Annotated in this window: 52 protein-coding genes and 1 riboswitch (1 of these 53 only partly in view); of the genes, 32 read left to right on the forward strand and 20 right to left on the reverse strand. The window is 67.7% G+C overall.

Annotation, left to right across the window (positions count from 1 at the left end):
- Positions 1–5 precede the first annotated feature (5 nt).
- Positions 6–1,070 (forward strand): hypothetical protein, encoded by a 1,065-nt coding sequence (locus tag H556_RS16375; RefSeq protein WP_155802475.1) that lies wholly within the window; start codon positions 6–8, stop codon positions 1,068–1,070.
- A gap of 17 nt (positions 1,071–1,087) precedes the next feature.
- Here the strand turns inward: H556_RS16375 and H556_RS0111355 are convergent, their stop codons facing one another.
- From H556_RS0111355 to H556_RS0111365, 3 genes are read right to left on the reverse strand one after another with little or no spacing between them, the layout of a single operon-like run.
- The gene (locus H556_RS0111355; protein ID WP_024354540.1) at positions 1,088–1,633 is read right to left on the reverse strand and encodes a hypothetical protein; all 546 of its coding nucleotides are present in this window, start codon (positions 1,631–1,633) and stop codon (positions 1,088–1,090) included.
- Positions 1,634–1,654: 21 nt separating this feature from the next.
- A complete protein-coding gene (locus H556_RS0111360; RefSeq protein ID WP_024354541.1) occupies positions 1,655–2,038 on the reverse strand; it encodes a hypothetical protein in 384 nt (127 codons plus the stop codon).
- A 46-nt stretch (positions 2,039–2,084) separates the two neighbouring features.
- The gene (locus H556_RS0111365; RefSeq protein ID WP_024354542.1) at positions 2,085–2,855 is read right to left on the reverse strand and encodes a ribonuclease T2 family protein; all 771 of its coding nucleotides are present in this window, start codon (positions 2,853–2,855) and stop codon (positions 2,085–2,087) included.
- 94 nt (positions 2,856–2,949) lie between these two features.
- Between H556_RS0111365 and H556_RS0111370 the strand changes: the two genes are divergently transcribed.
- Positions 2,950–3,234 (forward strand): hypothetical protein, encoded by a 285-nt coding sequence (locus tag H556_RS0111370; RefSeq protein ID WP_024354543.1) that lies wholly within the window; start codon positions 2,950–2,952, stop codon positions 3,232–3,234.
- Positions 3,235–3,237: 3 nt separating this feature from the next.
- On the opposite strand, the gene cuyB is transcribed toward H556_RS0111370, so the two are convergent.
- A complete protein-coding gene (gene cuyB, locus H556_RS0111375) occupies positions 3,238–3,999 on the reverse strand; it encodes a cysteate racemase (protein WP_336433131.1) in 762 nt (253 codons plus the stop codon).
- 445 nt (positions 4,000–4,444) lie between these two features.
- Positions 4,445–4,554: riboswitch (TPP riboswitch) on the forward strand.
- Positions 4,555–4,623: 69 nt separating this feature from the next.
- Here cuyB and thiC point away from each other — a divergent pair.
- A complete protein-coding gene (thiC, locus tag H556_RS0111380; RefSeq protein ID WP_024354545.1) occupies positions 4,624–6,531 on the forward strand; it encodes a phosphomethylpyrimidine synthase ThiC in 1,908 nt (635 codons plus the stop codon).
- Between the two features lie 8 nt (positions 6,532–6,539).
- Here the strand turns inward: thiC and H556_RS0111385 are convergent, their stop codons facing one another.
- Positions 6,540–7,889 (reverse strand): hypothetical protein, encoded by a 1,350-nt coding sequence (locus H556_RS0111385; RefSeq protein WP_245559475.1) that lies wholly within the window; start codon positions 7,887–7,889, stop codon positions 6,540–6,542.
- A gap of 526 nt (positions 7,890–8,415) precedes the next feature.
- Here H556_RS0111385 and H556_RS0111390 point away from each other — a divergent pair.
- Complete coding sequence (locus H556_RS0111390; protein ID WP_024354547.1) at positions 8,416–8,763, forward strand: hypothetical protein; 348 nt, start codon at positions 8,416–8,418, stop codon at positions 8,761–8,763.
- A gap of 96 nt (positions 8,764–8,859) precedes the next feature.
- On the forward strand, positions 8,860–9,147 hold the full coding sequence (locus H556_RS0111395; protein ID WP_024354548.1) for a hypothetical protein: 288 nt from the start codon (positions 8,860–8,862) through the stop codon (positions 9,145–9,147).
- A gap of 240 nt (positions 9,148–9,387) precedes the next feature.
- Here H556_RS0111395 and H556_RS0111400 read toward each other — a convergent pair whose 3' ends face one another.
- Entirely contained in the window at positions 9,388–10,056 is a 669-nt protein-coding gene (locus H556_RS0111400; RefSeq protein WP_024354549.1) for a DsbA family oxidoreductase, read from the reverse strand.
- A 103-nt stretch (positions 10,057–10,159) separates the two neighbouring features.
- Here H556_RS0111400 and H556_RS0111405 point away from each other — a divergent pair, with 103 nt between their 5' ends.
- Together H556_RS0111405 and H556_RS0111410 are read left to right on the forward strand one after the other, a co-directional pair.
- Positions 10,160–10,945 carry an RNA methyltransferase gene (locus H556_RS0111405; RefSeq protein WP_024354550.1) on the forward strand — a complete coding sequence of 262 codons (786 nt, stop codon included), beginning with the start codon at positions 10,160–10,162 and terminating at the stop codon, positions 10,943–10,945.
- Complete coding sequence (locus H556_RS0111410; protein WP_024354551.1) at positions 10,942–11,265, forward strand: YnfA family protein; 324 nt, start codon at positions 10,942–10,944, stop codon at positions 11,263–11,265. Before H556_RS0111405 ends, H556_RS0111410 begins: the two co-directional genes overlap by 4 nt.
- Here the strand turns inward: H556_RS0111410 and H556_RS0111415 are convergent.
- The gene (locus tag H556_RS0111415) at positions 11,262–11,963 is read right to left on the reverse strand and encodes an NAD-dependent deacylase (protein WP_024354552.1); all 702 of its coding nucleotides are present in this window, start codon (positions 11,961–11,963) and stop codon (positions 11,262–11,264) included. The two genes, H556_RS0111410 and H556_RS0111415, sit on opposite strands and share 4 nt — an antisense overlap.
- On the reverse strand, positions 11,960–12,847 hold the full coding sequence (locus tag H556_RS0111420; protein WP_024354553.1) for a LysR family transcriptional regulator: 888 nt from the start codon (positions 12,845–12,847) through the stop codon (positions 11,960–11,962). Before H556_RS0111420 ends, H556_RS0111415 begins: the two co-directional genes overlap by 4 nt.
- 171 nt (positions 12,848–13,018) lie before the next feature.
- Here H556_RS0111420 and H556_RS0111425 point away from each other — a divergent pair, with 171 nt between their 5' ends.
- The 8 genes from H556_RS0111425 (at position 13,019) to H556_RS0111460 (ending at position 20,589) form a co-directional block, all read left to right on the forward strand.
- Positions 13,019–14,125, forward strand: a complete 1,107-nt coding sequence (locus H556_RS0111425; RefSeq protein ID WP_003166043.1) for an S-(hydroxymethyl)glutathione dehydrogenase/class III alcohol dehydrogenase — start codon at positions 13,019–13,021, stop codon at positions 14,123–14,125.
- 15 nt (positions 14,126–14,140) lie between these two features.
- Entirely contained in the window at positions 14,141–14,605 is a 465-nt protein-coding gene (locus tag H556_RS0111430) for a GFA family protein (protein ID WP_024354554.1), read from the forward strand.
- Between the two features lie 101 nt (positions 14,606–14,706).
- Positions 14,707–15,093 carry a VOC family protein gene (locus H556_RS0111435; protein WP_024354555.1) on the forward strand — a complete coding sequence of 129 codons (387 nt, stop codon included), beginning with the start codon at positions 14,707–14,709 and terminating at the stop codon, positions 15,091–15,093.
- Positions 15,094–15,104: 11 nt separating this feature from the next.
- Complete coding sequence (locus H556_RS0111440) at positions 15,105–15,662, forward strand: hypothetical protein (protein ID WP_024354556.1); 558 nt, start codon at positions 15,105–15,107, stop codon at positions 15,660–15,662.
- An 18-nt stretch (positions 15,663–15,680) separates the two neighbouring features.
- Entirely contained in the window at positions 15,681–16,514 is an 834-nt protein-coding gene (fghA, locus tag H556_RS0111445; protein WP_024354557.1) for an S-formylglutathione hydrolase, read from the forward strand.
- A 5-nt stretch (positions 16,515–16,519) separates the two neighbouring features.
- A complete protein-coding gene (locus tag H556_RS0111450) occupies positions 16,520–16,747 on the forward strand; it encodes a hypothetical protein (RefSeq protein ID WP_024354558.1) in 228 nt (75 codons plus the stop codon).
- Positions 16,748–16,872: 125 nt separating this feature from the next.
- Positions 16,873–18,696, forward strand: a complete 1,824-nt coding sequence (locus H556_RS0111455; protein ID WP_024354559.1) for a DUF885 domain-containing protein — start codon at positions 16,873–16,875, stop codon at positions 18,694–18,696.
- A gap of 96 nt (positions 18,697–18,792) precedes the next feature.
- Positions 18,793–20,589, forward strand: a complete 1,797-nt coding sequence (locus H556_RS0111460; protein ID WP_024354560.1) for a DUF885 domain-containing protein — start codon at positions 18,793–18,795, stop codon at positions 20,587–20,589.
- An 80-nt stretch (positions 20,590–20,669) separates the two neighbouring features.
- Here H556_RS0111460 and H556_RS0111465 read toward each other — a convergent pair whose 3' ends face one another.
- Positions 20,670–21,791, reverse strand: a complete 1,122-nt coding sequence (locus tag H556_RS0111465; RefSeq protein ID WP_029673562.1) for a DUF1176 domain-containing protein — start codon at positions 21,789–21,791, stop codon at positions 20,670–20,672.
- Positions 21,792–21,986: 195 nt separating this feature from the next.
- On the opposite strand from H556_RS0111465, the gene H556_RS0111470 reads away from it, so the two are divergent.
- Positions 21,987–23,207: an NADP-dependent isocitrate dehydrogenase gene (locus tag H556_RS0111470; protein WP_024354562.1), complete on the forward strand. Its 1,221-nt coding sequence runs from the start codon at positions 21,987–21,989 to the stop codon at positions 23,205–23,207.
- Between the two features lie 348 nt (positions 23,208–23,555).
- Positions 23,556–24,107, forward strand: a complete 552-nt coding sequence (locus tag H556_RS0111475; RefSeq protein ID WP_024354563.1) for a DUF2939 domain-containing protein — start codon at positions 23,556–23,558, stop codon at positions 24,105–24,107.
- Positions 24,108–24,214: 107 nt separating this feature from the next.
- Here H556_RS0111475 and alaS read toward each other — a convergent pair whose 3' ends face one another.
- Together alaS and rraA are read right to left on the reverse strand one after the other, a co-directional pair.
- A complete protein-coding gene (gene alaS / locus H556_RS0111480) occupies positions 24,215–26,860 on the reverse strand; it encodes an alanine--tRNA ligase (protein ID WP_024354564.1) in 2,646 nt (881 codons plus the stop codon).
- 130 nt (positions 26,861–26,990) lie between these two features.
- Complete coding sequence (gene rraA / locus H556_RS0111485; RefSeq protein ID WP_035302993.1) at positions 26,991–27,479, reverse strand: ribonuclease E activity regulator RraA; 489 nt, start codon at positions 27,477–27,479, stop codon at positions 26,991–26,993.
- Positions 27,480–27,580: 101 nt separating this feature from the next.
- Between rraA and H556_RS16380 the strand changes: the two genes are divergently transcribed.
- The gene (locus H556_RS16380; protein WP_155802476.1) at positions 27,581–27,838 is read left to right on the forward strand and encodes a hypothetical protein; all 258 of its coding nucleotides are present in this window, start codon (positions 27,581–27,583) and stop codon (positions 27,836–27,838) included.
- Positions 27,839–28,110: 272 nt separating this feature from the next.
- Here H556_RS16380 and recA read toward each other — a convergent pair whose 3' ends face one another.
- Positions 28,111–29,190: a recombinase RecA gene (gene recA / locus H556_RS0111490; RefSeq protein WP_024354566.1), complete on the reverse strand. Its 1,080-nt coding sequence runs from the start codon at positions 29,188–29,190 to the stop codon at positions 28,111–28,113.
- A gap of 221 nt (positions 29,191–29,411) precedes the next feature.
- Between recA and H556_RS0111495 the strand changes: the two genes are divergently transcribed.
- The gene (locus H556_RS0111495) at positions 29,412–30,983 is read left to right on the forward strand and encodes a GNAT family N-acetyltransferase (RefSeq protein ID WP_024354567.1); all 1,572 of its coding nucleotides are present in this window, start codon (positions 29,412–29,414) and stop codon (positions 30,981–30,983) included.
- A 143-nt stretch (positions 30,984–31,126) separates the two neighbouring features.
- On the opposite strand, the gene H556_RS0111500 is transcribed toward H556_RS0111495, so the two are convergent.
- The 3 genes from H556_RS0111500 to H556_RS0111510 all read right to left on the reverse strand — a co-directional run bounded on the left by H556_RS0111500 (position 31,127) and on the right by H556_RS0111510 (position 35,654).
- The gene (locus H556_RS0111500; protein WP_024354568.1) at positions 31,127–32,185 is read right to left on the reverse strand and encodes a CaiB/BaiF CoA transferase family protein; all 1,059 of its coding nucleotides are present in this window, start codon (positions 32,183–32,185) and stop codon (positions 31,127–31,129) included.
- A 125-nt stretch (positions 32,186–32,310) separates the two neighbouring features.
- The gene (gene acs, locus H556_RS0111505; protein ID WP_024354569.1) at positions 32,311–34,248 is read right to left on the reverse strand and encodes an acetate--CoA ligase; all 1,938 of its coding nucleotides are present in this window, start codon (positions 34,246–34,248) and stop codon (positions 32,311–32,313) included.
- Between the two features lie 35 nt (positions 34,249–34,283).
- Complete coding sequence (locus tag H556_RS0111510; protein ID WP_024354570.1) at positions 34,284–35,654, reverse strand: DcaP family trimeric outer membrane transporter; 1,371 nt, start codon at positions 35,652–35,654, stop codon at positions 34,284–34,286.
- Between the two features lie 182 nt (positions 35,655–35,836).
- Here H556_RS0111510 and H556_RS0111515 point away from each other — a divergent pair, with 182 nt between their 5' ends.
- Positions 35,837–36,451: a response regulator transcription factor gene (locus H556_RS0111515; protein ID WP_024354571.1), complete on the forward strand. Its 615-nt coding sequence runs from the start codon at positions 35,837–35,839 to the stop codon at positions 36,449–36,451.
- Between the two features lie 27 nt (positions 36,452–36,478).
- On the opposite strand, the gene H556_RS0111520 is transcribed toward H556_RS0111515, so the two are convergent.
- The 5 genes from H556_RS0111520 to H556_RS0111540 all read right to left on the reverse strand — a co-directional run bounded on the left by H556_RS0111520 (position 36,479) and on the right by H556_RS0111540 (position 45,354).
- The gene (locus H556_RS0111520; protein ID WP_024354572.1) at positions 36,479–39,868 is read right to left on the reverse strand and encodes a hybrid sensor histidine kinase/response regulator; all 3,390 of its coding nucleotides are present in this window, start codon (positions 39,866–39,868) and stop codon (positions 36,479–36,481) included.
- A 112-nt stretch (positions 39,869–39,980) separates the two neighbouring features.
- Complete coding sequence (locus H556_RS0111525) at positions 39,981–41,651, reverse strand: MFS transporter (protein ID WP_024354573.1); 1,671 nt, start codon at positions 41,649–41,651, stop codon at positions 39,981–39,983.
- Between the two features lie 173 nt (positions 41,652–41,824).
- Complete coding sequence (locus H556_RS0111530) at positions 41,825–43,270, reverse strand: NAD-dependent succinate-semialdehyde dehydrogenase (protein WP_024354574.1); 1,446 nt, start codon at positions 43,268–43,270, stop codon at positions 41,825–41,827.
- Positions 43,271–43,363: 93 nt separating this feature from the next.
- Entirely contained in the window at positions 43,364–43,966 is a 603-nt protein-coding gene (locus H556_RS0111535) for a response regulator transcription factor (RefSeq protein ID WP_024354575.1), read from the reverse strand.
- Entirely contained in the window at positions 43,963–45,354 is a 1,392-nt protein-coding gene (locus H556_RS0111540; protein ID WP_245559476.1) for a two-component system sensor histidine kinase NtrB, read from the reverse strand. Before H556_RS0111540 ends, H556_RS0111535 begins: the two co-directional genes overlap by 4 nt.
- Positions 45,355–45,650: 296 nt before the next feature.
- Here H556_RS0111540 and H556_RS0111545 point away from each other — a divergent pair, with 296 nt between their 5' ends.
- The 12 genes in view from H556_RS0111545 to H556_RS0111600 are tightly spaced (at most 50 nt apart) and all read left to right on the forward strand, a layout consistent with a single transcriptional unit that may run on beyond the window.
- Positions 45,651–46,370 (forward strand): TorF family putative porin, encoded by a 720-nt coding sequence (locus H556_RS0111545; RefSeq protein ID WP_024354577.1) that lies wholly within the window; start codon positions 45,651–45,653, stop codon positions 46,368–46,370.
- Positions 46,371–46,420: 50 nt separating this feature from the next.
- Entirely contained in the window at positions 46,421–48,406 is a 1,986-nt protein-coding gene (locus tag H556_RS0111550) for a methyl-accepting chemotaxis protein (protein ID WP_024354578.1), read from the forward strand.
- Positions 48,406–48,687 carry an STAS domain-containing protein gene (locus H556_RS0111555; protein ID WP_024354579.1) on the forward strand — a complete coding sequence of 94 codons (282 nt, stop codon included), beginning with the start codon at positions 48,406–48,408 and terminating at the stop codon, positions 48,685–48,687. Before H556_RS0111550 ends, H556_RS0111555 begins: the two co-directional genes overlap by 1 nt.
- Positions 48,684–49,049, forward strand: a complete 366-nt coding sequence (locus H556_RS0111560) for a response regulator (RefSeq protein WP_003169188.1) — start codon at positions 48,684–48,686, stop codon at positions 49,047–49,049. Before H556_RS0111555 ends, H556_RS0111560 begins: the two co-directional genes overlap by 4 nt.
- 20 nt (positions 49,050–49,069) lie before the next feature.
- Positions 49,070–51,370: a chemotaxis protein CheA gene (locus H556_RS0111565; RefSeq protein ID WP_024354580.1), complete on the forward strand. Its 2,301-nt coding sequence runs from the start codon at positions 49,070–49,072 to the stop codon at positions 51,368–51,370.
- 3 nt (positions 51,371–51,373) lie between these two features.
- Positions 51,374–51,856, forward strand: coding sequence for a chemotaxis protein CheW (locus H556_RS0111570; RefSeq protein ID WP_024354581.1), 483 nt, complete (start codon positions 51,374–51,376; stop codon positions 51,854–51,856).
- Positions 51,853–52,719, forward strand: a complete 867-nt coding sequence (locus H556_RS0111575) for a CheR family methyltransferase (protein ID WP_024354582.1) — start codon at positions 51,853–51,855, stop codon at positions 52,717–52,719. Before H556_RS0111570 ends, H556_RS0111575 begins: the two co-directional genes overlap by 4 nt.
- Complete coding sequence (locus H556_RS0111580; protein WP_024354583.1) at positions 52,716–53,753, forward strand: protein-glutamate methylesterase/protein-glutamine glutaminase; 1,038 nt, start codon at positions 52,716–52,718, stop codon at positions 53,751–53,753. The genes H556_RS0111575 and H556_RS0111580 overlap by 4 nt, the downstream gene beginning before the upstream one ends.
- 8 nt (positions 53,754–53,761) lie before the next feature.
- Positions 53,762–54,151: a response regulator gene (locus tag H556_RS0111585; RefSeq protein WP_024354584.1), complete on the forward strand. Its 390-nt coding sequence runs from the start codon at positions 53,762–53,764 to the stop codon at positions 54,149–54,151.
- The gene (locus H556_RS0111590) at positions 54,148–54,693 is read left to right on the forward strand and encodes a chemotaxis protein CheD (protein WP_024354585.1); all 546 of its coding nucleotides are present in this window, start codon (positions 54,148–54,150) and stop codon (positions 54,691–54,693) included. Before H556_RS0111585 ends, H556_RS0111590 begins: the two co-directional genes overlap by 4 nt.
- Positions 54,693–55,067 carry a hypothetical protein gene (locus H556_RS0111595; protein WP_024354586.1) on the forward strand — a complete coding sequence of 125 codons (375 nt, stop codon included), beginning with the start codon at positions 54,693–54,695 and terminating at the stop codon, positions 55,065–55,067. The genes H556_RS0111590 and H556_RS0111595 overlap by 1 nt, the downstream gene beginning before the upstream one ends.
- A 3-nt stretch (positions 55,068–55,070) precedes the next feature.
- Positions 55,071–55,389: the 5' portion of a response regulator gene (locus tag H556_RS0111600; protein WP_024354587.1), read on the forward strand. 269 nt of this gene lie beyond the right edge of the window; 319 of the gene's 588 nt are visible here — the first part of the coding sequence; the start codon lies at positions 55,071–55,073; the stop codon falls past the right edge of the window.

The raw sequence follows: 55,389 nt of genomic DNA on the forward strand, positions 1-55,389 counted from the left end.
ACCGAATGTCTGACGCCGACGACAAACCCCAGTCCGCGCCCTTCCGCCGGGGCCAGATCACCTGGGGCCGCCCGCCCCAGGCCGCCTTCCACGTCGGCCCCCTGCCGCGCGACGAAGGCCTGGCGCGCCTGACCGCCATGCCGCCGCATCCCAAACCGCCGCAGCCAAAGCCCGCCCAGCCCCAGCCTGCCCAACCGACGCCTCCGAAGCCCTCTTCGGCGGCCCCGCTGTCCGCGCCGCGCCCATCGGGCGTCTTCGGCGGCTCGATGGTGCCGCGCCGCCAGCCTGCCCCGACCGCCACTCCACAGCCCTCTCCGCCCCAACCTGCCGCGCCCCAACCTGCCGCGCCTCAGCCTAGCGTCGCCGCCCGACCGACCCCGCCGCCCGCGCCGCGTCCGGCGCCTGAGGCGGTCGCTCCACCGACGCCCGCCGCCCCGCCGCTCGCAGCCCCGCCGCTCGCAGCTGCTGCGCCGTCTTCCGCGCCGCAGCCCGCAGCGCCCCAACCGGTCGAGCCTGTCGCTGCGCCGTTGGCCTCGTCTTCGACCAGGCCGCGCTCGCGCTGGCCGCTCTATGTCGGCGTCGCGGCTGCCGCCGTTCTGGTTCCCGTGGCGGTCTGGCTGCTGGCCCGCTCCGGCGCTCAGGACGCGGCTTCGCCTGCACCCGCTGCGCCAGCGCCGGTGATCGAAACCCCCGCCGCTCCGCTCGAAACGCCCGCGCCCGCGCCGAGCGTCGCCGAGGCGCCCGCCGCCCTTGCGCCCGCGCCCTCGCGCAACGCCAGCCCCGCGCCCGTGCGTCCGGCGCCGGTCCCGGTTCGCCCGACGACAAGAGCGCCTGCGCCCTCTGCTCCGTCTTCCGCCATCCCTGCGCCCACGGCTCAGCCGCCCGCCGCCACGCCTGCGCCGATCGTGGTGACGCCGCCTGCCGCGCCAGCGCCGTCTGCCGCGCCTGCGCCGTCTGCGGTCCAGCCGGACGCTCCGGTCCAGGCCGAGGGCCCGCCCCCGACCCAGGCCCGCCCGGCCCAGACCGACCCCAACGCTCCGATCGTCACCCGGCCCCAGAAGCTGGACTGAAAAAGAAGCTGGACTGATCAGCGCGACAGCGGCGGCGCCGTCTGTTCGGCCAGCGGCGGCACACGAGTGTCGCGGCGGACGCTGTCGGGCATGAAGTCGGGATCAAAGGCGCCGCGCGTCGTCTCGGCGCCGATCTGAACATATTGGGTGCCATAGATTTGCGGCCGTCCGATGCCCTGCAGATAGCGGTCCAGGCTGGCCGCCGCGATCCAGGCGGCGTCCTGATGACCCTGCGCCAGGGCGGCGGTCGCCAGCACATGGGCCTTCAGGATATCGTTCGCCTCGCGGCTGTGCTGGAAGATGAAGGCCGCGCGATAGTAGTCGGCGCCCGACCGGATCTCGCCGCGCTCCAGCATCGCCTTGGTCTCGGCCAACCGTTCAGTGTCGGCCATGCTTTCCAGCAGGTCGAGACGATGGTCCTGGCGCGCCTTCTGATCGGCGTTGAACAGGGCGGTCAGCGCCGGATTGTCGGCTCGAGCCGCTGGCGGACCCTCAGCGCGACCCTGAGAACCGCAACCGGACAGAAGCAGCGCCGCCGCTGCCAGGGGGATCAGACGTTTCATACCCCTCGATAAGGGGAACGGTCACGCTTGGCGCAAGGGAAGATAGCCGCGTTCCACCATCCGGCGCAGGCCGTCATAGGCCTCGCTCAGTTCGTCATAGGCGGTGCGGGCGGCGGTCAGGCGGGCGACCTGATCGGGCGTCGCCGGGGCGCCGGATTCGGCCAGACGCACGGCCTCGGCGCCCCATCGCGCCCGCGCCTGCGCCGTCAGCACGGCCAGTTTCTGAAAGGCGGCGACGTCGACCTGGCTCAGCGCATGGCCGATCAGTTCGCGGTTGGCGACATAGGCGGCGTAGTCGATCTGATCCAGCAGGCCGCGCAGGCGGCGTTGCTCCTGCGGCTCCATGTCCTCGGGCATGAAGTGGTCGCTGGAGCGGCGGCGGGACTGGGTCAGCATGGTCGACATGACGGCCTCGGACGAAACAGCGATCCGCAGCCTGACCCTGTTCTGGTTAACCGGTCGTTTGCACGCCGCGTTGCGCGTCCTGCTGAACGCCCTTCGGCGCCAGCTTCAGCCGCTCGCGATCCGGCGCGCCCAGACCGCGCGGACAGCGCATCGGCCGATAGTCCTTGGAGTAGCAGAGCCGCGCCTCGCGGAACCAGCCGTCGGTGGTGGCGATGAACACGCCCTCGCGCGGGAAACCCGGATTGGCCGCGACGAAGGCGTCGCGGATGGCCCCGGCGGTCAGGCGCTGGGCCGGAATGGCCTCCAGATCCGGCTTGTTCAGACTGCCCCACATCTTCGCGGCCTGCGCGAAATAGGCCTCGGGGCTATCCCAGCCGCAGGTGCCGTGCGCCGCCCATTCGTGCTGTTGCAGGTTGGGCGAGGGGATCATGCAGAAATGCTGGCGCACCGTTTCGATCGGAATGGCCGGGCCGGGCGCGGCGCAATAGCGCGGGTGTCTGTTGTCCGCGCCGTTGGGCCACAGCCCGTGCAGGGTCAGGCCGAACTGATTGGCCGCGCACTGATAGCGGGCGTCGGGATAGTCCTTGCCGCTTCGGCACGCCTGCGGCGACCAGCTGACCGCCAGCATGTTGAAGGCGACGGCGACGTCGGCGGCGACCTCGTCCTGCGGGATGCGATAGGGGCGCGCCGGGCGCAGATCGTCCGGCACGTCGCAGACGGCGCCCGCGACCTGCGTCGGCTCAGGCTTGGCGCCGGTCGAGACGGTGCAGGCGCCCAGCAGGAGCGTCAGGGCGGCGAGGGCGAAGGGAATGCGCATGGCCTACCCGTAAACCCTGCGTGATCACCGGCCAAGGCGGAACCCGCGCACGGCCCCGGCCATTGATAAGCGTAAGCATAAGAGGATGAGGCCCATGCCCGATCAAGACGCCTTTGAAGCCGCTCTGGAAGAGGCCATCGCCCTGTTTGAACAAGGCGAAAACATGAATCAGGCGCGGTTCGACGAACTGATCGCCGAACTGGAATCGCGCCGCCCCGCCCTTCACGCCGTGGCCGAGAGCGACCCGCGCGCCGAACGCGCCCGCGAGCTGGAGCGCCGCGCCGCCGAGCTGGAGCATCGCGCCGCCCAGGGCCACGGTCAGATGGACGAGGTCAACAGTCTGCTGTCGCCCCTGATGGGCAAGAAGTCGGAGACCTGATCCCTATCGACAGGCGACGACGCAAGCCTGCGCCAGCACCTCGGCGGAATCGATCAGCGGCGCGCTAATGTCCGCCTGATCCAGCAGCAGCGGCACCTCGGTGCAACCGCCGATCACCGCCTCGGCGCCTGCCGCGATCAGGGCCTGCGCCAGATCACGCATGGCCGCCCGCTGTCCGGGGCCGACGTCGCCCGCCTTCACCGCGAACACGACCTGCATGAACCGCTCCTGTTCGGCGGGGGAGGGGGCGACCATCGCCAGTCCTTCGGCGTCCAGAGCCCCGGCATAGAGCCGCATCCCGCCCGGCGTGGCCAGCACCCCGACCCGCCGCGCCCCGGTCCCAGCCGCCGCCCTGGCCGTTTCCGCCACCATGTCGATGAAGGGCAGGCCCGCCGCGCGGATGGCGTCGGCATGGGCGTGGGCCGTATTGCACGGCATGGCCAGCACCTGCGCTCCCGCCGTCTTCAGCGCCTGCGCCATCTGCCCCAGCGCCTGTCCCGCCGCCTCGGGCTGGGTATGGCGATTGGGCACCTGAGGATTGATGTCGGCGATGACCCGCACATGGTCCTCGTCGCCCGCTGCCGGGGTCAGGGCCTGCACCCGCGCCAGAAAGGCGACGCTCGCCGCCGGTCCCATCCCGCCCAGAACGCCCAGAATACGACTCATCTCGATCTCCCGGCGGCGCGTCCGCTTCAGGCGGCTCTCATGCGGCCGGAAGGCGTTGGAGGTAAAGCCCGCCTGCGCAACCAAAGCTTCAAAAACCATGGTTCGCAGTTTTACTCATCTTTGATTTTAGGGTTCCACCCCGTCAGCTTCTTGAAAGTGATGCGATGCTTTTGATAGCCAAGTCACCAATCATGGCCCGGGCGTAGTTCCCGTTAGATGCGGAAATAAGATTGCCTGCCGGATTAACGGCAGTATCAGCGGGCGGGGCTGTGCTGCACCTGCAGCGCCGTCGTCGCATCGCCTGATCCGCAGGGGGCGCAGGTCGAAGAAGACGCCTGTTCGATAAAGATGGCTAACGCCGTGCGCTGGACGGAACCAACCAGCGGCTTGTTGGTTCTCACAGTCGGACCCGTCGGACGCCCCCCCAATCCCGACGAAGTCTGCGGCGGCCCGGCCTTAACGCCCCCCGACTGAGAAGCCGGGCCGCCCCCTCTCCCTCCTGAAGCCGTCGCGCTTGACCTGCCGTACAGACGGGCTAGGGTCGCGCCGTTCTCCGGGGGGTCGCGATCGAGCGGCTGAGATTGAGGTTTCTCCTCTGACCCGTCGAACCTGATCCGGGTCATGCCGGCGAAGGGACGAGTTCACCGCTTTCGACGCCCGAAGTCCGGCGTAGGGGGCGCTCATACCGCGCCGGCGGTCCCTCTTCTCGCAGGAGGCCGCCAAATGAATATCCACGTTTCCAACGAACAGCCGCACGAGCCGCAGGTCGATCTGGCCCTCGCCGACGCCCGCAAGGAAGTCGCGTCTGAGCACGGCGCCATCCCCACCGGCCCCCGCGCAGGCAGCCAGAAGGTCTACGTCGCGGGCGAACTCTTCCCCGACATCCGCGTCCCTTTCCGCGAGGTCGCCGTCCACCCTTCGGCCAATGAGCCGCCGGTGACGATGTACGACTCCTCCGGTCCCTACACCGACCCGTCCGTGACCATCGACATCAAGAAGGGCCTGCCGCGCGTGAAGTCGTCGTGGCAGTTGGACCGCGGCGACATCGCCCCCGTCCTGAACCCGCGCGAGGTCAAGCCCGAGGACAACGGCCACGCCAGCGGCAAGCACCTGGCCCCCCGCTTCGATGTCTCCAACCACCGCGTGTTCAAGGGCGTCGAGGGCCGCCCCGTCACCCAGTACGAATACGCCAAGGCGGGCATCATCACGCCCGAGATGGAATACGTCGCCATCCGCGAGAACCTGCGCCGCGAACAGACCGCCCCCTGCATCCGCGACGGCGAAGACTTCGGCGCCGCCATCCCCGACTTCGTCACGCCCGAGTTCGTGCGTCAGGAGATCGCCCGCGGCCGCGCCATCATCCCGCACAACATCAACCACCCCGAAGTCGAGCCGATGATCATCGGCCGCAACTTCCTGGTGAAGATCAACGCCAACATCGGCAACTCGGCCGTCCTGTCATCCGTGGACGACGAGGTCGACAAGCTGGTCTGGGCCACCCGCTGGGGCGCCGACAACGTCATGGACCTGTCGACGGGCCGCAACATCCACAACATCCGCGACTGGATCATCCGCAACTCGTCCGTGCCCATCGGCACCGTGCCCATCTATCAGGCGCTGGAGAAGGTGAACGGCATCGCCGAGGACCTGACCTGGGAAGTCTTCCGCGACACCCTGATCGAGCAGGCGGAACAGGGCGTGGACTACTTCACCATCCACGCGGGCGTGCGCCTGCCCTTCGTGCCGATGACGGCCAAGCGGGTGACGGGCATCGTTTCGCGCGGCGGCTCCATCATGGCCAAGTGGTGCCTGTCCCACCACAAGGAGAGCTTCCTCTACGAGCATTTCGAGGACATCTGCGACATCATGCGCGCCTATGATGTCTCATTCAGCCTCGGCGACGGCCTGCGCCCCGGCTCCATCGCTGACGCCAACGACGAGGCCCAGTTCGCCGAGCTGCGCACTCTCGGCGAACTGACCAAGATCGCCTGGGCCAAGGGCTGCCAGGTCATGATCGAAGGCCCCGGCCACGTGCCGATGCACAAGATCAAGGCCAACATGGATGAGCAGCTCAAGCACTGCCACGAGGCGCCCTTCTATACGCTTGGCCCGCTGACCACCGACATCGCCCCCGGCTATGACCACATCACCAGCGCCATCGGCGCGGCCATGATCGGCTGGTTCGGCACGGCCATGCTCTGCTACGTCACGCCCAAGGAGCATCTGGGCCTGCCCGACCGACAGGACGTCAAGGACGGCGTCATCACCTACAAGATCGCCGCCCACGCCGCCGACCTGGCCAAGGGCCACCCCGGCGCCCGCGCCCACGACGACGCCCTCTCCAGAGCCCGCTTCGAGTTCCGCTGGGAGGACCAGTTCAACCTCTCCCTGGACCCCGAGACCGCCCGCAAATTCCACGACGAGACCCTGCCGAAGGAGGCCCACAAGACCGCCCACTTCTGCTCCATGTGCGGCCCCAAGTTCTGCAGCATGAAGATCAGCCAGGACATCCGCGACGCCGCCAAGGCCCAGAACGACGCAGGCGCCAGCCTGGCGGACGCTGAAGCGGGCATGGCCGAGATGAGCGCGAAGTTCCGGGCCGGGGGCGGGGAGATTGAGGTGAAGGTGTGATCGAGTGGTTAGCGCTTGCTGGCTGACTTTTGACGGCGCGCGTCGACATATTCGATCGAGCTTGCCGTCAGGCCAGCTGCCTCAGCCTTTTTCTGAGCGGCTTGGATTTTCCTCAACTTCATTCCCATGCCACCAACATCAACCACAAGAAACACTCCGGAGGCATTCTTAGACGCGGCCTTATAAACTTCCAATTGTTTGCTATATCCGTGCTCAACTTGGCCCTTCGACAACTTAATCTCCACCAGAACTCTACCGCTAAAACCGGTTGAGAATTTGAAGTCGACGGGTCCACCTCCACTGTTCGTCTCGGGCGAAATATCAACGTCATTGACGGCACATATTACATTCGCCACTGCAAAAAACAGGAGCTGTGCCGCTCTCTCATGGCGAGGCTCTTGTCCATGCCACAGCAGTTCCCAGAGGTTATTGTCCTCCACGAGCGAGCGAAATTGCGCCACGATCTCAAGAACGGTCGCCCTAAGCGTATCTTGGTTCTTTTTCGTGGGCGCTGCGATTAGGCCGACATAATTGTCCCGGTTCTCGGCCAGCACCTTTCGGAAGGTGAAAAGGCCATCCAAGTCCGCTTTCTCGTCATAAGATTCGCTCGCGTTGGCGACCGCAGAAAGAAGACGCCTCATATTCTCTGGAGAGTCGAACGCTGCCTTTCGCATTGCGGCTTTGCGTTCCGATACGGTGGCCTTGGACCAATTCCCGAACAGTTTATTCACGGCATCGCGAAGTTCTTTTACCTCTAGAATGACACGAGAAACGTCTGCCCAGTCGGTCGCTAGTGGCAAATCACGAAGCACGTCCCTCGGTACGAGGAGCACCGGCTCATTCGACCGATATGGGTTCTTCGGAAGCTTGGCATTTTCGTAAAGATCACCAAACTGCGTGACTTTAATACTATTCGCCTCTGCAAACTGCTTAGTAATTTTGCAAAGCGCAGGCAGCAGAGCATTGGTTGTCATGTCGCTGAGCGTGTCAGGTCCGACCCCATCCTCAAACAAACCCATGAGGGGGATAACGTTGGGGTTCTTCTCCCCTAATGTGATGATCTCTTTCGCGGTTTTCAGGATGTTATTTCGGAGCCATTCCGGTCTATCCGCGCCAGACGTACTGGCACCGCCATAGCCCAGACCAGTCTCGGACCGCTCATCAAGGTTAAGCGCCTTATAGGCGGCACGCCACGCGACATCACCTTCTGTGGCTGAAACCTCAAGCAGTTCAAGTACGTCCTGGAAGCTCTTCTTGAGCAACTTTATCCCATCGGCCCGCATGACCGGATTTTGGCTTTTTCCGATTAGCAGCGGGTCAATGAAAAGCTTCGTATCCGAATTGAGGATCGGGTCCATGAGACCCGCCTTGTCCAATAGCTTTGGATCAATCCCGAACTTCTGAGAGAATAGAATGGGTTGGGTTAGCTTTGCCATTTCACCAATCTACCCTGGAAAACGTCGTTATCAAGCCTGTGTCGTGCAACCCATGCCTACCCTCGCCCTCCTCGCCGGGCCGTCGCGCCGCCGAGATGGCCAAACACGGCACGCGCGAAGAGCAATCCGGCAAGTTCCTGGCCCCGGCTGGAAAGGTCACCGGGACGACGCCGCGCCCAAGCTGGAACCCAGGTGCAAACGCGCCTGATCCCCTTCTTTCGTCATCCTCCGGCAAGCCGCGTCTTCGCGGCGCAGACCGGGGGACCCAGCGGCGCGCGAGAGCGCGAAACGCCCGCGCGCCGCGCCGCCACGAAGATCGCCTTCGGCGCCGCTGGGTCCCCCGATCTCGCTCCGCTCGTCGGAGGATGACGAAAGGAAGAGGGGGCTCCCCGTCCGATCCTGACGCACCCGTCCTCCACCCTCCGCCTTTCAGGCAGGAGGCGGCGCGATGGACGATCAGGCTTCAGGCGGGCGGGAGAAGGACTGGCCGGAAAAGGATTGGCATGAGGAGGCGCCGCGCATCATCGCCTCCGGCCGGTGGGAGCAGGACGAGTACGGCGCTGCCACCTACATCCCCGACCATGTGCGGCCCTCGACCGCCGAGCGGGCCGAGGCAGCTGACGCCCCGCGCGGCCATTATTACGAAGACCCGGCGCCGCGGGACGGCTATCGCGTGCACCCAGACGAGGTGTGGGCGGCGGCGCGGCGCGACTATCTGGCCGGGGATACGGCCGAGGCCGTCTGCGACCGCTATGGGCTGAAGCTGGGGACGCTGCGGTCCCGCGCCGCGCGCTAGGGCTGGCGCCGCTGCGACGCGGGGGACCCCGATCCGTGGCCCTGCGACGACGATCCAGTCGAGGATGCAGCGGCGGACGCCCCCGATCTGGCCGCGATGGCGGCTCAGGCCCTGATGCGGCTGAACCGGGCGGTGCGGCGCGGCCGGGCGGCCGAGGCGGCGTCGTGGCTGCGCACCTGGCGCGCGCTGACGGACCCGGCCCTGCTGGCCGCTGCGGAGCCTGAAAGCCCGCCGCCTGCGCCTGAACCTGACCCGCTCGCTGCGCTGGAAGCCGACATGAAGGCGGTCGCCGCCGTCGCCCGCGACGCCGCCCGCCTGGCCCCTGACGACCTGCTGGGCCGCCGCGCCGTCGAGGCCCGCATCGCCTCCTCAGCGCCCGTCTGACGCCGCAAGGGCCGGCGCCGGAAGGAGAGGCGCCGATTTCAGACGATTCAGACGAATTGGACTCTGTTTTTCCCAACCCTTCTCCCCTTGAGGGAGAAGGTGGCCCGTAAGGGCCGGATGAGGGGTGTCGGCGCGACATGAAGCGCTTTCTCTCCCTCGGGGTCATTGGAAAACGGGGCGCTCGCACCCCTCATCCGTCAGGCTCCGCCTGCCACCTTCTCCCTCAAGGGGAGAAGGGCCTTATGCCTTGCCCGCGATCTCGCGCAGGGCGTTGACGAACACCTGCGTCGGCTGGCCGCCGGAGATCAGATATTTGTCCTCCACCACCACGGCGGGGACGGAGGTGATCCCCCGCGCGCGCCACAGGGTCTGGGCCGTGCGGACCTCCTGCATATAGCGGCCGGACGCCAGCACCTCGGCCGCTTCGGCGCGGTCCAGCCCGGCGGCCTCGGCGGCCTCGGTCAGGACGCCCGCGTCCGAGACGTTGCGGCCCTGGGTGAAGTGGGCGCCGAACAGGGCGTGTTTCAGCGCCGCCTGCCTGTCCGGCGCCGTCAGCCCGGCCCAGTGCAGCAGGCGGTGGGCGTCGAAGGTGTTCCACATGCGGCTGTCGTCGCGGAAGTTCATCTCGACCCCGACCTCGGCGGCGCGGGCGGTAATGGCGGCGCGGTTGGCGGCCGACTGTTCGGGGGTGGAGCCGTATTTGCGGGCCAGGTGCTCGCCCATGTTCTCGCCCTCGGGGGCGATGTCGGGGTTCAGCTCGAACGGCTGGAAGGCGATGTCGGCGGCGATCCCTTCGCCCTCCAGACGCTCCAGAGCCTGTTCGAGCCCGCCCAGCCCCACGGCGCACCACGGGCACATGACGTCGGAGACGAAGTCGATCTTCAGCGGCTTGGAGGCGGGCGCGGTCATGGCGGCGGCTTTCGGAAACAGAAGGTGTTGCGAGGATATGGGCGCGGCGAAGAAGGAGGCAAGCGCGCTTCTCGCGCCGGGGCAGAAGGATTACACAGCGCCCATGAGCGAACTCACCCCTCCCGTCGTCGTCCTCGACAAGTCGCAGATGGCCGACAATATCGGCGCGGTCGCCCGCGTCATGGCCAATTTCGGCCTGTCCGAGCTGCGGCTGGTCAGCCCGCGCGACGGCTGGCCCCAGGAGCGCGCCTGGGCCACGGCGTCCGGCGCCGACTGGGTGCTGGACGGGGTCAAGGTGTTTGACAGCGTGGCGGCGGCCATCGCCGATCTGCACACCGTCTTCGCCACCACCGCCCGCCCGCGCGAGACGCGCCAGCCGGTGCGCACCCCGCGTGAGAGCGCCCGCATCCTGTATGACGACACGGCCTCGGGCCTGAAGACCGGCCTGCTGTTCGGCGGCGAGCGCGCTGGGTTGGAGACGGGCGACATCGCCCTGTGCGCCGGAATCACGACGATTCCAATCGACCCGAAGCACCACTCGCTGAACCTGGCGCAGGCGGTGGCGATCAACGCCTATGAGTGGCGCACCCTGATCCTGGACGCCCCGCCGCCGAGATTCAGGGAAGGCGAGCCGCCCGCGTCGAACGACCTTCTGCTGGGCATGTACGAGCATCTGGAGGCGGAACTGGACAACGGCGGCTTCTTCTATCCGCCCGAGAAGAAGCGCTCGATGAGCCAGAACCTGCGCGTCATGCTGGGCCGCGCCGCCTTCACCGAGCAGGAGGTCGCCACCATGCGCGGCGCCATCCACGCCCTTTCGAAGGGGCGGGGGCGCGTGCTGGCTAAGCTGGCGGCGGAACGAGCTGAGGCGGCGAAGAAGGACAAGTGAAACTCGCCCTCGTCTATCCCCTCGCGGCGCTGGCCGAAATCGGCGGCTGCTTCGCCTTCTGGGCGTGGCTGAAGCTGGATCGCTCGCCGTGGTGGCTGGCGCCGGGCGTGCTCAGTTTGATCGCTTTTGCGTGGCTGTTGACCCTGGTTCCGGCCGAGGCGGCGGGGCGGGCCTTCGCCGCCTACGGCGGGGTCTATATCGTGGCGTCGCTGGCGTGGATGGCGCTGGTCGAGAAGACGACGCCGGACCGCTGGGACGTCATCGGCGGCGCGGTCTGCCTGATCGGCGCCGCGATCATCCTGTTCGGGCCGAGGGCCTAGAGCGCGTCGAAGAAGGCGGGCACGGTCTCGCTGGCGGGGCCATAGACGCCCTCGTCGAACAGGCCAGCGCCTTGCGTCGGCTCCAGATTGATCTCCACCGTCCGGGCACCCGCCATGCGCGCCGACTGGACGAAGCCCGCCGCCGGATAGACCGCGCCCGAGGTGCCGATGGAGACGAACAGGTCGCATCGCGCCAGCGCCGCCTCGATCCGCTCCATCTCCAGCGGGATTTCCCCGAACCAGACGATGTGGGGGCGCAAACGTCCGTGCGGGTGATGGGGCGAGGCGTGGGCGGGCTCCAGATCATCATGCCAGTCGCAGACGACGCCCGAGGCGGTGCAGCGCGCCTTCTTCAGCTCGCCGTGCATGTGGATCAGCTCAAAGCCCGGCGCGGGCGGCGTCTCCGCATGGGCCCGGTCGTGCAGGTCGTCGACGTTCTGCGTCACCAGCAGGAAGTCGCCCGCCCACCGCGCCGCCAGATCGGCCAGGGCCCGGTGCGCGGCGTTGGGATGCACGCTCGCCAGTTGCCGCCGCCGCTGGTTGTAGAAGTCCTGCACCAGAGCCGGGTCGGCGGCGAAGCCCTCGGGCGTGGCGACGGCCTCGACGCGATGCCCTTCCCACAGGCCGTCCGAGGCGCGGAAGGTCGGCACGCCGCTCTCGGCCGAGACGCCGGCGCCGGTCAGGATGACGAGGTTCATGCGGGGCTCCTTGATGCGGACAGGCGGTCGTGCAGCCAGTCGATCATGGCGCGGACCTTCGGTGGAACGTGGCGGGGATGGGGATGGACGGCCCAGACGCCTTCATCGGGCGGGCGTTGGTCATCGAGCAAGGAGACGAGGACGCCCGAGGCCAGGGCCTCGGCGACATAGAAGTCGGGCAGCTGGCACAGGCCGAGGCCTTGCAGGGCGGCGTCCAGCACCGCCGCGCCGGAGTTGCAGCGCCAGCGGCCGGTGGGGCGAAGGCTGACTTCACGCCCCGCCTCGGTGAAGCGCCAGTGTTCGACCGAGCCGATCAGGCCGTCGTGGCTGGCGATCTCGGACAGGTCGCGCGGGGCGCCGCGGCGGGCCAGATAGTCGGGGCTGGCGCACAGGATCAGTCGCCGCGAGGCCAGGCGCCGCGCCATCAGCCGCGAGTCGGTCAGATGGCCGAACCGCACCGCCAGATCATAGCCGTCGCCGACCAGGTCGCGCAGGCGGTTGTCGAGGTCCAGTTCGATGCGCAGTTCGGGGTTCAGCTTCGCGAAGGCGTTGACGGCCGGGGCGATGAACCGCTCGCCATAGGAGACGGAGCAGGTCATCCGCAGCAGGCCGCGCGGGGCCTGATCGTCGGGCTGGACGGCGGCCAGGGCCTCATCGCGTTCGTCGATCAGGCGGCGGCAGCGGGAAAGGAAGTCGCGGCCCGCGTCGGTCAGTTCGACCCGGCGGGTGGTGCGGTGGAGCAGGCGCGTTTGAAGGCGGTCCTCCAGCCGGGCGATCTCGCGACTGACGGCCGAGGTCGACAGGCCCAGACGCCGGGCGGCGGCCGAGAAGCTGGCCTGTTCAGCGACAGCGGTGAATTCGTCGATTCCGTCCCAGCGGCTCATGGGGACGTTGGATCAGGATTGTTGCTCAACGGCAATAATGTTTTGCGGTTGTCGCCATTTCGACCCAGCCGTAACGAGCGTAGTAAGGTCGCCAAATCACCCGCCACCTCATGTCCCTGAAGCAGCGAGCGACCGCGTCGCAAGCGATAGGGACGTCCGAAGGACCAAGACATGAAAACCCGCGCCGCCGTTGCGTTCGAAGCCAAACGTCCGCTCGAGATCGTCGAGGTTGATCTGGAAGGCCCGCGCGCGGGCGAGGTGCTGATCGAGATCAAGGCGACCGGCGTTTGCCACACCGACGCCTATACGCTGGACGGTCTGGACAGCGAGGGTCTCTTCCCTTCCATTCTGGGCCACGAAGGCGCGGGCGTGGTGGTCGAGGTCGGACCGGGCGTAACCAGCCTTGCCGTCGGCGATCACGTCATCCCGCTGTACACGCCGGAATGCCGCCAGTGTAAGTCGTGCCTGAGCCGCAAGACCAACCTGTGCACCTCGATCCGGGGCACGCAGGGCAAGGGCCTGATGCCGGACGGCACCTCGCGCTTTTCCTACAAGGGCCAGACCATTCACCATTACATGGGCTGCTCGACCTTCTCGAACTACACGGTCCTGCCCGAGATCGCGGTGGCCAAGATCCGCAAGGACGCCCCCTTCGACAAGGCCTGCTACGTCGGCTGCGGCGTGACGACGGGCGTGGGCGCGGTGGTCAACACGGCCAAGGTCGAGCCGGGCGCCAACGCCGTGGTCTTCGGTCTGGGCGGCATCGGCCTGAACGTCATTCAGGGGCTGAAGATGGTCGGGGCCGACATGATCATCGGCGTCGACATCAACGGCGACAAGGAGGAGTGGGGCCGTCGCTTCGGCATGACCCACTTCGTCAATCCGAAGGATGTCTCGGACGTGGTGGCCCATCTGGTCGAGCTGACCGGCGGCGGCGCCGACTACACCTTCGATTGCACCGGCAACACCGTGGTCATGCGTCAGGCGCTGGAAGCCTGCCACCGCGGCTGGGGCGAGAGCGTCATCATCGGCGTGGCCGAGGCGGGCAAGGAGATCGCCACCCGTCCGTTCCAGCTGGTCACTGGCCGCGTCTGGAAGGGTTCGGCCTTCGGTGGGGCGCGCGGTCGCACCGACACGCCCAAGATCGTCGACTGGTACATGGACGGCAAGATCGAGATCGATCCGATGATCACCCATACCCTGCCGCTGGAACGTATCAATGAAGCCTTCGATCTGATGCATGAAGGCAAGAGCATCCGATCGGTGATCGTGTTCTAAGAGAGGGGTTCAGCCATGGGCGACTGGAAACTGCCGTGGACGGGCGCCTGCCTTTGCGGGCAGGTGCGGATCAAGGTCGCCCAGGCGCCGGTGTTTGCAGCGGCCTGCCATTGCCGCGCCTGTCAGAAGCTGACGGGCGGCGCCTATTCGCTGAGCCTGATGCTGCCCAGCGAAGGGCTGACAATCGAGGGCGAGACGGAGATCGGCGGCCTGCACAATCCCGTGCCGGAGCATCACTTCTGCCCGTCGTGCAAGACGTGGCTGTTCACGCGCGGCATTGCGGGGGGACAGTTCGTCAACCTGAGACCCAGCCTGCTGGACGACGGGGCGTGGTTCGTTCCTCATGCCGACACCTGGACGACGGAGCGTCTGCCGGGCGTGCAGTCGGGGGCCAGGGTCGGCTATCCTGAGTTTCCGCCGCCCGAAGACTATGGCGAGCTGATGGGCGCCTACGCCCGCGAGGGCGCGCGCCCCGACTGAGGTTGACTGAGCAGGTGCAGCAAAGTTCGTTGCCAAATGAAACCTGCTCGGTTTAGCTGGCCGCGCCCGGCGAAGGATCGGGCGGATCTGGGAGGATCATCATGTTCACGCACGTCACCGTCGGGGCCAACGACCTCGAAGCCTCGCACAAATTCTATGACGCCGTTATGGGCGCGCTGGGTCATCAGCCGGGCACGCTGAGCGAGGCGCCGATGCCGGGCGTCTGGTATATGACGCCGCGCGGAATGCTGGGCGTGGTCAAACCGCGCGACGGCCAGGCGGCCTGTCACGCCAACGGCGGCACCATCGGCTTTTTCGCCAGAAGCCCCGAGGCGGTGGTCGCCTTCTCCGAAGCCGGGGTTGCGGCGGGCGGCACGGCGATCGAGGATCCGGCCGGGCCGCGTAATTCGCCCTTCGGCGTCATGCATCTGGCCTATCTGCGCGATCCGTCGGGTAACAAGATCTGCGCCGTGCACCGGCCGGGCTGAGGATTGAGACGATGAAGACGAAGGCGGCGATTGCGTCGATCATGGCCGCTGTGGCGGTCGGGGCGCTCGCCGCCTGCACGCCGCGCGGAGCCGATGCGCCCGCGCCCGCCGAGGCGCCTGCAGACGTCTGGGTCCGCAAGAAGGTGGTGCTGTATCTGCCGGATCGGGTGATGAAGGAGCGGGTCGAGATCGCCGATCTGTCACCCTACCTGACGGCAGTGGATGAGGCGGTCGCCGCCGCCGCCAGGGCGCAGCCGACCCAAGCGGGCGCATCCGGCATGATGCTGCTGATGGTCAAACCGGGCGAGCGGTCCAGGGCCTGGATCGTTACGGGCGAGCCGGCGATGCAGCCGCAGGTCATTGAAGCCCTGACCGGCGCCGCCAAAGCGGTTCCGGCTCCGTCGGTGCGGCAGGGCCCGATTCTGGTCGGCCTGCAGTTCGACGCCTGGGGCGGCGGCGCCCAGCCCGAAGGTGCGGTCGCCCCGATCCCGCGCGACTGGTACGCGCATTTCTCCGAGGACGGCGGCGTCCTCGATGACGACTTCATGGCCAGGGTCTGGCCGGACTGATCTTCAGGAGTTGAGCTTATGGAAACGGTCAAGAGCCACGTCGTTCACGGCGGGACGCTGCGCTATCTGAAGCACGACAGCGCGACGACGGGCACGCCCATGACGCTGTCGGTCTTTGTTCCTGCGGGCGAGGGGCCGTTTCCGGTCCTGATCTGGCTGTCGGGCCTGACCTGCACCGAGGACAACTTCACCACCAAGGCGGGAGCCTATAAGGCCGCCGCCGAACACGGCGTTATCATCGTCGCGCCCGACACCTCGCCGCGCGGGGAGGGCGTCGCCAATGACGACGCCTATGATCTGGGACAGGGCGCGGGCTTCTACGTCGATGCGACTGAAACGCCGTGGGCGCCGCATTTCCGCATGGAAAGCTATGTCACGGGCGAGCTGATCGATCTGATCGACGCCCAGTTCCCGACGACGAAGACGCGCTCCATCTTCGGCCATTCGATGGGCGGGCACGGGGCGCTGACGCTGGCGCTGCGCCATCCCGAGTTGTTCAAATCGGTGTCGGCCTTTGCGCCGATCTCGTCGCCGACGCGCTGCCCCTGGGGCGAGAAGGCCTTCACCGCCTATCTGGGCGAGGATCGTGCGCAATGGGCCAGGCATGACGCGGCCCTGCTGATCGAGGGCGGGGCGGCGAAAGGCGTCTTCGACGACATCCTGGTGGATCAGGGCGACGCCGATTCCTTCCTGACCGATCAGCTGAAGCCGGAACTGCTGAAGGCGGCGGCGCAAAAGGCCGGTCAGGGGCTGACCCTGCGGATGCAGCCGGGCTATGACCATTCCTACTTCTTCATGGCCAGCTTCGTGGACGACCATGTGGCCTTCCACGCCAAGCGGCTGAAAGCCTGAGTGTGATGACCGACGCCGCCCCCGATTTTGACTCCATGTTCGCCGACCTGTGCAACCAGGTCGGCTTCTGCCTGCATGAAAAAGGACAGAAGAAGGTGATCGCCGCCCTGCCCAAGGGGCTGGACGCCGCAATGCGCGCTGTCTTCGCCGCCGAGGGCGTGGACGAGCCGAACGCGCCGGGCGACCTGAAACGCGCCGTGCGCGACTGCATCAAGGCCCATGTGAAGCGCTGAGGCCTCAAGGCCCGCCCGCCCTCGCGACGTCGAGGGCGGGAAACTTCCGACCTATGACGATCATGGCTTGCGGGCTTTCATTGCTGAGCTAGCATCCCGGCCCATCGCTTTTTGGGAGGAAAGCCATGATGGATCGTCGCCGTCTTCTGGCAGGGGCCGCAGCGGGGGGAGCGCTCGCGGCGATCGGGCCGGTGCGCGCCCTGGCCCGCACGAGAGGGGCGCAGGACGCCTCGGCCGCCTTCAACGCCCTGATGGACCGGATCGCGCAGGAACTGCTGCTGAGCGATCCGGAAGCCCTGACCATGCTGGGCATGGACCGGGGGCCGATGGCCGACGCCCGCTTCAAGCTGAGCGACCGCAGCCAGACCAAGGTCGAGGCCGACAAGGCGAAATTCATCGCCGGAATGAAGGATATGGCGGCGATCGACCGCGACGCCCTGCCGGCCAAGGAACAGATCTATCACGACGCCCTGAGCTTCTTCGGCGAGACGGTGATGGAAGGCTACGCCTTCCCCTACGGCGGCGGAATGTACCCCTCGCCCTATACGATCAGCCAGTTGGGCGGATCCTATCAGCAGATTCCCGACTTCCTCGACAGCCAGCACCGCATCGAGGCGGCGGACGACGCCGAGGCCTATCTGTCGCGCCTGTCGGACTTCGCCCGCAGTCTGGATGACGAGCGCGAGCGGATGCAGATCGACTACGCCGCCGGGGCCGTGCCGCCGGACTTCGTCATCGACCGCACCCTGACGCAGATGGAGGCCATCACCGGCACGGCGGCGGCCCAGTCGGTCATGACCCAGTCGATCGCCCGCCGGACGGCCGAGAAGAACATCCCCGGCGACTGGGCGGCGCGCGCCGAGGCCATCCTGACCGACGCCGTCTATCCGGCGATCCAGCGTCAGGCCGAGGCGCTGAAGGCGGTTCGCGCCGGGGCGACCCATGACGCGGGCGTCTGGCGCCTGCCGGACGGCGAGGCCTATTACCGCTTCGGCCTGAAGAACTACACCACCTCCTCGCTCAGCCCGGACGAGGTGCACCAGATGGGGCTGGAGCAGGTGGCCGAGATTTCCGCCCGCGCCGACGCCCTGTTGAAGGCGCAGGGGATGACGCAGGGAAGCGTGGGGGAACGCATCGCCGCCATCGGCGCGGACCCGCGCTTCGTCTATCCGAACACGGACGAGGCCAAGGAAGAGCTGCTGCAGGAGCTGAACGTCCAGATGGCCGCCATGCAGGCGCGCCTGCCGGACTATTTCGGCCGCCTGCCCAAGTCGCCGTGCGAAATCCGGCGCGTGCCCAAGGCCATCGAGGCGGGCGCGCCGGGCGGCTATTATCAGGCCCCGGCGCTGGATGGGTCGCGGCCGGGCGCCTACTACATCAACCTCCGTGACACGGCGGAGTGGCCCAAATGGATGTTGCCGACGTTGACCTATCACGAGGCGACGCCGGGCCATCACCATCAGATCGCCCTGCAGATGGAGCAGCCGGACACGCCGCTGCTGATGAAGGTGATGGGCTTCTCGGCCTATTCGGAAGGCTGGGGCCTGTATTCCGAGCAGCTGGCGGACGAGATGGGCGTCTATGAAAACGATCCCTTCGGCCAAGTGGGCTATCTGCAGTCGCTGATGTTCCGCGCGGCGCGGCTGGTGGCGGACTCCGGCCTGCACCACAAGCGCTGGAGCCGCGAGCAGGGCATCCGCTACATGGTCGATGTGCTGGGGGACAAGGAAAGCACCATCGCCACCGAGATCGAACGCTACTGCGTCTGGCCGGGGCAGGCGTCCAGCTACAAGGTCGGCCACACCACCTGGGTCAGACTGCGCGAGGACGCCAAGAAGCGTCTGGGCAGTCGCTTCGACATCAAGGGCTTCCATGACACGGGTCTGGCTCTGGGCGGCGTGCCGCTGACGGTGCTGGAGCGGACCATGAACGCCTGGACGCCGCTCTGACGGCGACCTGAGTTTCCCGGACGCGCCGGTCCTTCATTGAGCGTGAGTGTGAAGCAGCGTCCGGCGCGGCGCGGCTTCTTTGGGGGGAGTACCTGAATGATCAATCGCCGCCATCTTCTGCTGAGCGCCGCTGCGACCGCCGCCGCCGCGCCCATGCTGGCCCAGTGCGCCGCCGCCGCCAGCGACGCCGACGCGCGCCTGAACACCCTGCTGGACGGGTGGTTCGAGGCCGACATCGACGAGGCGCCCGAGCGCGCCACCAACCTGGGTCTGGACAAGGGCGCCCGCGCGGGCCTGTCGTCCAAACTCAGCGAGGCCGGGCCGGACGCCATCCGCAAGGACAGGGAAAAGGCGATCAAACGCTGGGACGAGCTGAAGGCCTTCGACCAGAAGGGCCTGTCCGAGGCCGGGGCGCTGAACTACGCCATCGCCGCCTTCGGGCGCGACACGGCGGCCCAGACGGCGCGCTTCGACTATGGTTCGGGGCCGGGGCGTCCGTCGCCCTATATCGTGACCCAGCTGTCGGGCGCCTATTTCTCCACGCCCGACTTCATGGACAACCAGCACCGCATCGAGGACGCTGCGGGCGCCGACGCCTTCCTTTCGCGTCTGGAGGCTTTCGCGGGCGTGCTGGACGGCGAGACGGACAAAATCAGGGAAGACGCCGGTCTGGGCGTGATCGCCCCGGACTTCATCATCGACCGGATGCTGCCGCAGATCCGCACCCTGCGCGACACGCCCGCCGCCGACATGGCCATGATCCAGTCGCTGGTCCGCAAGACCGGGGCGCTGAACCTGTCGGGCTATGACGCGCGCGCCGCCGCCCTGGTCGACGAGAAGGTCAAGCCGGCCCTGGCCCGTCAGATCGAGGCGTTGGAAGCTATCCGTCCCAAGGCCGTGCACGATGCGGGCGTGTGGCGCCTGCCGGACGGCGAAGCCTTCTACGCCGCCGGACTGAAGTCCAACACCACGACCACGCTGTCGGCCAAGGAAATTCACGCCATGGGCGTCGAGCAGGTGGCCGAGATCTCGGCCGAGATCGACGCCATCCTGAAGTCGCAGGGCTATACTCAAGGCACGGTCGGCGAACGGGTTCAGGCCCTGAACAAGGATCCGGCCCAACTCTTCCCCAACACCGATGCGGGCAAGGAAGATCTGCTGAAGTGGCTGAACGAACAGGTCGCTGCGCTGGAGCCCAAGCTGCCGACCGTGTTCGGCCGACTGCCCAAGACCCACGTCGAAATCCGCCGCGTGCCGGTGTCGATCCAGTCGGGTGCGCCGGGCGGCTACTATCAGGGGCCGCCGCTGGATGGCTCGCGTCCGGGCGCCTACTACATCAACCTGCGCGACAGCGGGAACTGGCCGAAGTTCGCCCTGCCGACCCTGACCTATCACGAGGCCTCGCCGGGCCACCATCTGCAGGTCGCTCTGCAACGCGAGTCGGGCGAGTTGCCGCAGTGGCGCCGCGCGGGCGGTTTCTCGGCCTTCAACGAAGGCTGGGCCCTGTACGCCGAGGCGGTGGCGGCCAATGATCTGGACGCCTATGCGGCCGATCCGCTCGGCCGCGTCGGCTTCCTGATGTCCTATCTGTTCCGCGCGGTGCGGCTGGTGGTCGACACCGGCATCCACTCTGAACGCTGGAGCCGTGAACGGGCGGTCGACTATATGGCGGCCTCGGGCGCCAAGCCGCTGGACGCCTCGAACAGCGAGATCAACCGCTATTCGGTCTGGCCGGGCCAGGCCTGCGCCTACAAGGTCGGGCACACGGTCATCGCCCGCCTGCGCGAGGAGGCTCAGGCCAAGGACGGCTTCGACCTGCGCGCCTTCCACGACAAGGTGTTGGGCAGCGGCTCCCTGCCGCTGGCGGTGCTGGAAGGGCGGATGCGCGCCTGATGCGCGGCTGAAGTCTGAAGCGAAAAACGGCCCGGACGCTCGCGCGCCCGGGCCGTTTCATATGTGCCGACGAACGGGCGTCAGGTCACGGCGCGCCAAGTGCTCGGCCACAGGTCCTGCGGAATGGCGGTGCAACTCGGCATTTCCTTTTCCTCCAGAAGGGCGAAGCGTTCGCCGGTCCAGGCCCAGACGCCCATGCGGCCGCAGTCGCCGATGCCGCGCCCTTTGCCCAAGGCGAACAGGGTCCGAGTTTTCGGATCGTAACGGCTGTTCACCAGTTCGTCGTGGCGGCTCATGGCCGTGGGGAAGTCAATCAGTTGAGGCGCGGTCCCGTCTGCAGGCGTGATGAAATAGACCTGCGTGAAATTATAGGCGCCCTCGCCGCACGGCACGCTCCACAGCAGTTTGTCGGACGCCAGACGGGCGACCTCGACATTCGGCTCGAACCGTTCGCCGATGCGGGTGGCGGCCAGGCATTCCTTGACCTTGGGGTGGGCCAGCAGCGCAGGCGACAGGTCATCCTGAGGCAGGCCGTTCTGAGGAACGGCGGCGGCCAGCGTCACGCGCGGCGCGGCGGGGGCGACGGGCACGCTGGACGCGGACCGGTCGCCGCGTCGGATCAGCGCCGTGGTCGTGCCCAGTCGTCCCTGACGCTCGTCGATCCACAGGAAGGCGGCGGCCGCCCCGCCCAGGCTGACCTTCATCTTCTCGTCGCCGCGCCTCAGCGCCATGAAGGAGCCGGCGCCCAGGTCACGCAACAGCTCGGCCGAGGGCGTGCGGAAGGCGATGACGTCGCCTTCCTCGTCCATCTTGGAGTTCTTGCCGGCATAGCGGCGGCCGTCGATCTCGGCGTAGACGTCGCCCTGTCCGGCCTCCAGCCCCCAGCCCCCCATGTGGACGACCGGCCGCGCGTCAGGGCCCGGCGCCAGGGAGACCATGACGAAGCCCATGTTTTCCTCGGCCGAGCCGAAGGCGACGCAGTGGTTGGTGTTGTCGCAGGTCGCCGTCCAGTCGCGGAACTCGCGCGTCACGCTGGGCGGATGGGCGTCGTTCTGAGCGGCGGGCACTACGGCGGAGGCGGCTGCGGCGGGCGGCTGAACCGCCGGAGCCTCAGGCGGGGCGGCGGCCTCCTGTCCCTTGCAGGCGGCCATAGCGAGCGGAAGCAGGGCGAGGGCGACGAACCGGAGGCGGCGAGGCGACATCAGGGATTCCATGCGTTGTGACCGACCGACGGCCTTCAAGCGTAGCCGTGAAGAAGCCAAGCGGCCAAGCCGCCGTTTCGTTCCGGCGCGGGTGTTCGAGCGTTGCGGCTTTCGTCCCCTTTGCGCCCGCGCGCGGGGGTCGCTATATCCCCTGCACTGAATTCCTTCCCTGATTTGAGAGACAGAGGCGTAAGCATGGCCAAGATCAAGGTCGCCAACCCCATCGTGGACATCGACGGCGACGAAATGACCCGGATCATCTGGCAGATGATCAAGGACAAGCTGGTCTTCCCGTACCTGGACCTCGAACTCGACTATTACGACCTCGGCATGGAAAGCCGTGACGCCACCGACGATCAGATCACGATCGACGCGGCCCACGCCATCCAGAAGCACGGCGTCGGCGTGAAGTGCGCCACCATCACCCCGGACGAGGCGCGCGTCGCCGAATTCGGCCTGAAGAAGATGTGGAAGTCGCCGAACGGCACCATCCGCAACATCCTGGGCGGCGTGGTCTTCCGCGAGCCGATCATCTGCTCGAACGTGCCGCGTCTGGTGCCGGGCTGGACCCAGCCGATCGTCGTCGGCCGCCACGCTTTCGGCGACCAGTACAAGGCCACCGACTTCCTGATGCCGGGCGCCGGCACCCTGTCGATCAAGTTCGTCGGCGATGACGGCCAGGTGATCGAGCACGAGGTCTACAAGTCGCCGGGCGCTGGCGTCGCCATGGGCATGTACAACCTGGACTCCTCGATCCGCGAGTTCGCCCATGCCTCGTTCGCCTATGGCCTGCAGCGCAACTACCCGGTCTATCTGTCGACCAAGAACACCATCCTCAAAGCCTACGACGGCCGCTTCAAGGACATCTTCCAGGAAGTCTTCGACGCCGAATACGCCGAGGAATTCAAGAAGCGCGGCCTGACCTATGAGCATCGCCTGATCGACGACATGGTCGCAGCCGCGATCAAGTGGTCGGGCGGCTTCGTCTGGGCGTGCAAGAACTACGACGGCGACGTGCAGTCGGACATCGTGGCCCAGGGCTTCGGCTCGCTGGGCCTGATGACCTCGGTGCTGATGACGCCGGACGGCAAGGTCATGGAAACGGAAGCCGCCCACGGCACCGTGACCCGCCACTACCGCCAGCATCAGAAGGGCGAGGCCACCTCGACCAACTCGATCGCCTCGATCTTCGCCTGGACGCGCGGCTTCAAGCACCGCGCCAAGCTGGACGACAACGCCCAGCTGGCCGAGTTCGCCGATACGCTGGAGCGCGTGGTCGTCGACACCGTCGAGTCGGGCTTCATGACCAAGGATCTGGCCCTGCTGGTCGGCGATCAGCAGTCCTGGCTGACGACCGAAGGCTTCCTGGACAAGGTGTCCGAGAACCTGAAGAAGGCCCTGCCGGGTATCGGCTGAGGCTTTTTTAGTCGACCGCGGTCAGAAGGCTCCGCCTTGGCTGCTTCGCGCCGCCCTTCGGGTCTCGACCCGACGCGGCCTGGATCCGCCAAGACATCAAGGCCCGCTGGAGCGATCCGGCGGGCCTTTTTTGTTGAGCGGTATCGCTTCCCTATTCCGCTCATCCCGGCGTCCGCCGGGATGAGCGGTGATCAATGTTTGCCTCACCCCATCGTCAGCTTCGCTTGGAAACGAGAGCCGGTGAAAACACGCATTGAACCCGTCTGCGATCCATGTCCCTAATCCTGTTAGGGATTTTGGCGCCGTTTCGTCGTCGTCCCGTCGCGTTCGTAAGGCAGGGGAGGGCCGATGAACCGCAAACTGATCATTCGTCTGGGGCTGACGGCGGGGGCCGTCTTTGTGCTCGCCTACGCCGCCTCGCCCCTGCTGGCGGCGCGGTCGCTGGTGCAGGCGGCCAGGATCGGCGATGAAAAGGCGTTGGAGCGCCAGGTCGACTTCCCGGCTTTCCGCGCCAGCCTGAAGGACGAGCTGAACGCCCGCATGATGGTCGAGATGCGCAAGGACAAACGCCTCGGCGACAGCGGCCTGTCGGGCTTGGGCATGCTGCTGGCGCCCGCCCTCGTCGGCGGGGCGGTGGACGCCTTCGTCACCCCTCAGGCCATCGCCCTGATGGTGCAGGAAGGGCGTACGCCTAAGCCGGAGATCAAGCGTCCGGAGCCCGCGGAGCCGAAAGCCGAGAACAAGCGCGTGCGCCAGTCGTGGGGCTATCGCGACCTGGACACCTTCGCGGTCACCCTGACCCGCGACGACCAGCCGGACGAGCAGGTCTCCCTGCTGATGAAGCGCCGCAACCTGTTCCGCTGGAAACTGGCGGCGATCGATCTGGGGGCGCCGGAGTAAAAATATCCGCTCATCTCCGCGGGGATGAGCGGGTGGAGGGTTCAGCCCAAGAAAAAGGGCGGCGCATCCGGTGCGCCGCCCTTTCTCGTTTTAGCTTATGGGGGTGATCAGCCCTTCAGCGCGGCCCGGATGGCGTTCAGGCCGTCCTCGGCTTTCGATCCATCCGGCGCGCCGCCCTGGGCGAAGTCGGGCTTGCCGCCCGCGCCCTTGCCGCCCATGGCGATGACGGCGTCGCGGGCCAGGTCGGCCGCGTTGACCTTACCCGCCATATCCGGCGTCGCGGCGACGGTGATGGCCGCCTTGCCGTCGGTGATGCCGACAAGGGCGACGACGCCCGAGCCGAGCTGCTTCTTGAAGTCCTCGGCCACGCCGCGCAGGCCCTTGCCGTCGACGCCGTCCAGAACGCGGGCGATCAGCTTGATCCCGCCGATCTCTTCCGGCGCGGCGTTGGCGCCCGCGCCGCCGCCCAGCGCCAGTTGCTTCTTCAGGTCGGCGACCTGTTTCTCCAGCGTTTTGACCGAGGCCTGCAGGCCCTCGACGCGGGCCGGAACCTCGGCGGGTTGAATCTTGAAGCCTTGCGCCAGATGGCGGGCGACATTGGCCTGATCCAGCAGGAAGCGGCGGGCCGCCTCGCCGGTCAGGGCCTCGACGCGACGCACGCCGGCGGCCACGCCGCCTTCGGACACGATCTTGAACAGGGCGATGTCGCCGGTGCGGAAGACATGGGTGCCGCCGCACAGTTCGACCGAATAGGCGCCCGGACCCGAGAGCGCGCGGCCGATAGTCAGGACGCGGACCTCGTCGCCGTACTTCTCGCCGAACAGGGCCACGGCGCCCGCCGCGATGGCGGCGTCGGGCGTCATCAGCTCGGTGGTGACGGGGACGTTCTGGCGGATGACGGCGTTCACCTCATCCTCGACGCGGGCGATCTCCTCGTCCGTCATCGGGGCGTTGTGGCTGAAGTCGAAGCGCATCCGCTCTGCGTCGACCATCTGGCCCTTCTGAGCGACGTGGGCGCCCAGCACGTTCTTGACGGCGGCGTGGAACAGGTGGGCGGCCGAGTGGTTGGCGCGTGTGGTCGGGCGCGAGCCTTCCTCGACCGTGGCGGTTACGATCGCGCCCGTGGACAGCGACCCTTGCGTCACCTCCAGCGTGTGAACGTGCAGGTCGCCACCGTGCTTCTTGGTGTCCAGCACGCGGCCTTCGCCGCCGCTCCAGACCAAGGCGCCCTTGTCGCCTGCCTGACCGCCGCCCTCGCCGTAGAAGGGGGTCTTGTCCAGCAGCACCTCGACCGTTTCGCCGGTCGCGGCGCACGGGGCTTCGGCGCCGTCCTTGACGATGGCCAGCACCTTGCCCTCGCCGGTCTCGGACTCATAGCCGGTGAACTCGGTGCCGCCGTGCTGGTCGCGCAGGGCCAGCCAGGCGCCGGCCGAGGCCGTCTGACCCGAGCCCTTCCAGTGCTCGCGCGAACGGTCGCGCTGCTCGGCCATGGCGGCCTCGAAGCCGTCGACGTTGACGCTGAATCCGCGACGACGGGCCTCGTCCTGCGTCAGGTCCAGCGGGAAGCCGTAGGTGTCGTAAAGGGTGAAGGCGGTCTGGCCGTCCAGCATGTCGCCGGCCTTGAAGCCGGTCGTAGCCTGGTCGAACAGGTTCATGCCGCGACCCAGCGTGGTGCGGAAGCGGATCTCTTCCTGCTTCAGGGTGTCCTCGATGAAGGCCTGGGCGCGGCCGAGTTCCGGATAGGCCTCGCCCATCTCCTCGACCAGGGTCGGCACCAGACGGTGCATCAGCGGGTCCTGGGCGCCCAGCAGGTGGGCGTGGCGCATGGCGCGACGCATGATGCGGCGCAGGACATAACCCCGGCCCTCGTTCGAGGGGGTCACGCCGTCAGCGATCAGGAAGGCGGTCGAGCGCAGGTGGTCGGCGATGACGCGATGCGACGGGGCGCGGTCGCCCTCGGCCTTGGTCGAGGTCAGCTCTTCCGAGGCGTGGATCAGGGTCTTGAACAGGTCCACTTCATAGTTGGAGTGGACGCCCTGAAGCACGGCGGCGATGCGCTCCAGACCCATGCCGGTGTCGACCGACTTCTTGGGCAGTTCGCGAACGATCTCGTCGTTCTCCTTCTCGAACTGCATGAAGACGTTGTTCCAGATCTCGACGAAGCGGTCGCCGTCCTCGTCCGGCGAACCGGGAGGGCCGCCGAAGATGTGATCGCCGTGATCGTAGAAGATCTCGGTGCATGGACCGCACGGGCCGCTGTCGCCCATGGCCCAGAAGTTGTCGTTGGTGGGGATGCGGATGATCTTCTCATCGGCGAACCCCGTGACCTTCTTCCAGATGTCGAAGGCTTCGTCGTCGGTGTGATAGACGGTGACCAGCAGGCGGGCGGGATCGAGGCCGAACTCCTTGGTCAGCAGGGTCCAGGCGCGCTCGATGGCGTGGTCCTTGAAGTAGTCGCCGAACGAGAAATTGCCCAGCATTTCAAAGAAGGTGTGGTGGCGCGCGGTATAACCGACGTTATCCAGATCGTTGTGCTTGCCCCCCGCGCGCACGCATTTCTGCGAGCTGGTCGCGCGGTTGTAGGGCGCGGTCGCCGCGCCGGTGAAATAGTCCTTGAACGGCACCATGCCCGCATTGACGAACAGCAGGGTCGGGTCGTTCTGCGGCACGAGCGGAGCCGACTGCACCTTCTCGTGGCCGTCGGCGGCGAAGTAGTCGAGGAAGGTGGAACGGATCTGCTTCAGGCTGGTCATGGGCGTATCGCTCTGGAACTCGGGCGCGCGGAGGAAATATCGGAACCGGCGTCATATAGGGATTTTGCGCCGAACGCATCACTGACGCGTGATCATGCGACGAGGGCCGCGTTTTTGCGTGGCCGGAGCTTTAATCGTGCAGGCGATGCGGCGAGACGATCAGGCCGTCCTCGTCGGCATAGAGCCAGTGGCCGGGGGTGAAGATGACGCCGCCGAAGGCTGTGGGGATGTCGATCTCGCCGATGGCGTCGCGGTCGGCGCGCAGGGGGACGGTCCCCAGGGCTTTGACGCCGATATTCATGGTGTTGATGACGGCCGTGTCGCGGATGACGCCGTGGACGACGACGCCGGCCCAGCCGTTGTCGATCGCCAGTTTGGCCAGGTTGTCGCCGACCAGAGCCCGTTTCAGCGAGCCGCCGCCGTTGACGACCAGCACGGCACCCTGACCTGGGCGTTCCAGCGTCTGACGGACCAGGGCGTTGTCGTCTAGCACGCTGAGCGTGCGGACGGGGCCGTGGAAAGCCGTGACCTTGCCGTAGCTGCGGAAGGGAGTCTGGCAGACCTTCACCGCGTCAGGGTGGTCGTCGCACAGATCGGCGGTGGCGAAGGTCATGGGCATGGAGATGTCTGTCTGAGTGAGAAGGGAAGCGATCTAGCGAATCGATGTTATGTCTTTGTCTCTGACAATAATGTCAGGTCATGAGTTCAAGGAGATTGGATATGCGTAGCATCGTCAAGCTGGCGGCTGCAGGTCTCTTGTTCGCGATGACGGCTTCGCCAGCCGTGGCGTTCAAAGCGCCCGAGTATGTATACTATTACACTTTTTATTCGGATGCTTCGAAGACCACGATCGTGGGCTACGGCCAGGACTACTGTATGGAATATGGTGGTAATGCTTGGGTAGTAACGCCTCTGTTCCCTACGCCATATTATACGGCGGAGCGAGGACACGAGTGCCGTCCTGGTGGGCCGCTCTGATCTAGTTACGAAAAGTCGCCGAACAAAAAAAGGCCCGCCCGAAGCAGGTCGGGCGGGCCGATCTCCGTCCGACCGGCCACGCGGGGTCGGTAGGCGGGTCGCGCGGTGGCGAACGGAGAAACTGTGTCGGAAGGCGCCCGTCCCGCCGTCATCCTCAGGCTTGCCCGAGGACTGGATCGTCCGCGCGATCCCGGCTGGAACGGAAGGGGGCGCTTCCTGGCGTCATCCTCGGGTCAGGCCCGAGGATGACGGCGTTCAAATGATGGGACGGATCAGCCTTCCATGTCCTGACCCTCGTCGGGTTCGGGCGCGCCCAGCATGTCGTCGGCGATCTTGGCTGTGGACTGGCGCACCGCCTTTTCGATCGAGGCGGCCATGTCGGGGTTGTTCTTGAGGAACTCCTTGGCGTTCTCGCGGCCCTGGCCGATGCGGGTCGAGTCATGAGAGAACCAGGAGCCGGACTTCTCGACGATGCCCGCCTTGACGCCCAGGTCGATGATCTCGCCGATCTTGGAGATGCCTTCGCCGTACATGATGTCGAAGACGACTTCGCGGAACGGCGGGGCGACCTTGTTCTTGACCACCTTGACGCGGGTGGTGTTGCCGACCACCTCGTCGCGGTTCTTGATCGCGCCGATGCGGCGGATGTCCAGGCGCACGGAGGCGTAGAACTTCAGCGCATTGCCGCCCGTTGTCGTTTCCGGCGAGCCGTACATGACGCCGATCTTGTGACGGATCTGGTTGATGAACAGGACGATGCACTTCGACTTGGAGATCGAGGCCGTCAGCTTGCGCAGGGCCTGCGACATCAGACGCGCCTGAAGGCCGGGGAGGCTGTCGCCCATCTCGCCCTCGATTTCGGCGCGCGGCGTCAGGGCGGCGACGGAGTCGACCACCACGATGTCCACGGCGCCCGAACGCACCAGGGTGTCGACGATCTCCAGCGCCTGTTCGCCCGTGTCGGGCTGCGACACCAGCAGGTCGTCCAGATTGACGCCCAGCTTTTGCGCATAGACGGGGTCCAGCGCGTGCTCGGCGTCGACGAAGGCGGCCACGCCGCCCTTCTTCTGGACCTCGGCCACGGTGTGCAGGGCCAGGGTGGTCTTGCCCGAGGATTCGGGACCGAACACCTCGATCACCCGCCCGACCGGCAGGCCGCCGATGCCGAGCGCCATGTCGAGACCGAGCGAGCCGGTCGAGACGCTTTCGATCTCGGCCACCTGTCCGGCCTTGCCCAGTTTCATGACCGAGCCCTTGCCGAAGGCGCGATCGATCTGCGCGATCGCCGCCTCTAGAGCGCGTTGTTTGTCGCTGTCTTCTTTACCCACGAGCTTCAGTGCCGCCTGTGACATTGGTTTTCTCTCCCTTGCCATGATTCCCATCTGACTTCGGGAGAGACCCGCCACGGACCCGCTCCCTTGGTGAAGCCGACTATGGACATGGTTTGTTCTTGTTCGCAAGATGTTCTCGTGAACTTAACGGGAACAAGCTTACGGGACGCGACCGGAATTGACGCATGGTCTCTTTTGTCGGCCGGATTGATCCAACAGCCAAGCTCGCGCGTTAGGAAGGCATGACTGACATTGAGATTTCCCTTCCCGCCGAGCCGGCCAAGCCCGCCGTCCTGACCATCCGCAACGCCCGCATGGGCGACGTCGCCGGGATCAACGCCCTGGTGGCGCGGGTGTATAAGGATATGCCGCCCTATACGGCCGGGATGCTGCGCGGCCAGATCGCCACCTATCCGGACGGCCAGTTCGTGGTCGAGTTCGAGGGCGAGATCGTCGGCTACGCCGCCAGTTTCCGCATCGACGAGAAGTCGGCGATGGGGCCGCACACCTGGGACCAGATCACCGGCGGCGGCTACGGCGCGCGCCACGATCCGGCGGGCGAGTGGCTGTATGGGATGGAGGTCTGCGTCGACCCCGCCCGGCGCCGCCTGCGCATCGGCCAGCGCCTGTATGACGCGCGCCGCGACCTGTGCGAGGCGCAGAACCTGAAGGGCGTCGTCTTCGGCGGCCGGATGCCCGGCCTCGCGCGCCGCCGCTCGGCCTATCCCGACCCGAACGCCTATGTCGAGGCGGTGCGCGACCGCAAGGTGAAGGACCCGATCATGGCCTTTCACCAGCGTTCGGGGTTCGAGCCGGCGGGGGTGCTGCTGAACTATCTGCCGTCAGACAAGGCGTCGCTGGGTCACGCGGCGCGCTGGGTCTGGCGCAACCCCTACTATGTCGAGGCGACGGGCAAGGGGGCGGCCTTTGCGGTGAAGGAAACGGTGCGCGTGGCCACCGTCCAGCTGCAGATGCGCAAGGTCGAGAGCTTCGGCGAGTTCATGGATAACGTCGAATATTTCGTCGACGTGGTGTCGGACTATCGCGCCGACTTCGTGGTCTTCCCTGAGTTGTTCACGCTTCAGCTTCTGTCGCTGGAGACGAAGAAGCTGACCCCGGCGGAATCCATCGAGGCCCTGACCCGCTATACGCCGCGCTTTGTCGAGGCGATGAGGGAACTGGCGGTCGGCTACAACGTCAACATTATCGGCGGCTCGCACCCGACGCGGACCGAGGACGGCGAGATCCAGAATGTCGCCTATGTCTTCCTGCGCGACGGTTCGGTGCATGAGCAGGAGAAGATCCACCCGACCCCGAACGAGCGCCACTGGTGGAACATCAAGGGCGGCGACCGCGTCCACGCCATCCCCACCGACTGCGGGCCGATCGGGGTGATGATCTGCTATGACTCCGAGTTCCCTGAACTGGCGCGGCGCCTGGCGGACGAGGGGGCGCGCATTCTGTTCACGCCCTTCTGCACCGACAACCGCCAGGGCTATCTGCGCGTGCGCTATTGCTCGCAGGCGCGGGCCATCGAGAACCAGTGCTACGTCGTGCTGTCGGGCAATGTCGGCAACCTGCCGAACGTCGAGAACATGGACATCCAGTATGCCCAGTCCTGCATCCTGACGCCGTGCGACTTCCCCTTCGCGCGCGACGGGGTGGCGGCCGAGGCGAGCGAGAACGTCGAGACAGTGACGGTGGCGGACCTGGACCTGTCAGACCTGGCCTGGGCGAAGGCGCAGGGGACGGTGCGGAACCTGAGGGACCGCCGGTTCGATCTCTACAAGACGGTGTGGACGGACGGGGGGTGATCATACCCCCGCTCATCCCGGCGCACGCCGGGATCCAGTAAGAGCAGCGCGCACGAGGCTTGGTTATCCATGCCCGTGCGTTTGGGGCCAAAGCACTGGGCCCCGGCGTCCGCCGGGGTGAGCGGGATTTTGTGACTTGCCTTCTATTTCGGCCGCTTCGCCGGGCTGTCCCTGAACCTCGGCGCGGGCGCTGGCTGCACCACGCTCTGCGCCGTGAGGAAAGCTTCGCGCGCCCGGTTGTGCGGGTGGTCGGGGGCCTCGGTCATGGACAGGACGGGGGCGACGCAGGCGGCTTGGGCGTCGGGGTCGTTGCACCAGTCGTCGCGGGTGCGGGTACGGAAGACGGCGGCCAGTTTGTCCTTCAGCATGGGCCATTGTTGGGGATCGAAGGGCATGGCGAAGTCGGGATCGCCGCCCAGCCCCGTCAGCCGCATCAGGGCGATGTAGAAGGCCGGTTCGATGGCGCCGACGGCGACGTATTTTCCGTCCTGCGTCTCATAGACCTCGTAAAACGGCGCGCCGGTGTCGAGCAGGTTGACGCCGCGCTCGTCGCGCCAAGCCAGACTGGGCGGCAGGGGCGCGGGCATATTCTGGCGGAAGCCCCAGATCATGCTCATCAGCAGGGCGGAGCCGTCGGTCATGGCGCAGTCGATGACGTCGCCGCGCCCGGTGCGCTGGGCCTTCAGCAGGCCCGCGACCATGCCGAAGGCCAGCAGCATCCCGCCGCCGCCGAAGTCGCCGACCATGTTGATCGGCGGGGTCGGCTTTTCGCCCGCCCGGCCGAAGGCGTGCAGGGCGCCCGAGACGGCGATGTAGTCGATGTCGTGGCCCGGCGCCGGAGCCAGCGGCCCGTCCTGACCCCAGCCGGTCATGCGGCCGTAGACGAGGCGCGGATTGTCGGCCAGCAGCGCGTCGGGCCCGAGGCCGAGACGCTCCATCACGCCGGGACGAAAGCCTTCGATCAGGCCGTCGGCGGTGCGGGCCAGGTCGCGGATCAGGGCGGCGCCTTCTGGCGTCTTCAGGTCGGCCTCGACCAGACGGGCGCGGCTGCGGTTCAGGGGATCGCGCAGATCCGGCGCGGCGCCGGAGCGGTGGATCAGCACCACCTCGGCCCCATGATCGGCCAGCATCATGCCGCAGAAGGGGGCCGGGCCGATGCCGCCGATTTCAATGATGGTCAGGCCGTCGAGAGTTCCGCTCATACCCGGCACTGAAGCCGAGGCGGGCGGCCCCGTCCAGCTTGCGCCGTCCGGGACCGCCTCTTCGGGGAAGCTGAATGATGTACCCGCTCACCCCGGCATCCGCCGGTATGAGCGGACTTAAAGGCCTAGGCCGCGCGGTTCTTCACCAGATCGTCCACCACCGACGGATCGGCCAGGGTCGAAGTGTCGCCCAGGGCGCCCAGTTCGTTCTCGGCGATCTTGCGCAGGATGCGCCGCATGATCTTGCCCGAGCGCGTCTTGGGCAGGCCCGGCGCCCACTGGATCACGTCGGGCGCGGCGATGGGGCCGATCTCCTCGCGGACCTGAGCGATCAGGGCGCGGCGCAGGTCGTCGCTCGGCTCGATCCCCTTGTTCAGGGTGACATAGGCGTAGATGCCCTGGCCCTTGATGTCGTGGGGGAAGCCGACGACGGCGGCCTCGGCCACGTCGTCGTGCAGGACCAGCGCGCTCTCGACCTCGGCGGTGCCCATGCGGTGGCCCGAGACGTTGATGACGTCATCGACCCGGCCGGTGATCCAGTAGTAGCCGTCTTCGTCGCGGCGGCAGCCGTCGCCGGTGAAATACTTGCCCGGATAGGTCGAGAAATAGGTCTCGAAGAAGCGCTGGTCGTCGCCATAGACGGTGCGCATCTGGCCCGGCCAGGAGTCGGTGATGCACAGATTGCCCTCGGTCGCGCCCTCCAGAACCGCGCCGTCGGCGTCGACGATTTCAAGCTCGACGCCGGGCAGGGGCTTGGTCGCCGAGCCGGGCTTCAGGTCGGTCGCGCCGGGCAGGGGCGAGATCAGGGCGCCGCCCGTCTCCGTCTGCCACCAGGTGTCGACGATGGGCAGGCGGCCTTCGCCGACCACCTCATGATACCAGCGCCACGCCTCGGGGTTGATCGGCTCGCCGACGGTGCCGAGCAGACGCAGGGATTTGCGGCTGGACGCCTTCACCGGCGCGTCGCCGTCGCGCATCAGGGCGCGCAGGGCCGTGGGGGCGGTGTAGAAGATGTTGACCTGATGCTTGTCCACCACCTCCCAGAAGCGGCTGACGGTCGGGTAGTTGGGCACGCCCTCGAACATCAGGCTGGTCGCCGCATTGGCCAGGGCGCCGTAGACGACATAGGTGTGGCCTGTGACCCAACCCACGTCGGCGGTGCACCAGAAGACCTCGCCGGGGCGGTAGTCGAACACCAGCTCATGCGTATAGCTGGCCCAGAACAGATAGCCGCCGGTGGTGTGCAGCACGCCCTTGGGCTTTCCGGTCGAGCCGGATGTGTAGAGGATGAACAGCGGGTCTTCGGCGTTCATCGGCTCGGGCGCGCAGTCGGGCGAGGCCTTGTCCGTCTCGACGCCCCAGTCCAGATCGCGGCCCGCGACGAAGGGAACATCGGCGCCGGTGTGGCGCAGGACCACGACCGTCTTCACGCCCGCGACCTTCTCCAGCGCCTTGTCGACGTTGGCCTTCAGCGGCACGCGCTTGCCGGCGCGGCAGCCCTCGTCGGCGGTGATGACGAAGGTAGATTCGCAGTCCTCGATCCGCCCGGCGATGCTGTCGGGCGAGAAGCCGCCGAAGATGACCGAATGCACGGCGCCGATGCGGGCGCAGGCCAGCATGGCGTAGGCCGCCTCGGGGATCATCGGCAGATAGATGGTGACGCGGTCGCCCTTCTTGACGCCGTTGGCCTTCAGCACGTTCGCCAGACGGCAGACGCGGTCGTGAAGCTGGCCGAAGGTGACGGCTTCGCTGTCGGTCGGCTCGTCGCCTTCCCAGAGGATGGCGATCTCGTCCCTGCGGGCGGGCAGGTGGCGGTCGATGCAGTTGACCGAGGCGTTCAGCACCCCGTCCTCGAACCAGCGGATGCGGAAGTCTTCCTTCTTGAAGGAGACATCCTTGATCTTGGTCGGAAAGGTCATCCAGTCCAGCCGCTCGGCCTGGGTGGCCCAGAAGGCGTCAGGGGTCTCACGCGCCTGAATCCGGGCCGCTTCATAGCCGTCGCGGTCCATGTGGGCGCGAGCGGCCAGTTCAGCGGGGACGGGATAGATTTCCGGATCAGACACGCGATTTTCCTCCAAAGTCTTTTTCTTCTTCGGCTTCAGAAGCCGTATTTCACGAACAGGATCAGACGGGTCATGTCGCCGTCCAGTCCTGACTCGAGTTTGCGGTCAGCGAACATCACCTCGGCGCCGACATCAAAGGCCGCAACCGGCGACCAGATCAGATTGGCGTGAAGGCTCTGGGCCGAGCGGTTGACGGCCGCGCCGGTCAGGGCGACGTCGTTGTCGACCTTCTGCGTGGACCAGATCAGGCTGGAGCGCCAGCCCGGCGCCCAGACGTGGCGATAGGCGGCGAAGCCTGCGACCACGCCGATGGCCTCCAGCTCGCCCGAGGCGTCCAGCACGGCGTCGTTGGAGAAGTTCAGCCCGACATAGCGGCCGATGCCTTCGCCGCCGGTCAGCATCAGGCGGATGTCGTCCTGCGCCCCGACCTTGAAAAGCGCCGAGGCCGACAGGCCCCAGCCCGTGGCGGTGGAATCCACGTTGGTCGCGGGATCCTGATACTTCAGCTGGCGCAGTAGGCCGGACAGCTGCACGGCGCCCCACGGACGGCTGAGGCCATAGCGGGCGGTCAGGTCGGGCAGGCTGTTGTCGTCGGCGATGATGCGCGCGCCGCCGCCGAAGGGAGTGACGGTGGTCTCGGGGTTCTCCAGCGCGATGGAGAAGGGGCCGCGCGTATAGCGGACCTGGGCCTGACGGGCGAAGACCGTGCCCTCGGCCGCGCCGACGAAGTCCGCCGATTCCGGCAGGACACCGGTGTTCTGGAAGTTGGTCCACTCCTGACCGATCAGCCAGTTGTCGATGGTGACGAAGGCGCGGCGCAGGGCGGGGTTCGCGCCGCTGGTCGTGCGCTGGTCGCCCGAGCCGGGCAGGGTCTGGAAGTCCATCTCCAGCCGCGTGCCGATCTTGTGGCCGCCGACCACGCCGTCGGTGGTCAGCCAGAAGCGGGTCTGGCGGGCGTTGAAGTCGGTGGCCACGTCCTCGCTGTCGCCGCCGACGGGGAGGGCGCCGGGCAGGTGATAGTCGCGCAAGGCGTCGCCGTTGGCCGGGTCGCCGCCGGAATATTTCGACGCCATGAAGTCGGTCTTGATGAAGCCGCCGAACTTCACCGTGTGGTCGCCGATGCGGAAGCCTTCCTCGCGCGGGGCGTCGGAAACGGGCGTCGGCGCCAGAGGCGGGGCCAGCGCGGGCACGGGCGCAGGGCGCGCTTCGAGGCGGACGATGTCCTGCGCCTGCGAGGTCTGCTGCGTTCTGGCAGCGGCGACTTCGGACTTCAGACTGTTCAGCTCGGCTTCGAGTTGGGCGATACGGGCTTCCAGTGCGGCGCTGGCCTCTTGAGCCAGAGCCGTGCCGGGGACAAGCAGCAACGCGGCCGCAGCCACGCCGCCGAACAGACGGCAGCTTCCCATGCGTGGTCCTCCCAGACCGTTGTTCCGGGCCCGTCTGTCGCAGGCCTCAGGACGGCAGCATTCCGCGCGGTCCGGGTTTGCGGCCATTAGCCATTCGTCTAGTTTCGACCAAAGTCGAGGCGCGGCATGGTGTCGTCGCGACGCGGCCCGATGAACAAGAACCGCGCGTGGGAAGGACCTTCATGGATCGCATCGTCGTCGCCGACGACCACCCCCTGTTTCGCGCAGCCTTGAGGTCGGCTGTCGAAAAGGCGTCCGAGGGCGCGCAGATCGTCGAGTGCGCCAGTCTGGCAGAGGCGCAGGCCGCCCTGTCCGAGGGGCCGGTCGACCTGCTGCTGCTGGACCTGAAGCTGTCGGATGTGGACGGCATGACGGGCCTGACCCTGATCCGCGCCGATCATCCGGCCGTCCCGGTCGCCGTCGTCTCGGCCAGCGAAGAGGCGCCGACCATCCGCCGCGTCCTGTCGCTGGGGGCGGCGGGCTTCATTCCGAAATCGGCCGCCCTGCCCGAAATGGTCGAGGCCATACAGGCCATCCTCGAGGGAGAGACCTGGGCGCCCGAAGTCGAGGCGGCGGGCGAGGAGGAGGCCGACCTTCAGGCTCGCATCGCCAGCCTGACGCCGTCGCAGCTGCGGATTCTGGAGGGGCTGAAGGTCGGGCGGCTGAACAAGCAGATCGCCTTCGACCTGGGCGTCACCGAGGCCACCATCAAAGCGCACCTGACCAGCGTCTTCCGCAAGCTGGGCGTGCAGAACCGGACCCAGGCGGTGATATTGGCGCAGTCGCTGGATATTTAGCGCCCTTCTCCCCTTGTGGGAGAAGGGTCAGCTTCTCAGAAACGCCTTCAGCGCCGCTGGCTTGACCGGTTTCGGCAACAGCACGGCCCCGGCCGCCGCCGCCTTCTCCTTCAGCCCGTCGCGGGTGTCGGCGGTGACGAGGGCGATTCGTCTGACTCCCTGCGCGCGCAGGCGGTCGACGGCGGTCAGACCGTCCGGCTCGTCGTCGCCCAGATGCAGATCGACCAGGGCCGCGTCGAACGGGCCGACCGCCGCACGGGCTTCGGCGACCGAACGCGCGGTCACGGCCTGCGCCCCCCAGCGGTCCAGCAGGGCCGTCAGGGCGTCGAGGATGGCGGGTTCGTTGTCCACGCACAGCACCCGCAGACCGATCAAGGGCAGGCGCAGGTCGTCGGGCGTGATCTCCGGTTCGGGCGCCGCAGGGACGCGGGGAACGACGACGCGGAAGGTCGTGCCCCGCCCGACGTGCGAGGCCAGCGACAGCGGGTGGCCCAGCAGGTCCGACAGCTTCTGCACGATGGCCAGGCCCAGGCCCGCGCCCGGCTCGTCCACCGGGGCGCCAGGCAGGCGCACGAACTCGCCGAAGACCGCCTGCCGGTCGGCTTCGGCGATGCCGCGCCCGGTGTCGCTGACCAGAATCTGCACCTGCTCGCCGTCGCGCCGGGCGCCGATCAGGACGCGGCCATGGTCGGTGTAGCGGATGGCGTTGGCGATCAGGTTCTGCAGCATGGAGCGCAGCAGGTCGCGGTCCGAGGCGATCCACAGGCTGGAGGGCGCCGCCGTCAGCGTCAGCCCCTTGGCGCGGGCGACCGGCGCGAACTCGCGCGCCAGTTCGTCGAACAGGCCGCCCAGGGCCAGCGGCGCCACGGCGGGCCGGACTCCGCCCGCCTCCAGCTTGGACAGGTTCAGCAGGGCGGTCAGCAGGCGGTGGGCGCTGTCGATGGCGCGGTCGGCGTTGGTCGCCAGGCCGCGCGCAGGCGATCCGGCCAGATCCGCATCCTCCCTCAGGGCGGCGATGAACAGGCGCGCGGCGTGCAGCGGCTGCAGCAGGTCATGGCTGGCGGCGGCCAGGAAGCGGGTCTTGGAGGCGGTGGCGTCCTCGGCCGTGCGCCGGGCCTCCTCCAGCCGTTCGGTGCGGTCGGCGACGCGGGCCTCCAGCCGTTCATTGGCCTCCTCCAGCTCGCGCGCGGCGCGGCGCAGGGCGGTGATGTCGGTATAGCTGGTGGCGTAGCCGCCGCCGGGAATGGGCGCGCCGGAAGAGCGCAGGATGCGGCCGTCGGGCTGTTCGCGCTCGTGGTCGTGGGGGATGCGGCGGGCCAGAGCCTCCAGCCGCCGCTCGACCCAGCTGTCGATCTCGTGATCCGGCACGCCCGCCTCGCCGCGTTCGGCGTTCAGGCGATAGACGGCGGCGACGGGCAGGCCGACGTGGACGAAGCCCGCGGGCAGGTCGAACATCTCGACATAGCGGCGGTTCCAGGCGGTCAGGCGCAGGTCTTCGTCGACGACGCTGACGCCCTGATCGATGTTGTCCAGCGTGGTCTGCAACAGGTCGCGGTTGAACTGGACGGCCTGCGACGCCTCGTCGAGCATGCGCACCACGTCCTCGGGCGCGCGGCCTCCGGCGGCCAGGGCGGCGGCCAGGACGCGGCGGGCGGCGGCGGCGCCGACGGCTCCGGCCAGCATCCGCTCAGCCGCGCGGGCCAGGGCGGCGTCGGCCGGGTCGGCGTCCTTGAGGCGGGTGTCCGTCTCGCGCGCCCAGGCGGCGAAGGCGCGCTCGGCTCGTTCGTCGCCGATGAAGCGGGCGACCAGGGCGCGCAGGTCGCCGACCGAGGCCCCGGCCGAGCCGCCGCGTCCCTCCATCCAGTCCGGGCCGAGCCGGTCGACGAAGGCTCGGGCCTGCACCCGGTCGATCAGGCGCGGCGGCCGCGCCCGCGACACCAGGACGAAGACGCCCAGGTTCAGCGCCAGGCTCAGGAAGACGCCCGCCGCGAACGGGTCTTCCAGTCCCAGCATGGCGGGGACATTCAGGCCGAAGCCGGGCGCCAGCTGTGGCGCGGCCAGCATGACGGCCCAGACCGCCATCCCCGCCGCCAGCCCGGCCAGGGCGCCGCTGGCCCGCCCGCCGCGCCACAGCACCGCTCCGAACAGCGACGGCGCCAACTGGGCCAGGGCGGCGAAGGACACCAGGCCGATGGCGGCCAGCCCGCTGGACCGGTCCATCGCCAGATAATAGAGCCAGGCCAGCAGCAGCAGGCCGACGATAGCCAGACGACGGATGTTGAGCAGGGTTCGGGCCATGTCCGGGGGGGCCATGTCCGGCGGGGCCGCGCCGCGCCGCCGGCCGGCGCCCATCAACGGCAGGACCAGGTTGTTGGACACCATGGCCGACAGGGCCACGGCCTCGACGATGACCATGGCGGTGGCGGCCGAGAAGCCGCCGACGAAGACCACGGCGGTCAGCAGGCTCTGCCGCGCGCCCAGCGGCAGGGCCAGCACCAGCAGGTCGGGGTTGGTCTGTGGCGTGAACAGTCCGCCCGCCGCCACCAGCGGCAGGACCGCAAGCGTGGTCAGGAGCAGATACAGCGGGAAGATCCAGCGCGCGCGTCGCACCTGGGCCGGATCGCCGCCCTCCACGAAGGCGACGTGGAACTGACGCGGCAGGCAGAATATGGCCAGCGTCGCCACCAGGGTGATGGCGATGAAGCGGGCGTCGATATGCGGCCATGTTCCCAACTGTCCCAGACTGTCGGTTACGGCCTGCCGAGACGGTGACGCGGCCAGCAGGAAGATGGCGAACACGGCCACAGCCAGCAGGGCGGCCAGCTTGACGATGGACTCGATGCCGATGGCCTGGATCAGGCCGCGATTGTGCTCGGTCAGGTCGGGCCGTCGCGCGCCGAACAGGATGGCGAACCCGGCCAGCACCGCCGCCATGACCAGAACAGTCAGGCTCTCGGACCCGGCGACGGGGGTGCCCGCCGTGATCATCTCGCCCGCCATCGACAGCGACTTGAGCTGAAGCGCGATGTAGGGGACCGAGCCGAGGATGGCGACGCCCGCCACCGCCGCGCCCAGCGCCGGGCTCTTGCCGTAGCGCGACGAGATGAAGTCGGCCATCGAGCCGACGTTCTCGCGCCGGGCGGCCGAGGCGATGCGCCGCCACAGCGGCAGCAGCAGCGTCAGCCCCAGGACCGGCCCGGCGTAGATGGGCAGATACTCCCACCCGTCGCGCGCCGCCGTGCCCACCGCGCCGTAGTAGGTCCACGATGTGCAGTATATGGCCAGCGACAGCGCATAGAGCGACGGCCCCAGCATGCCGCGCCGCGCCTTGATCTGCGGCCGCTCGTACCACCAGGCGATACCGAACAGGGCGGCCATGTAGAAGGCCGTCAGGGCCAGGGTGGCGAGGCTGAACATGGGCGTCATCTGGGCCGGGCGCGATCACGCGGGCAAGTGAAAAAGAGGGCGGCTAGGCCGAAGCCGGACCGCCCGCAGGTTGGCGAAAGTCAGTTGTTACGTAGGTTCCCGATCAGTCGTGGATGTTCACGTCCTTGCCCTCCTTCACGAAGAGGACGCCGATGATCAGGGTCAGAACGGCGATGGCGATGGGGTACCACAGGCCGTAGTAGATGTTGCCCGTCGCCGCGACCATGGCGAACGCCGTGGTCGGCAGGAAGCCGCCGAACCAGCCGTTGCCGATGTGATAGGGCAGGGACATGGAGGTGTAGCGCACCTTGGTCGGGAACATCTCGACCAGGGCGGCGGCGATCGGGCCGTAGACCATGGTCACATACAGCACCAGCAGGAACAGGATGCCGATCACCAGCGGCTTGTTGACCAGTTCGCTGTCGGCCTTGGCCGGATAGCCGGCTTCGGTCAGGGCGGCGGTCAGGCCGGCGTCCCAGGTCTTCTTCTGCGCGTCGAAGTCCGCCTTGGGCATGATCTTGCCGTTGAAGCTGTCGACCACGCGATCGCCGATGCGCACCTGGGCCACGGTCCCGGCGGGGGCGGCCTCATTGACGTAGGTGACGCCCGCCTTGGCCAGATGGGTTTTGGCGACGTCGCACGAGCTGTTGAAGACGGTCTTGCCGACTGGGTCGAACTGGAAGTGGCAGTCGGCCGGGTCGGCGACGACGGTCACCGGCGACGAGGCCGCCGCAGCGGCCAGGCGCGGGTTGGCCGCCTCCGTCAGGGCGCCGAACAGCGGGAAGTAGGTCACGGCGGCCAGCAGGCAGCCCGCCATGATGATGGGCTTGCGGCCGATCTTGTCCGACAGCCAGCCGAAGATGATGAAGAAGGGCGTCGCCAGCGCCAGGGCGGCGGCGATCATGATGTTGGCCAGGGTCGGATCGACCCTCAGCGTCTTCTCCAGGAAGAAGAGGGCGTAGAACTGACCCGTGTACCAGACCACGGCCTGACCAGCCGCCAGGCCGAACAGGGCGATCAGCACCAGCTTCAGGTTCGGCCACTTCATGAAGCTGTCCTTCAGCGGGGTGGTCGAGCCCTTGCCCTCGGCCTTCATGCGCTTGAACGCCGGGCTTTCCGACAGCTTCAGGCGAATCCACAGGGACACGCCCAGCAGCAGGATCGAGACCAGGAAGGGGATGCGCCAACCCCATGCGACGAAGGCTTCCTCGCCGATGGTGAAGCGGACGCCCAGGATCACGGCCAGGCTGAGCAGCAGGCCCACGGTGGCGGTGATCTGGATGAAGGAGGTGTAGAAGCCGCGCTTGCCCTCCGGGGCGTGCTCGGCGACGTAGGTGGCGGCGCCGCCGTATTCCCCGCCCAGCGCCAGGCCCTGGATCAGGCGCATCAGCACCAGGATGATCGGGGCGGCGATGCCGATGGCGGCATAGGGCGGCAACAGGCCGACCACGAAGGTCGAGACGCCCATCAGCAGCATGGTCACCAGGAAGGTGTTCTTGCGCCCCCACAGATCGCCCATGCGGCCGAAGACGATGGCCCCGAACGGGCGCACGGCGAAACCGGCGGCGAAGGCCATCAGGGCGAAGATGAAGCCGGTGGTCTCATTCACGCCCGAGAAGAACTGGGCGGAAATGATCGCGGCCAGCGAGCCGTAGAGATAGAAGTCGTACCATTCGATAACGGTGCCGACGGAGGAGGCGAGAATCACCAGCCGGTCGTTCTTGTCGACCGTGTGCTCGCCGCCGTCCGCCGCACCTATGGCGCGGTCGGTCATGGGCAGTCCCTTCCTGTGCGGCCGCGAAGCGCGGCGCGTTTCCCTCGCGCCCGGCGTGCTTTGCGCCGAGCGTCGGAAGGGAGAGTGACAGCAGGAACGCAGGTTTGCGGAGAGCGACCTTGGTCGAATAATCGCAGTAAGGAACCGCGACCCTTTCTCATCAGGATAGGGGGCTAAATCCCCATGCAGAGGTATTTGATCTCCAGGTAGTCCTCGATGCCGTGGCTGGAGCCTTCGCGGCCGAGGCCGGACTGCTTGATGCCGCCGAAGGGGGCGACCTCGGTGGAGATCAGGCCGGTGTTGATGCCGATCATGCCGGTCTGCATCGCCTCGGCCACGCGCCAGACGCGGCTCAGGTCGCGGGCGTAGAAATAGCCCGCCAGGCCGAAGATGGTGTCGTTGGCCAGGGCGACGCCTTCCTCTTCCGTCTCGAAGCGGACGACGCCGGAGACGGGACCGAAGGTCTCCTCGCGGCACATCTGCATGTCTTGCGTCACGCCCGACAGGACCGTCGGCTGGTAGAAGGTGCGGCCCAGGTTGTGGCGTTCGCCGCCGGTCAAAAGGGTCGCCCCCTTGGCCAGGGCGTCGGCGACGTGTTCCTCGACCTTCTTCACCGCCTCTTCGTCGATCAGGGGGCCGATCTGGACGCCGTCGTCCAGGCCGTTTCCGACCCTCAGCGCCTGCGTCGCCTTCGTCAGCTTGGCGATGAACTCGTCATGGACGGCGGCCTGCACATAGAAGCGGTTGGTGCAGACGCAGGTCTGGCCCGCGTTGCGGTACTTGGAGGCCACGGCGCCCGCCACGGCCGCGTCCACATCGGCGTCGTCGAAGACGAGGAAGGGGGCGTTGCCGCCCAGCTCCAGGCTCATTTTCTTGATGGTCGGCGAGGATTGCTCCATCAGCAGGCGGCCGATCTCGGTCGAGCCGGTGAAGCTGATCTTTCGCACCGTCTCATTGGACGTCAGTTCGCCGCCGATGGCCGAGGCCGAGCCGGTGACGACGTTGAACAGGCCGGGCGGCAGGCCCGCTTCTTCCGCCAGCGCGGCCAGCGCCAAGGCCGACAGCGGCGTCTGGCTGGCGGGCTTCAGCACCACGGCGCAACCGGCGGCCAGCGCTGGGCCGACCTTGCGGGTGATCATGGCGGCGGGGAAGTTCCACGGCGTGATGGCCCCGACCACCCCGACCGGCTGGCGCAGAGTCACCAGCCGCTTGGAGGCGTCATGGCTGGGGATGACCTCGCCATAGGTGCGTTTGCCCTCTTCGGCGAACCATTCGATGAAGCTGGCGGCATAGGCGATCTCGCCCTTGGCCTCGGTCAGGCTCTTGCCCTGTTCTCGGGTCAACAGGCGGCCAAGGGCGTCCTGCTCGCTCATCATCAGGTCGAACCAGCGGCGAAGAATGCGGGCGCGCTCGCCCGCCGTTTTCGCGGCCCACGGCTTCATGGCGGCCTCGGCGGCGGCGATGGCGCGGCGGGTCTCAGGGGCGCCCATGTCGGGCACCGTCGCCAGTACCTCGCCCGTGGCCGGGTTGGTCACTTCGAGGGTTCCGCCGCCGTCGGCGTCGATCCAGCGGCCGTCGACATAGGCCTGATGACGCAGCAGACGGGCGGGATCAGACATGGGGCGAACTCCTTGGACGCAAGACGCAGGAACGAGGGCGGGGAGCCGTTATAATGCGTCGGCGCGGACGAGGCTGCACGGCCGCGCGAAAGTCTAGCCGAGCATCAGCCCCATGCGGACCAGTGCCGACAGGCTGTCGGCCTCCATCTTGGCCATGACCTTGGCGCGGAAGACCTCGACCGTGCGCGGGCTGATCTTCAGCTGCAGCGCGATCTCCTTGTTGGACAAGCCCGCGATCAGGGAGTCGAAGACCTGGCGCTCGCGCGGGGTCAGCCGCCCCAGCCGCATCTGCGCCGCCTGACGGGCCTGCTGGCGTTGGTCCAGATCGTCCATCCGGTTCAGACAGGCGCGGACGGCCTCGATCAGGCGCTCAGGGTCGAACGGCTTTTCGATGAAGTCGACGATGCCTGACTTCATCATCTGCACCGCCATCGTCACATCGGCGTGGCCGGTGATGACGATGATGGGCCAGGCGTTTCCGCGCAGCTCGATCAGGCGGCGCACCAGTTCGCCGCCGTCCATGCCGGGCATCCGCACATCGGTGATGACGCAGGCGGCGGCGTCCTGCGGCAGGGCGGCGAAGAAGTCGGCGCCTCCGGCGAAGCCGCGCGCCCGCACGCCGTCGGCGCGCAACAGGGCCAGCAGGGAGTCCCGGACGGCGTGATCGTCATCGATGACGAAGACGGAACGGCTCATCGCGAACCTCCCTCGTGACGGCGCAGGGCGAAGGCGAAGGCGGCGCCGCCCAGCGACGGGCTGCGTTGCGCCGACAGGGCGCCGCCGTGACGTTCCACGATGGTGCGCGTGACCGACAGGCCCAGACCCATCCCGCCCGACTTGGTGGTGGTCAGGGGCTGGAAGATATGTTCGACGTCCGCCTCGGCGATGCCGCCGCCGTTGTCCTCGACGCTGATGCGATAGACGGGACCTTCCACGCGGCCGGTCACGTGGACGGCGCCGCCGCCTGGACGGTCCGCCGCCGCTTCGACCGCATTGCGCACCAGATTGACCAGAGCCTGCTGGAACTGGATGCGGTCGGCGCGGACGTCGTCGTCCTCGGCCTCGGCGTCGAGGCGGACCTCGACCTTCTTGTCCTGGCCGATCATCTGCAGAATGGGCGCCAGATCCTCGATCATGGAGGAGACGCGCTCGCGCCCCAACACGCTGGTTTCAATGGTCAGAAGCTCGCGCATTCGGTGGATCAGCTTGCCGGCGCGAAGCAACTGGCCCTTGGCCAGATCAAGCGGCGGGCGGGCGGCGTCGGCGGCGGGGCCGGCCTTTAGCATTTCCGCCTGGCTGGCGTGAATATAGGCGGTCGCGGCGCTGAGCGGCTGGTTCAGCTCATGGGCCAGGGTGGCGGCCATCTCGCCCAGGGAGTTCAGTCGCCAGACCTTGTTGAGTTGGGCGTGCAGTTCACGCGCCTGCGCCTCGGCCGCATGTGAGTGCGTCAGGTCGGTCAGGGCCACGGCCACGTGCTCCACGCCCGATCCGCCGGGGCCAGGCGTCGAGGGGATCAGACCGAAGCGCAGGCTGAGCGGAAAGGTCGAGCCGTCGGCGCGGCGGCCGGTCCAATAGCCGCGGCGGTTTTCCAAGTGGCCCGCCTGGGCGTCGGACCGGAGGACGGCGTCTATGTCGAACTCGGCCGTCAGATCGGAAAAGGCGCGTCCCAGCGCCGCCTCGCGCGGCAGGCCGAACAGGGCCACGGCGGAGCCGTTCATCCGCTGGATCAGACCTTCCCGGCTGAGGGTGAGGGCGGGGGTCGACAGGAAGGCGGCGTGCAGCATGGCGTCGCGCGCCGTCAGTTGGCGCGCCATGTCGCGGTCCTGACGCCAGGCTGCGATCAGGCTCAGGATCGACAGCAGGATGAAGACCAGGGCGATCAGGAGCGCCGGGCGGGTCGCTGCCCACGGAAACGCCAGGGCGAACGCCAGGACGGCGCCCGTCAGCGTCGAGAACGCCAGAGCCGCAGCCCAGGCGTGGGGCTTGCGATGCGAGGCGACGGGGTGGCGACGATCCAATGCGGAATAAATCGAAAGTCCTCCTCGCGCCTGCCCGACCAGGGCCGAGATCTTTCGTAACAGCATCGTCAGAATCAAGACGTTGCGAGGTTCTAAATATTCGCAGTGAAGGTTGCAATCATCGCCAGTGATCAGAGAGATCACAGAAAGCTACATTTCTAAAGATAACGACGATATTCGTTACCTTGTTAACGCTGTTGCTTAACTCTACCGTTTCGACGCTGGAGATTCATGTCGTCAGCAGATGTCGATCTTGTGGTTCCGACGTCCCTCGTCGGGACATGCGGATTTATACGTAGGCGGCAGTTTACGATTCCATACGGATATGCCCGGCAAGAAGGCCTCACTCAAAAGAGGTCCGAATGCCCTTTCATGTTTCAGCCCCCCGCCAGAATGGCGCGCGCGGGCTTTGTACGGCGGCTCTGGTCGCAGTCGCCTGTGCTGCTAACCCTGCGACGGCGCAGTCCGTAGATGGCCGCTGGAGCGGCCAACTGGGCCTCGCCAGCGAATACGTCGGCAAGGGGCTGGGCAAGAGCGCGGGCGATCCCAGCCTGAACGGAACGCTGGAGGCGTCGTACGGCGATCTCTACGGCAGCGTCTTCGCCTCGACCGCCAACCTGTCTCAGGGTTCGGACGCCGAGATCATCACGGCTCTGGGCTGGCGGCCCAGGGCGGCGGGCTTCGCCTTTGATCTGTCGGTGATGAACCGCGACCTGCCTGGGACGCGGCCCGGCGTCGACGCCAACTATTGGGAATATCAGGCGGACGTCTCGCGCAGGTTCGGGCGCGTGTCCGGGCGGCTGCGCGTCAACTACACGCCGGACGGCTTCGCCGCGACGCGACAGGCCTGGTGGATCGAGGCTCAGGCGGCCGCGCCGCTGGGTCCGCGCGCCCGGGCCTCGGCCGCCTTCGCCGTTCGTTCGGCCGACGGCGGGGCCGACTACAACGCCTGGAATCTGGGTGTGAAATACAACCTGAGCGAGCGATGGGCGATCGACGCCCGCTGGTACGACACCGACAGTCGTTCGCTGGGCGATAGCTATGACGGGCGCCTGGTCGGTGCGCTCAGCTTCAACTTCTGATCGAAAGCCGTTTTCGGCTCTCAAGAGAATCTTCACGGGGGAAGAGTTAGATGGACGCCATGTTGAGCGACCTGAAGATCGAAAAGAAACTGATGGCGGCCTTTGCGGTCGTGATTCTGGCCATCGTCGCCATGGGGCTGACGGTGTTTTTGCAGATCAATGCGCTGGATGCGGCGCGGACGGATCGTTCGCGCGCAGGCGTGGTCCAGCGTGAGGCCGAGGCGGCGCAATTCTATCTGGCGCGTCAGGAGGCCAGCTATCGCGGCTTCCTGGTGTCGCGCGACCCTTATTATCTTCAGCGTGTCGAAGAGCATCGCAAGAGCTTCAATCAGAGCCTGGACCGGCTGGTCCAGCTGGACCGCTCCAGCGCGGCGCAGGCGCGGGCGGCCCGCACGGCTGCGGACGAGTGGAACAAGCAGGTGGTTCAGCGCGGCCGGGTCATGGTCGCCGATCAGGCGGGCTGGATGCAGGCCATCGCCATGGTCGGCCGCGAAGGCCAGGCGGACAAATTCATCGATCCGGCTGAAAGCGCGCTGGATGGACTGATCGAGAAGAAGGTTCAGGAAAGCCGCGTCTATGGCGACAAGCAGGTGTCGGCCGCCAAGACGGCCCGCATTGTGCTGATCGGCGGCCTGCTGTTGGCCCTGGCGCTGGCGGGCGGCATGGCGGTGATGCTGACCAATGTTTTGGCCAAGCCGCTGACGGCGATGACGACGGCCATGCGCCGCCTGGCCTCGGGCGACACCTCCGTCCCTGTTCCGGCCGCCGGCCGCAAGGACGAGGTCGGCCAGATGGCCGCCGCCGTCCAGACCTTCAAGGACGCCGCCATCGCCAAGGAAGCCCTTGAGGCCGAGACGGCCGCCCAGCGTCGCGCGGTCGAGGAAGAGCGGGCCCGCGTCGAGGCCGAAAAGGCCAAGGCGGCCGAAGAGGACCGCATCGCCATCACCGCCCTGGCCCAGGGCCTGAATGCGATGGCTCATGGCGACCTGACGCATCGGATGACGGCCGATGTCGCGCCCAAGGCCGAACAGCTGAAGAGCGACTTCAACGCCGCCGTGTCCCAGCTGGAGCAGGCGGTGGCGGTGGTGGTCGGCAACGTCGCCGCCATCCGCTCGGGCTCGGGCGAGATCAGCCAGGCCTCGGACGACCTGTCGCGCCGCACCGAGCAGCAGGCCGCCAGCCTGGAAGAGACCGCCGCCGCTCTGGATGAAATCACCGCCACGGTGAACCGGACCGCCGACGGCGCCCGTCAGGCCTCGCGCGCCGTGCAGACCGCCCGCAACGAGGCCGAGGCCTCCGGCGTGGTGGTCAGCGACGCCGTCGCCGCCATGACCGCCATCGAACAGTCGTCCAACCAGATCGGCGCCATCATCGGCGTGATCGACGAAATCGCTTTCCAGACCAACCTGCTGGCCCTGAACGCAGGCGTCGAGGCGGCGCGGGCGGGGGACGCCGGGCGGGGCTTCGCCGTGGTGGCTTCGGAAGTGCGGGCGCTGGCCCAGCGCTCGGCAGAGGCGGCCAAGGAGATCAAGACCCTGATCACCGCCTCGGGCCGTCAGGTGGAGCAGGGCGTGAACCTGGTCGGCCAGACCGGCCAAGCCCTGGGCCGCATCGTCGCCGGGGTGGCGGAAATCGACGGGCTGATGTCGGAAATCTCGGCCTCGGCTCAGGAACAGGCGACGGGCCTGCAACAGGTCAATACCGCCGTGAACCAGATGGATCAGGTCACGCAGCAGAACGCCGCGATGGTCGAGGAATCGACCGCCGCCAGCCATTCGCTGGCTCAGGAGGCCGATGTCCTGGCCGCGTCGGTGGCGCACTTCAAGGTGGATCAATCCAAGGGCGCCCAGGCGGCGCCCCTGCGCGCGCCTGCGTTCAAGCCGGTTGCGCCTGAGCCGGTCGGCGTCGAGCCGGTTGCGCCCGCCCCGCGCACGCCCCAGCCGGTGGCCGAGACGGTCGCCGCCCTGAAGACGATGGGACGCGGCGGCGCGGCCCTGAAAGCTGAAATCATCGAAGACGGGTGGGAGGAGTTCTGATGACGGCCACGGTCGTTCTGGCCCCGGTTCTGGACCTGCGCGCGGCCGAGCCGCTGAAGGGCGAATTGCTGGCGGCGCGCGGTCAGGCCCTGGCGCTGGACGGTTCGGCCGTCGAGCGGCTGGGCGGGCTGTGCCTTCAACTGCTGTTGTCGGCGATCCGTACCTGGCGCGCCGACGGCCAGGCTTTGACCTTCGTCAATGCGTCCGAGGCGCTGACGACCCAATGGAGCGCCTTCGGCGCTTCGCTGGCTGACCTTTCCGCACAGGACGCCCTGCAATGACCAAGACCGTTCTGACCGTCGACGATTCGCGCACCATGCGCGACATGCTGATGCTGGCGCTCAAGGATGCGGGCTATCGCGTGGTCCAGGCCGAGGACGGCGTCCACGGTCTGGAGGTGCTTCAGGCCGAGAGCCCCGACATCGTCATCACCGACATCAACATGCCGCGCATGGATGGCTTCGGCTTCATCGAGGGGATGCGGGCGGACCCGGCCTTCAGCGCCGTTCCCGTGCTGGTCCTGACGACCGAGAGCGACGCCGCCAAGAAGCAGCGCGCCCGCGAGGCCGGGGCCACCGGCTGGATCGTCAAGCCGTTCGATCCGGTGCGTCTGGTCGACGCCGTGCGCCGCGTGGCGGCGTAAGAAAAGAGGGGCGTGGGGCGATGAGCGACGATCCGTTCGAGGCGATCAAGGCGACCTTCTTTCAGGAGTGCGAGGAACTGCTCGCCGACCTGGAAGGCAATCTGCTGACGCTGGAGTCCGGTTCGACGGACATCGAGGTCATCAACGCCGTCTTCCGGGCCGTCCATTCGGTCAAGGGCGGGGCCGGGGCCTTCGGTCTGGAGAATCTGGTCCGTTTCGCCCACGTCTTCGAGACCTTGATGGACGAACTGCGCTCGGGCCGGAAGCCGTGCGACGATCCGACGGTGAAGACCCTGCTGCGCGCCTCTGACGTGCTGGCCGATCACGTCGCCGCGGCGCGCGGCGCGGGCGCAGCCGTCGATCCGGTGCGTTCGGCCGGACTGGTCGCCGAGCTTGAGGCCCTGACCTATGGCGGGGCCGCGCCGGTCGCAGCGGCCGAGCCGGAAGAGGACGACTTCGGCTTCACGCCCGTCGCCATGGACCTGGGGGCGTTCGACGCCCCGGCGGGTCTGCCCGACCTGCCGCCGTTGCCGGATCTGGCGGCTTTGGCGCCCTTGCCTGACCTGTCGGCCCTTGCAGCTGCAGGCGGCTGGAAGGTCGTCTTCCGTCCCCATCCGCGCCTCTACGCCAGCGCCAATGAGACCGGGCTGCTGCTGCGCGAACTGGCCCGCCTGGGCCCGACGCGGGTGCAGATGGACGACAGCGGCCTGCCGCTGCTGGACGCGCTGGAGCCGACCGACAGCCACCTGATCTGGACCATCGAACTGGACGGCGACGCCAGCGAGACCGAGGTGCGCGAGGTCTTCGACTTCGTGGAGATGGACTGCGATCTCAGCGTCACGCCGCTGGGCGATGCGGCGCCGGTCGAGGCCGCGCTCGCCGCCGTGGCTGACGAGGATGACAGCGACGCTTCGGCCCTGGCCCGCGCGGCGTCGTCGGAACTGGATATCGCCGCCCTGCTGGCCTCGGTCGGCGCCGCGTCGACGGAAGCGCCTGCCCCTGTCGCCGCGCCTGTGATCGCCCCCGCGCCTGAGCCTGTCGCGCCGCCGCCCCCGGTCAAACCTGCGCCCGCGCCGACCGCTGCGGCGCCTGTGCAAACGGCGCCTCCCGCCGCCGCGCCCGTGACCATCCGCGTCGATCTGGAGCGGGTGGACCGCCTGATCAATGCGGTCGGGGAACTGGTCATCCAGCAGGCCATGCTGGCCCAGCGCGTGACCGAGAGCGGCCTGGCCCGCTCGTCCGACATCGGTCTGGGCCTCGAAGATCTGGAGCTGCTGACGCGCGAGATTCAGGACAGCGTCATGGCCATCCGCGCCCAGCCGGTGAAGTCGGTGTTCCAGCGGATGCCGCGTCTGGTGCGCGAGGCGGCCGAGGCCACCGGCAAGAAGGTGAAACTGGTCACGTCCGGCGAGGACACCGAGGTCGACAAGACCGTGATCGAACGCCTGTCCGATCCTATCACCCACATGCTGCGCAACGCCATCGACCACGGGCTGGAAGGGCCTGAGGAGCGTCTGGCGGCGGGCAAACCGGCCGAGGGGACGGTGCGTCTGGCGGCCCTGCACCGCTCGGGCCGGATCGTCATCGAGATCTCCGACGACGGCAAGGGCATCAACCGCCCGCGCGTCAAGGGCATCGCCGTCGAGCGCGGCCTGATCGCCGAGGACGCCATCCTGTCGGACGACGAGATCGACAACCTGATCTTCCTGCCCGGCTTCTCGACCGCGACCGAGGTGTCGGACCTATCGGGCCGGGGCGTCGGCATGGACGTGGTGCGCCGCTCGATCCAGTCGCTGGGCGGGCGTATCTCGATCAGCTCCGTGCCGGGCAAGGGCTCGACCTTCACCCTCAGCCTGCCGCTGACGCTGGCCGTGCTGGACGGCATGGTGGTCGGCGCGGCCGATCAGACCCTGGTCGCGCCCCTGGCCGCCATCGTCGAGAGCCTGACGCCGAACGAGGCCGACATCCATTACGTCGGCGGCGTCGATCCGGTGTTGCGCTTCCGCGAGGCCTTCGTGCCGCTGGTGGACGTGGCGCAGGTCATGGGTTTCCGCGACGACCCCACGGTCCTGAAGGGCGGGGTGGTGATGATCGTCGAGACCGAGAGCGGCCAGCGCGCCGCCCTGCTGGTCGACGCCATCCACGGCCAGCGCCAGGTCGTCATCAAGAGCCTGGAATCCAACTACCGCCACGTCGAGGGCGTGGCCGCCGCCACCATCTTGGGCGACGGCCGCGTGGCCCTGATCCTCGATATCGACGCCCTAGTGACCGCCAAGCGTTCCCGAACCCCGTCGCGTTCCGACCTGCAAATGGCGAGCTGAACCATGACCCACATTGACCAAATCCTCACCCCCAACGTCGCCGGGACCGACCGCGAACTGATCGCCTTCCGCATCGGCGAACAGGAATTCTGCGTCGACATCATGAGCGTGCGCGAGATTCGCGGCTGGACCCCGGCCACGCCCCTGCCGCGCTCGCCCGCCTATATGAAGGGCGTCATCAACCTGCGCGGGGTGGTGCTGCCGATCATCGATCTGGGCGCGCGCTTCGGCCTCCAGACCGGCGAGCCGACCGAGCGTCACGTCATCATGGTGGCCCATGTGGGTTCGCGTCTGGTGGGCCTGCTGGTCGATGCGGTGTCGGACATCGTGCAACTGTCGGACGCGGCCATCCAGCCGACCCCGGACGTGGCCAGCGATCATGTGAAGTCCTTCGTCAAGGGCATCTTCGCTGTCGAAGGCGGCCGCATGATCAGCCTGATCGATCTGGATCACGTCCTGCCGGAAAGCGAGGCCGAAGCGGCATGACGACCGTCGCCGGGCGGGGAGCCCTGGTCGAAGGCGAGTTCGTCTTCACGGCCGAGGATTTCCGCCACATCGCCCAGACCCTGCACGCCCACGCAGGCATCGCCCTCAGCGAAGGCAAGGCGGCGCTGGTCTATTCGCGCCTGGCCAAGCGCCTGCGCCTGCTGGGCCTGCGCAGCTTCCGCGACTATTGCGCCCTGATCGACGGCGCGCAGGGCGTGGACGAGCGCCAGGCGATGATGGCGGCCCTGACCACCAACGTCACTCGCTTTTACCGCGAGCCGCACCACTTCGATCACCTGCGCGATCAAGTGATGCCGGAACTGGCCGCCAAGGCGCGGGCGGGCGGGCGGGTGCGCCTGTGGTCGGCCGCCTGCTCGAACGGGCAGGAGCCCTATTCGATGGCGATGACGGTGCTGGAGGTTCTGCCGGAAGCGGCCGAACTGGACGTGCGCATCCTGGCCACCGACATCGACCCCAACATGGTCGCCGAGGGCGCGGCGGGGGTCTATTCCGACGACCTGTTGGCCCCGGTCCCGGCCGCGTCGCGCAGGCATTTCGAGCCGGTGGCGGGCGCGCCCGGCCGGTTCAGCGCCGATGCAGCCCTGCGGCGTCTTGTGGCGTTCAAGGAACTGAACCTGATCGGCGACTGGCCGATGCGCGGCCGCTTCGACGTCATCTTCTGCCGCAACGTGGTCATCTATTTCGACGACGCGACCCAGGAGCGCGTCTGGGGCCGGTTCACCCCGATCCTGAACCCCGGCGGCGTCCTCTACATCGGCCATTCCGAGCGGGTGACGGGTCCGGCGGCGCAACAGCTGCAACCGGCGGGCCTGACCACCTACGTCAAGGGAGCGGGGGCATGAGCGCGGTCTCGGTCCTGGTGGTGGACGACAGCGCCACCATGCGCAGCCTGATCAGCGCCGTCCTGCGCCGCGATCCAGAGATCAACGTGGTCGGCACGGCGGCCGATCCGCTGGAGGCGCGCACGAAGATCAAGGAGCTGAACCCCGACGTCATCACCCTGGACGTCGAGATGCCCAATATGAACGGGCTGGAGTTCCTGGAGAAGATCATGCGGCTGCGGCCCATGCCGGTGGTCATGGTCTCGACCCTGACGCAGGCGGGGACCGACGTGACACTGGCCGCTCTGGAGGTCGGGGCGGTGGACGCCGTGGCCAAGCCCGCGCCCGGCGTGCCGGTTCAGGAAGCCTTCGGCGATCTGGCCGAAAAGGTGAAGGTCGCCGCCCGCTCGCGCGTCCGTCCGCTGGAGACCCGCGCGGTTCAGGGCCACGAGGGCGCCTATCACGCCGACCCCAACCATGTGCTGGCGATTGGTTCGTCCACGGGCGGGGTCGAGGCCCTGCTGACCATTCTGTCGGCCTTCCCCGCCGACTGCCCGGCGACGGTCGTCACCCAGCACATGCCCGCCAGCTTCACCAGGAGCTTCGCCGCGCGTCTGAACAAGGTCTCGGCCGCCACGGTCAGCGAGGCCGAGGATGGCGCGCCGCTGAAGTCGGGTCATGTCTACATCGCGCCGGGCGGGGACGCGCACCTGGTCGCCTCGGGCGGGCGCTGCCGCCTGATCGCCGCCGATCCGGTCAACGGCCACCGCCCTTCGGTCGACGTACTGTTCGGTTCGGTCGCCCAGCTGGGCCGCCCGATGACGGGCGTCATCCTGACCGGCATGGGCAAGGACGGAGCCAAGGGCCTGCTGGCCATGCGTCAGACGGGCGCCCGCACCCTGGGCCAGGACGAGGCGTCCTGCGTTGTCTATGGGATGCCGCGCGCGGCCTTCGAACTGGGCGCCGTCGAGCGCCAGCTGCCCCTGTCCCGCATGGCCCCGGCCATCCTCGAATCCTGCGCCGCCCGTACGGCCGCGCCCCAGACTGTCGCGTAAGGACGTTCATGCCCGCCGCCTCCGCCATCCGCACCCTAGTCGTCGATGATCAGCTGACGATGCGCTCTTTAGTCCGCGCCAGTCTGCAGCAGATCGGCGTGCGTGACATCGAGGAGGCGCCCGACGGCGAGGCGGCCCTGCGCTCGCTGCTGGCGCAGCCTGTCCATCTGGTGATCTCGGACTTCAACATGCCGAATCTGGACGGCCTCAGCCTGCTGCGCGCCATTCGGGCGCATCCGCCGATCTCCAAGACGGCCTTCATCATGCTGACCGGCCGGGCCGACCGCGAGCTGGTCCAGCGCGCCGTGCAGTTCGGCGTGAACAACTACCTGGTCAAACCCTTCACCACCGCCCAGCTGAAAGAGAAGCTGGAAGCGGTGTTCGGCCCGCTGACGTGATCGGCGCGGCTGTTCAGGAGCCGGTCGAGCGGCGCGTGCACGTGGGGCAGGGCGATCACTATGTGTCGTCCGATCCCGACGTCGTGCTGACGACGGTTCTGGGCAGCTGCGTGGCCCTGTGCCTGCGCGACCCGGAGGCGGGGGTCGGGGGGATGAACCACTTCCTGCTGCCCGAAGGCGCCGGGGCCGAGAGCGGGGCCAGCCGCCGTTACGGCGCCTATCTGATGGAAGTCCTGATCAACGACGTGCTGAAGGCGGGCGGGCGGCGCGAACGGCTGGAGGCCAAGCTGTTCGGCGGCGGCCGGATGTTCGACGCCCTGACCGACATCGGGTCGGCCAACGCCGACTTCGCCGAGAAGTTTCTGGCGGACGAGGGCATTCCCGTCGTCAGCCGCAGTCTGAGGGGCGCCGGCGGGCGTCGTATTCACTATTGGCCGGTCAGCGGTCGGGCGCGTCAGCGCGTGGTGACGGACGGCGCCAGCCTGCCGCCCGCGACGCCGCCGCCGACGCCTGTCGCTGCCGGGGATCTGGAGCTGTTCTGATGGCTGAAACAGACAATCGCGACCTGCTGGCCGCCATGGCGGCGGAGCTGTCGGACATCCGCGCCGAGATCGAGGCGGCGGGCGGGCTGGTGTCCGAGGTGCTACGCCAACTGCCGGCCGAGACGCGGCTGGGTTATCTGACGCGCAGCCAGAGTTTCGATGTCCTGTCCCAGCGGATCGGGGCCCTGGCCGGACTGGCGCAGGCCGTGGCCGAGGAGCAGCCGATGGACACGGCCCTGGCGGCCCTGCCCCTGGCCGAGATGGCCGAGCGGATGCAGGAAACGGCCCACCGCGCCCGCCCCTCGGCGGCGCCCGCCGACGATCCGGACGAGGCGTCCGGCGCCTCGGCGTCGGGCGTGCTGCAACTGTTCTGAGCGATGGCCGAGGACCGCATCAATCTGGAGCAGTCGACGGTGCTGCTGGTCGACGACACGCCGCAGGCGCTGGACATGCTCGGCTCGATCTTTCAGGGCTTCGGCGTCAAGGAGCAGATCAAACGCCCCTCGGCCGTCGAGGCGGTGAAGGTCCTGCAACAGCGTCCGGTCGATCTGATCGTCATCGACTGCGGCGATCCTGAGATGGACGGCTACGCCTTCACCCGCTGGCTGCGGCGCGAGACGCCCGCGCCGATGCGCTATACGCCCGTCATCCTGGTCACGGGCCACGCCTCCCAGTCCAAGGTGCAGGAAGGCCGCG

Source organism: Brevundimonas naejangsanensis DSM 23858 (genome assembly GCF_000421705.1).
Taxonomy (GTDB): Bacteria; Pseudomonadota; Alphaproteobacteria; order Caulobacterales; family Caulobacteraceae; genus Brevundimonas; species Brevundimonas naejangsanensis.

Excerpts from the sequence above, each read along its gene's own strand:
- H556_RS16375 (WP_155802475.1), top strand. The coding sequence starts at position 6 with ATGTCTGACGCCGACGACAAACCCCAGTCCGCGCCCTTCCGCCGGGGC.
- H556_RS0111355 (WP_024354540.1), bottom strand. The coding sequence starts at position 1,633 with ATGAAACGTCTGATCCCCCTGGCAGCGGCGGCGCTGCTTCTGTCCGGT.
- H556_RS0111360 (WP_024354541.1), bottom strand. The coding sequence starts at position 2,038 with ATGTCGACCATGCTGACCCAGTCCCGCCGCCGCTCCAGCGACCACTTC.
- H556_RS0111365 (WP_024354542.1), bottom strand. The coding sequence starts at position 2,855 with ATGCGCATTCCCTTCGCCCTCGCCGCCCTGACGCTCCTGCTGGGCGCC.
- H556_RS0111370 (WP_024354543.1), top strand. The coding sequence starts at position 2,950 with ATGCCCGATCAAGACGCCTTTGAAGCCGCTCTGGAAGAGGCCATCGCC.
- cuyB (WP_336433131.1), bottom strand. The coding sequence starts at position 3,999 with ATGGTTTTTGAAGCTTTGGTTGCGCAGGCGGGCTTTACCTCCAACGCC.
- thiC (WP_024354545.1), top strand. The coding sequence starts at position 4,624 with ATGAATATCCACGTTTCCAACGAACAGCCGCACGAGCCGCAGGTCGAT.
- H556_RS0111385 (WP_245559475.1), bottom strand. The coding sequence starts at position 7,889 with ATGGACCCGATCCTCAATTCGGATACGAAGCTTTTCATTGACCCGCTG.
- H556_RS0111390 (WP_024354547.1), top strand. The coding sequence starts at position 8,416 with ATGGACGATCAGGCTTCAGGCGGGCGGGAGAAGGACTGGCCGGAAAAG.
- H556_RS0111395 (WP_024354548.1), top strand. The coding sequence starts at position 8,860 with ATGGCGGCTCAGGCCCTGATGCGGCTGAACCGGGCGGTGCGGCGCGGC.
- H556_RS0111400 (WP_024354549.1), bottom strand. The coding sequence starts at position 10,056 with ATGACCGCGCCCGCCTCCAAGCCGCTGAAGATCGACTTCGTCTCCGAC.
- H556_RS0111405 (WP_024354550.1), top strand. The coding sequence starts at position 10,160 with ATGAGCGAACTCACCCCTCCCGTCGTCGTCCTCGACAAGTCGCAGATG.
- H556_RS0111415 (WP_024354552.1), bottom strand. The coding sequence starts at position 11,963 with ATGAACCTCGTCATCCTGACCGGCGCCGGCGTCTCGGCCGAGAGCGGC.
- H556_RS0111420 (WP_024354553.1), bottom strand. The coding sequence starts at position 12,847 with ATGAGCCGCTGGGACGGAATCGACGAATTCACCGCTGTCGCTGAACAG.
- H556_RS0111425 (WP_003166043.1), top strand. The coding sequence starts at position 13,019 with ATGAAAACCCGCGCCGCCGTTGCGTTCGAAGCCAAACGTCCGCTCGAG.
- H556_RS0111430 (WP_024354554.1), top strand. The coding sequence starts at position 14,141 with ATGGGCGACTGGAAACTGCCGTGGACGGGCGCCTGCCTTTGCGGGCAG.
- H556_RS0111435 (WP_024354555.1), top strand. The coding sequence starts at position 14,707 with ATGTTCACGCACGTCACCGTCGGGGCCAACGACCTCGAAGCCTCGCAC.
- H556_RS0111440 (WP_024354556.1), top strand. The coding sequence starts at position 15,105 with ATGAAGACGAAGGCGGCGATTGCGTCGATCATGGCCGCTGTGGCGGTC.
- fghA (WP_024354557.1), top strand. The coding sequence starts at position 15,681 with ATGGAAACGGTCAAGAGCCACGTCGTTCACGGCGGGACGCTGCGCTAT.
- H556_RS0111450 (WP_024354558.1), top strand. The coding sequence starts at position 16,520 with ATGACCGACGCCGCCCCCGATTTTGACTCCATGTTCGCCGACCTGTGC.
- H556_RS0111455 (WP_024354559.1), top strand. The coding sequence starts at position 16,873 with ATGATGGATCGTCGCCGTCTTCTGGCAGGGGCCGCAGCGGGGGGAGCG.
- H556_RS0111460 (WP_024354560.1), top strand. The coding sequence starts at position 18,793 with ATGATCAATCGCCGCCATCTTCTGCTGAGCGCCGCTGCGACCGCCGCC.
- H556_RS0111465 (WP_029673562.1), bottom strand. The coding sequence starts at position 21,791 with ATGTCGCCTCGCCGCCTCCGGTTCGTCGCCCTCGCCCTGCTTCCGCTC.
- H556_RS0111470 (WP_024354562.1), top strand. The coding sequence starts at position 21,987 with ATGGCCAAGATCAAGGTCGCCAACCCCATCGTGGACATCGACGGCGAC.
- H556_RS0111475 (WP_024354563.1), top strand. The coding sequence starts at position 23,556 with ATGAACCGCAAACTGATCATTCGTCTGGGGCTGACGGCGGGGGCCGTC.
- alaS (WP_024354564.1), bottom strand. The coding sequence starts at position 26,860 with ATGACCAGCCTGAAGCAGATCCGTTCCACCTTCCTCGACTACTTCGCC.
- rraA (WP_035302993.1), bottom strand. The coding sequence starts at position 27,479 with ATGCCCATGACCTTCGCCACCGCCGATCTGTGCGACGACCACCCTGAC.
- H556_RS16380 (WP_155802476.1), top strand. The coding sequence starts at position 27,581 with ATGCGTAGCATCGTCAAGCTGGCGGCTGCAGGTCTCTTGTTCGCGATG.
- recA (WP_024354566.1), bottom strand. The coding sequence starts at position 29,190 with ATGTCACAGGCGGCACTGAAGCTCGTGGGTAAAGAAGACAGCGACAAA.
- H556_RS0111495 (WP_024354567.1), top strand. The coding sequence starts at position 29,412 with ATGACTGACATTGAGATTTCCCTTCCCGCCGAGCCGGCCAAGCCCGCC.
- H556_RS0111500 (WP_024354568.1), bottom strand. The coding sequence starts at position 32,185 with ATGAGCGGAACTCTCGACGGCCTGACCATCATTGAAATCGGCGGCATC.
- H556_RS0111510 (WP_024354570.1), bottom strand. The coding sequence starts at position 35,654 with ATGGGAAGCTGCCGTCTGTTCGGCGGCGTGGCTGCGGCCGCGTTGCTG.
- H556_RS0111515 (WP_024354571.1), top strand. The coding sequence starts at position 35,837 with ATGGATCGCATCGTCGTCGCCGACGACCACCCCCTGTTTCGCGCAGCC.
- H556_RS0111520 (WP_024354572.1), bottom strand. The coding sequence starts at position 39,868 with ATGTTCAGCCTCGCCACCCTGGCCCTGACGGCCTTCTACATGGCCGCC.
- H556_RS0111525 (WP_024354573.1), bottom strand. The coding sequence starts at position 41,651 with ATGACCGACCGCGCCATAGGTGCGGCGGACGGCGGCGAGCACACGGTC.
- H556_RS0111530 (WP_024354574.1), bottom strand. The coding sequence starts at position 43,270 with ATGTCTGATCCCGCCCGTCTGCTGCGTCATCAGGCCTATGTCGACGGC.
- H556_RS0111535 (WP_024354575.1), bottom strand. The coding sequence starts at position 43,966 with ATGAGCCGTTCCGTCTTCGTCATCGATGACGATCACGCCGTCCGGGAC.
- H556_RS0111540 (WP_245559476.1), bottom strand. The coding sequence starts at position 45,354 with ATGCTGTTACGAAAGATCTCGGCCCTGGTCGGGCAGGCGCGAGGAGGA.
- H556_RS0111545 (WP_024354577.1), top strand. The coding sequence starts at position 45,651 with ATGCCCTTTCATGTTTCAGCCCCCCGCCAGAATGGCGCGCGCGGGCTT.
- H556_RS0111550 (WP_024354578.1), top strand. The coding sequence starts at position 46,421 with ATGGACGCCATGTTGAGCGACCTGAAGATCGAAAAGAAACTGATGGCG.
- H556_RS0111555 (WP_024354579.1), top strand. The coding sequence starts at position 48,406 with ATGACGGCCACGGTCGTTCTGGCCCCGGTTCTGGACCTGCGCGCGGCC.
- H556_RS0111560 (WP_003169188.1), top strand. The coding sequence starts at position 48,684 with ATGACCAAGACCGTTCTGACCGTCGACGATTCGCGCACCATGCGCGAC.
- H556_RS0111565 (WP_024354580.1), top strand. The coding sequence starts at position 49,070 with ATGAGCGACGATCCGTTCGAGGCGATCAAGGCGACCTTCTTTCAGGAG.
- H556_RS0111570 (WP_024354581.1), top strand. The coding sequence starts at position 51,374 with ATGACCCACATTGACCAAATCCTCACCCCCAACGTCGCCGGGACCGAC.
- H556_RS0111575 (WP_024354582.1), top strand. The coding sequence starts at position 51,853 with ATGACGACCGTCGCCGGGCGGGGAGCCCTGGTCGAAGGCGAGTTCGTC.
- H556_RS0111580 (WP_024354583.1), top strand. The coding sequence starts at position 52,716 with ATGAGCGCGGTCTCGGTCCTGGTGGTGGACGACAGCGCCACCATGCGC.
- H556_RS0111585 (WP_024354584.1), top strand. The coding sequence starts at position 53,762 with ATGCCCGCCGCCTCCGCCATCCGCACCCTAGTCGTCGATGATCAGCTG.
- H556_RS0111595 (WP_024354586.1), top strand. The coding sequence starts at position 54,693 with ATGGCTGAAACAGACAATCGCGACCTGCTGGCCGCCATGGCGGCGGAG.